This is a genomic window from Streptomyces iranensis (assembly GCF_017874715.1).
In the GTDB taxonomy this organism is placed as follows: domain Bacteria; phylum Actinomycetota; class Actinomycetes; order Streptomycetales; family Streptomycetaceae; genus Streptomyces; species Streptomyces iranensis.
Window position 1 is genome coordinate 1 of the sequence record NZ_JAGGLR010000033.1, and the last position, 57,671, is coordinate 57,671.

Sequence of the window (57,671 nt, forward strand, 5' to 3'; positions counted from 1 at the left end):
GCCGTCTCCACCGTGGACGGGGTGCCGGTGGTCTCCGCCGTAGACGGCGCGTCGGCCGTCTCCACCGTGGACGGGGTGCCGGTGGTCTCCGCCGTAGACGGCGCGTCGGCCGTCTCCACCGTGGACGGGGTGCCGGTGGTCTCCGCCGTGGACGGCGCCTGCCCGGCCTGCGACGGGTCCTGGGTACCCGTCCGTGCCTGGCCGCCGGAAGGGTCCTGGGTGCCGGACGGGGGCGTGCCGAGCGGCGGCAGCAGGCCGTGGTTGACCGGCCGCGTCCGCTCCTGTCCGCTCGGCGGGGGCTTGGGCGCGCCCTTGCCTGCGGCCGGTCCTTCCGGGGGCACGACGACCACCGACGGGACCGGGGCGGGCCGCGTCGGGGGCGGGGGCGGGGCCGGCCGGGTGCTCCGGAAGTCCCAGGGGGCGCGCGGGTTGCCCGATCCGCGCGGGATCGCCGCGAGGAAGTCGCCGCCGCGCTCGTACAGGACGATGGCGTTCCGGCCGTCGGGGGACGCGGTGCCGAAGGTGTCGATCGTGCCGTTCTCGTGCACGAAGGTCACGTGCAGGCCCCTGCCGTTCGCGACCAGTTCGGCGGCGAGCAGGGCCGTTTCGCGGTTCCAGCGGCGGGCGGCCCGCAGATGCGCGCGGATCAGGCCCTTGCGCACGTGTGGGGGCAGCGGCAACGCGGCGGGCAGCCGGCCGCCGCCGCGTTCGAGCTCCCGGCGCAGCCTGTCCGTGAGCGGACGCCGGAACCCGGCCTCGTACAGCTCGTCCACGGTGAACCTGGCCCGCGGGTCGAGCCGGACCCCGGGCGGCAGCGGCTCGGTGTCCAGCACCTCGGCCAGCTCGTCGACGACGTCGAATCCGGAGTCGCCGCCGCGCGGGTCGGCCCCGAGGGCGACCGCGACAGCGGAGTAGAACATGTTTCCCACCCCGATGTCGGTCCCGACCAGGTCGTAGACGAAGCCGTCGGGGTCGGCCAGCGTGCGGGGGCCGCTCGCCGCGTCGAACTTGGGCTGGTCCGCGTAGGTCGCGTCGTCCAGGCCCTCCCAGGTCCACGGGCGGGTGGCGTGGGCGGTCAGCAGGGACTCGTCCACCGGGTCCATGCGCTTCGGCGCGGGCTGCGGCCCCTCGGCCACCGCGTCCGGCCCCACGGCCTGGAAGTGCCCGTCGGCCAGGTACAGCACGACGCGCTCGGCGTCGTCGGGCAGCGGGCGGCGCGGGTCGGGGGCGAAGTCCTGGAACGTGCCGTCCTCGCGGACGACGCGCACGCCCACCCCGTACCGGCGGGCCGCGAGCGCGGGCAGCACGTCGGCGGCGCTGTGGTTCCAGCCGGTGTCGTTCGCGGCGTCCGCGGCGCGCCGCAACTGGGCGGCGGCCAGGCCGCGGCGCTGGGCGGGGCTCAGCGGCTGGTAGCGCCGGTCGGGGGTCGGCCGGTCGCCGGCCGAGTGCGGGATCACGCCGAGGCTGTCGAACTCCCGGCGCTGCGGGGTGTCGGTGCCCAGGTCGAGGGCGGCGGAGTCCAGTTCGGCGACGGCGAAGGTGTCCGACTCGTCCGGGGAGAGGAAGGCCAGCAGCGGGGAGTCCAGCGGCAGCCCGTCCACCACGTCGGCGAACGCGCTCCGCAGCCCGGTGACGTCGAGGGGCGTGCCGTCGGCGCGGGTGCGGGCGGCGGGCAGCGCCTGCTGGAAGGCGCGGTAGAAGGAGTTGTCCGCGGGCACGTCGTGCAGCCGGTGGGTGGTCCCCTCGGGGGATTTCACCGCGGGCGCGCCGTCGTCGAGGGCGGTCACCGGGGTGTAGCGCGGCGGGGCGGCGGGCGGCTCCTCGAACATCTCGTCCCGGGCATCCCGGGGCCGCTCCGTCCCGGCGGTCTCGGTACCGGTCTCCGTCCCGGCGGTCTCGGCGCCGGGCGTCTTCGGGACCGTGGTGTCCGTACCGGGGGTGCCCGTGGTGCCGGTTCCGGGGGTGCCCGTGGTGCCGGTTTCTGGGGTCTCTCCCTCGGGCTCCTCGACGATCGTCTCCAGTCCGCCCGGCGTCCGCTTCGGCTCCGGCGTCAGCTCCGTCACCGTGGGCTCGGGCAGCCCGGCGCGGGTCGGGACGGCGCCCTCCTCGGCGCTCGGCGGGTCCTCGGGCAGCCGGTACCAGCGGGTCAGCCGGTCGGTCTGGGCCCGCAGGTGGTGGAGGGCCTCCGCCGCCGTCTCGGCCTTGCCCTCCTGGTCGCTCACCTCGGTGAGGCGCGCGTCCAGGGCTTTCCGCGCCGCCCGGTGGGTCTGGGCCGCGGCGTGGGCCGCGTCCCGCGCGCTCGCCACGCGCTCGGCCGCCGCGGCCCGGCGGGCGTCAAAGGCCCGCCGTGCCTCCGCCACCATCCGGTCCCGCTCTCCGCGCCGGATGGACTCCACCAGGGCGTCCGCCTCGGACAGGGCCTTACGGGCGTGCGCGAGCCGCGCCTCGTGGGCCTCGCGCCGCGCGGCCGGGGCGGTCTCCGCCAGGGTGTCCAGCGCGGCGTCCTGGTACGCCTGCGTCGCCTGCCCGGCCCATTCGATGGCGGACCGCAGGGTGCCGGCCACCGAGTCCGGGAAGTCGTCAGGGGCCTGCTGGAGCGCGGCGTTCGCGGCGGCCGTCGCCGCGGCGAGGTCGCGCCGCGTCGCGGCCCGCTCGTCACGCTCGGCGTTCTCGGCGGCCCGGCGCTCCCTCCGTGCCAGGACGCGCACCGTCCGGGCGGCCTCGGCGGTCTCCACCAGATCGGGCAGGTCGCGGCGGAGTTCCCAGTACTTCGCGTCCGCGTCGACCCAGGTCTCGGCCGCGTCCTTGACCTTGTCCCAGGCCTTGGCGACGGTCTCGGGGAAGGTGTCGTCGGTGATCAGCCCGAGCCCGCGGGCGACGTCCTCGCGCACCCAGGCCAGCACGTGGGTCTGCGCCTCGACGCTCTGCGGGCCGGGGTCGACGCCGCCGAGCGAACCGAGTACGTGCTTGCGGATCCACTGGCTGGACGACAGGTCCTTGAACTGCCGGTGGACGTCGGCGACGCTCAGCCAGGCCGTGGGGATCGCGAACGCGAAGACCCGGCCCGTGCTGGGCTTGGTGTTCACCTGGCGCGCCTGGTCGTTGGCGATCAGGCGCCCGTCGCTGTCGGAGGTGTCGGCACCGGTGCCGGTGGCCCCCGGGTTCGCCCAGCCGACGGTGTCCGATTTCAGGGCGGGGGTGCCGCCGATGACGGTGTTGTGGTCGCCGCCCTGGGAGGCGGCCGCGTTGTCGCTCTGGGTGATCCGGGTCGAGGACTCCATCCGGGCGCCGTCGGCCACCGCCAGGAGCCGCGCACGCGTGAAGTCCGGCCGGGAGAACACCCGGAGCGCGCCCTCGGAGTGGTCCGAGATGGCGTTCGCCACGAGGCCGCTGGTCTCGTAGCCCGCGTTGCCCGACGCCTGCTCGAAGAACGCGGAGAGCGCCCCGGAGCCGTGTGCGTCCTCCAGCACCTGCGCGGAGCCGGTGCCCTCGGCGGTCAGCGGGGTGACCCGCGCCGTGCGCAGCGCCCGCTCCAGCTCCTCGCCCGTGACCTCGCCCGAGAGGGCGGCCAGCCGGTTGTCGTACGCCTTGCCCAGGGCGAGGGTGCTCGCCGCGAGGATGCTCTCCGCGCCGATGATGTTGCGGACGTGGAAGCCGTTCCGCGGCGGGGCGAACGGGCCGTCGGACCCGTCCGGCAGCGCGATGGACCGCCAGGCTTCGAGGCCGCCGAAGCCCCCGAGCAGCGGGTTGGCGGTCCCGGCGAGCACGTTCACCGCGGGCGGCTCGTCGGCGATCTCCGGCGGGGCCAGCGGGTCGGGGCGGTCCGTCGGGGCGCCCGGGGCGGCGTCCGGCCGCATCAGGCTGAGCGGCACGAGCTCGCGCTGGCTGCCGGCCTCCCCGCTCTCCTCGATCCGCCGGGACGTGCGGTTCCAGCCGCCCTCGCCCCGCTTGCTGCCCATCTCCATGGTGATGCGCAGCCGGTAGCGGGTGGCGAACTCGGCGTGCGGCTCGCTGGTGCTCGAGGTCCACAGCCGGCCGCGGATCCGGGCGTCGGTCGCGGAGAGGTTCTGCCGGTTGGAGCCGGTCTCGGTCAGCGACGGTCCCGCCATGGGCACGACGGCGTCACCGGTGTGGACGCCCTCGTTGACCAGCGTTCCGGCGTCCTTGCCGCGGCCCACCCGGGAGGTGTCGCTGAAGCTCTCGACGGCCCACCGGTTCTCCCACAGCTCGATGCGGGGCCACAGCCGCACGAACTCCTGCTCGCCCACGGGTTCGAGCTGTACCCGGACGCGTACGTTACGTCCGCCGATCTGGATGCGCTTCCAGCCGAAGGCGCTGATCCGGGCCGTCACCGAGGAGCCCATCCCGGCCATCTCGCGGCGCAGCGCCCGGGTGACCCGGGCCGAGGTCAGTTGGCGGATCGCCTCGCGGCTGTCGTCGTCCAGGCCGCTGTCGCGCAGGCGCTGCTCGAACCGCTCCACCACGGCGGTGGTGTCCAGGGAGCCCACCGGGTACGTGGTGAACGGGGCCTTGCGGAACCACCGGGGCTGGAGCCACCGGCGGCGGGTGTACCGGGGGCCGCCGCCGAGCTCGTCGCCGGCGATGAGACCGAGCTGGTGGGCGATCCGCTCGGGCAGGTGCCCCAGCCAGCCGCCCTTGACCACCTGGCGCTCACCGGCCCAGTCGTGCAGCCTGCGCACCACCGCGCCGAGCGGGGAGAGGACGCCCGAGGAGCGGGTCTCGGCGGCCACCTCGTGCTCGGCGTCGCCGGTGGCCAGCACCTGGTGGCCCTGGTCGGACCGGGTGATGTCCGAGGTGACGGTGCGGGTGATGGTGCCGCTGGAGCCCCGGCTGCGCCACCACGGCCGCCAGACCGCGCCGTAGCTGCCGGTCACCCCGGGCCCGCCGGCGTGGGAGTGTCCGTAGACGGCCGTGATGCCGGCCTGCTGGGTGAAGCTCTTGGTCTGCGCCCCCGACGCCTTGGTGGAGCCGCCGACCGTCACCTCGGTCTCCATCGGCTGCGGCCGGGTCAGCGCCCGCACGTTGGTGATCCGCATCCGGTGGACGACGGTGGCCAGCCAGTCGATGTAGGGGCCCTTGCCGAACAGGCCGGTGGTGCGCGACCCGGTGGCGCTCGCGTTCTGGTCGGCGTTGGCCGTCAGGAACTGCGCCTGCTCCGGGCGGACGGCGGCGTCGTGCGCGGGGGCGCCCTCGCGGGTGAGCTGCCATTTGCCGTGGGACGCCTTCTCCAGGACCCGGTCGACGATCCCCCGGGCCTCCTTCGGGGCCACCACGGAGAGGGTCTGGTGGGGCAGCCCGTCCAGCGGCCCCGGGTCCCGGCCGTCCTCGGTGGAGGCGTCGAGCAGTTGCCTGGCGTCGGCGCGGGACATCGGGGACCGGGTGACCGGCTTCGGGTCCAGGAACGGGTTGTCGGCGCCCGGGGCGTGGGGGTCGGTCGCCGGGGAGTGGTCGGCCGGGACGCTGAGCAGCACCTTGCCCCGGACGGCCGGGACCTCGGCGTTGCCGCCGATGATGTCGCCGCGGCCCTTGGGCCCCCGGACGAACAGCTGGGTGCCGAGGATGCCGAAGCTGACCAGGCCGCGCAGGAGACTGCGGGGCCGCCAGTAGCCGCCGGTGCTGACGGTGAGGGCCAGGTCGTAGGAGTACAGGTTGCCCGGCTCGGTGGTGCTCGCCAGCTGGTCGAACGTGGCGGTCGAGCCGTAGCCGGACTCGTCGCGCGTCTGCCATCCGGCCTGGTAACCGGCCTGGCCGGTGAGGGCGTGCGCGGCGAACCCGATGTTGTCGGTGGCTGTGTCCCGCAGCGCCACCACACCTTCGAGGCCCAGTTCGGTCCCGTGGACCGCGTGCTGGACCTCGTCCAGGTTCGTGACACCGGGCGCGCTGTGGCGCAGGATCGTGTCGGTGGGGCCCGCGAAGGCGCGGTTGGTCAGCTCCGCGTCGAGCCAGATGTAGTAGTAGCCGCGGGTGAACCGGCCGGGGTTCACCAGGCCGATCCGCAGGCCCGTCCGGCTCATCGCCTCCAGGTTGCCGGCCATGCTGTGGTGCGACAGCGCGTTGATGACGGTGAGCGTGTTGTGCAGCACCATCTGGTAGTGCGCGTGGTTGCGCCACCGCTTGTCGTCCGGGTCGCCGAGGTCCTCCAAGCGGGCCACCATGGTGGGGTACTTGGCCTCGACGGCGGCCACCACCTGGTGGGTGAAGGATTCCAGCCGGGTGCGGTCGGCGAAGGTGACCTTCGGGCTGTCCTCGGCGGACGCGGTGTCCTGCTCCTCCACGGGGAGGTCGGTGCCCTCGGTGGACTCCGGGAACCTGCGGCTGTACTGGCCGCCCGCGTACAGGAACTGCACGGGCCGGGACATGCCGAGGGTCGGCGGACGGTTCTCGGTGAGGTAGGCGGGGGCGAACGGCTCCGTGCGCCCGAAGGCCGTCTCGTCCTCCATCCCGGCCAGGCGGCGCGCCTCGGAGCGCGTCATCCGGTCCAGGCTCCAGGTGGTGAACGGCGTCGCCCTCGCGTCACCGGTCTTGCGGATCCAGACGGTCTTCTCGACCCGGTACAGGTCGGTGGTGACGCTCCTGGCCCGGCCGACGGAGCGGACCGCGCCCGAACCGCCGGTCATCGCCGAACGGCCCCGGACGTGCCCAACGCGCGCGCTGCCGCCGAGCTGGATGCGGGGCTTGACCTTGTCCATCCAGCCGGAGATGAACCCGAAGCCCGGCACGTTGAACGCCGGCCCGGCGAAGAGGGTGATGTCCCTGGAGAGCGCCTTGGTCTGCTTCCGGGTGTTCTGCACCGTCAGGAAGGCCGAGTCGCGCAGCTCCGCCTTGTCGGTCTCCGAGGCCAGCACGGCCTGCCCGGGGACGATCCGTTCGATGACGAAGCTGCCCAGCGGGGTGTTCTTCCTGTCGTCGGCGAACAGCGGCTTGCCGGGCACCGCGGACTTGGCCAGCCGCCCGGAGAGCTGGTGGAAGTTCTGGGAGGACAGGAAGCGGTCCAGCTCGCGGTAGGCCGATGAGTCGGGTTCGGCGCCGATCCGGTCCACCGCCCAGTCACGGATCCGCGCGACGGGGCCGAAGTCCTCGGTGACGACGAGCCGGTAGTCGGACTGGGGACCCAGGTCGAGGGTCTTCGGGGTCCGGCGGAACGCGGCCTTCCGGGTCGCGGCCTCGGGCAGCCGCGCCTTGAGACCGTGGCGCACGCCGAAGCCGAACTCCACGTCCGGGGCGGCCTCCCGGGCCGGCCGGGCCCGCCAGCGGGTGCCCAGTACCCCCTGCCTGGCCGGGCGCGGCTGCTCAGCGTCGGTGATGCGCACCTCGATGTACGCGTCGTCCAGGAACGGGTGCGAGGTGTCCCACCCGCGGGTCTCCCCCACGTTCAGCACCTGGTCCTGCGCGGAGTAGGTGACCTCGCGGATGACGCCCAGCCGCATGCCGAGCCGGCCCCACAGGGAGACGACCGTCGGCTGCGGTCCCAGCGGCACCGTCGGAGCGAACTGGCGGGTCTGGCCGATCGTCTTGGACCCGCCGATGCTGGCCTGGGCGCGGTAGCTGTTGTCGACCCTGGTCGGCGAGGCGCCGTCGGTGAACTTGGTCCACTCGCCGTAGTTGCGCATCGTGATGTGCAGCTTGCGCAACCGCCCCGATTCGGTGCGGTAGACGAACTCGCGGCCGTCCCCGGCGAAGGTCTGCGGACGCTGCCGCATCGCCCGCTTGATCCGGCGGAAGACGGACTCGTCGATGTCGCCGCCGCGCACCCGGTGGCGCTCGGAGCGCTCCTCGCCCGAGGCGGTCTCCGGGCCGCGGGCGCGCATCTCGATGTCGATGTGCTCCGAGATCCGCTCCCAGTTGCGGATGTACACATCGCTCTGCCCGAAGGCGATCGGCATGGCGGTGTCGTCGGACTCGTCCCCGGGGAGCGGCAGGAAGCCGTCGACGTAGCCGGGCATGCGGCTGTCGTCGGTGAACGCGCTGGGCCGGTGCACCCGCGGCGGCGGCAGCATCTCGGCGGCGACGCGCGCCGGGCGGCGCTCGTCCAGCTCCTCGTCGATCTGCACCCCGGCCGGCCGCGACCCGGGCTTCTGGCCGGGCGGCGGGGTGGTCCCCAGGGACGAGGGTGGCTCGGACGGCGGCGAGGGCGGCGGGGCGGGGGCCAGGAGCGTGCCGCCGGTGCCGGGCAGCGGGGTGTCCGGCGTCGGCGCGTCGAGGACGGTCGTGGCGGTGTGGCGGGGGCGGTCGGGGGTGTCGGCGTCGAGCGGCGGGGGCGGCATCGGCGCGGGCATGCTGACGGAGTCCAGCGCGCGGGGCATGGACAGGCGCAGGGAGTTCGCCGTGGGGATCTCCCCGGTCTCGGGCGAGGGGTGCAGCGAGTAGACCGGGCGCTGCGACCCGGCGACCGTGTGCTCCCCGATGGGGAACTTCGTGGAGTGCACGGCGCGGCCGATGCGCTGGGACAGGTCGGGGGCCAGATCGGGGGCGAAGCGGTCCAGCTCGGAGATGTCCAGGAAGACCGGGACCTCCGAGTCGTGTCGCAGCAGCTCCGGGTCGTGGGCGATCAGTTCGATGAGCTCCCCGGCCGGCACGCGCCGGGTCACCCCGGCCGTCAGGAAGAAGTGGGTCGGGTCGTTCCTGTCCACCGCGCCGCGGATGACGTACGGGAGCGGCTTCGCCGCGCCGTTCCGCTTCTGCCCGGACCACCGCGGGCGCACCATGAAGGCGGGCGTGCGGACCGTCAGCAGGTTCGGGAGGGTGCCCGCCGAGGGGCCCAGCAGGTTCCGTCCGGCGGCCAGGGCGCCGGGCTTGTCCGGCGGAATCCGGGTGGCCTGGGGCAGCGCCGGGTCGGTCTCCAGGTGGTAGGCGGCCACCTGGTCCGGGACGGCCCCGTCGCGGCCGACGGCGTAGGCATGGGCGGTCAGGGTCCACGCCTCCTCCCGCCGCGCGGCGTTCACCTCGGACGGGTCCAGGTGCAGCACCCGCGCGGTGTACGCGTCGATCCCGGCGCCGAGCGCGTCCAGCGCCTCGTACGCCTTGGCCCGCGCCCAGAACATCCGCGACCGCTCGTCCTCGCCGACCTGGTCCGGGCCGGACAGCCACAGGAGGTCGGCGGTCTCCTGGGCCGCGCCGGGGCCGGACAGCCAGGTGGCGGCGTGGTCCAGGGCGGCCGGGAGGGTCACGAAGTCGCTCAGCCTCGTCCTCGGGATGCTGCCGAGCGCCTCGTCGAGCACCGCGCGGTAGTCGCCCCGGCGCGGCTCGCTCTGCCCCGCGGGCAGCTTCGCGATGACGATCCGCCGGAAGAGGTCCAGGGTGAACGGGCCCGCCTGCGCGAACCGGGGGTCCTTCCGCCACATCCCTTCCAGCACGGCGGCCCCGCGCAGCAGCTTCGCGTAGGCCGGGTCCTGGTCGATGAGGACGTCGTCGTCGACCTCGTTGCCGAGGGTCAGCCTCAGCGCGCGCGCCAGGTCCAGCGTGCGCAGCCGCGCCTCGGCGGGCGCCGGCCCCGGGCCGGTGTGCAGCCCGATGGCGCGCGCCCGGTCGTCGAGCTCGGGGGTCTCGGGCTCGGGGAAGAACTCCTCGTAGCTCCCCCAGCGCCCCTGCGGGTCGGTCACCAGGCAGCGGACGTACTCGCCGTTGACGCGGGAGACGGCGGACCGGACGGTGGCGGCGCTGACCTTGTGCCGCATCTCGTTGGCGTAGTGCTGTCCCTGGGGGATGGCCCGGAGCCGGTTGGGCACAAAGGCACCCGGGTTGTTCCGCCCGTAAACCGTGCGGGGCGGCAGCGCGCTGTCCGGCGGGGAGGCCGACCGGCACGTCATCAGGGCCAGCCAGTCGTCCTTCGTCCGCAGCAGACCCTGGAAGCTCTTGCGCTTCTTCAGCCACTTGGCGCCCTCGTCCTCCTTCGCCCGGTAGGAGCCCCCGTCCTTGGTGGCGAAGGATGGGCCGTGGGCGGCGAAGAACGCCTTCAGCCGTCCCCGGGCGGCCGGTTCCAGGGTGAACGCCTTGGAGTAGGTGCCGGCGGCGAAGTTCATGTGCACGTACTTCGTCACCTGGTCGAGCTGGCGGTACGCCTCCTCCCGCAGGGCCATGTCCTCGGGCCGGAAGGAGGTGCGGCCTATCTGGAGGCCCGTCCGCATGCTGGAAAGCGGCGAGGAGAGCACATTGCCGTACCAGTCCGGCCGGGGCTCGCCGTCGTCGTCGGGCAGCATGCCGGGCGGGACGGGGAACCAGGCGCCCACCGGGCGTCCGGGCTCCCGGAAGACCGCGAGGGTCAGGCCTGCCCCGTCCGGCGTGGTCGTCAGCCGCAGGTCACCGCTGTGCGCCCAGACGACGCGGCCCGTCCGCTCCGCCAGCAGCCGCGCCAGGTACTGGTCGCCGTCGCCCGCGTACGGGTCGGCCAGCACGATCGGGTGGTCCAGCGGCAGGCCCTCCCGCTCCAGGTCGCGCGCGACCAGCTCGATGAACTCGTCGACGGTCAGGTCGCGGGTGGTCCCGTCCGGCCGCGGCGCGGTGACCTTGTCGTGGCCGCCGGAGGCCGCCACGACGTACGGCCGCGGACCGCCGCGCCAGGGGGCGTCCGTGAAGTCCACCAACGGGGGGGTCCCGTTCGGGTCCGGGGTCCCGTCCGGGTCCGGCAGGAGGATGCCGATCTCGTCGGGGATCAGCTCGGCGACCTTGAGGGGGTTCCAGTTGATGCCCGGGACGCGGATGCCGCCGACGGTGAAGTAGCGGTCCCGGTCCGGGGCGATCACGCCGGACCGGTAGAACTCATACGCGCCGAGCGCCGCCAGGCTGTCCGCCCAGCCGTCCCGGACCGCCGCGACGACCAGCCCGTACAGCTCGTCGCGGCCGGCGTCGTTCACCGTGGCGTCCGCGGGCAGGTGGAGGACGCGCCGGGCCAGGCGGTCGACGTCGAACGGCCCGACGGCCAGGTCCGGGTCGGCCAGCCGGAGGGTGTTAAGCACCGCCGTCGGATCGGTGAAGTCCAAGGTCACCTGGTGCTGCGCCGTCGCCGGGTCCGCCGCCGGGGTGGCGGACGGCGGAACGTGCCGGCCGCGGTGGCGCGTGACGATGTCGAGGTCATCGACCGTCAGCAGGGGCTCGTTCTGCGGGACGTTCGCCTGGAGGTCCGCGAGCGCCGTGGCCAGCGTCGCCCGCAGACTGCCCAACGCGGCGTCCGCGCGCTGTTCGCTCTGTCGGCGCGCCTGTTCGTCGGCGTCCGGACCGGTCCCCCCGCCGTACCCGGTGATGGTCGCCGCGGGGAGCGGCTTGTCCGCGCGCCAGTCGGTCAGCGCGGCACTGGCCCAGGCGCGGGCCGCGGAGTCCAGCGCGGATGCGGCCCGCGGGGACAGCCCCGCGGAGTCCGCGGCGAACGGCAGCCGCAGGCTCTTCGGCGGCGCGGCGGCGAAGGCCGACGCACCCACCGGCGCGGTGTGGACCGGCAGCGGGGCCGCGCGGGGCACCGGGGCCGGCACCGGACGCGGCGCGTCGGCCGGGGCGTGCGGGGAGACGTAGTCCGTGGCGCGGAAGTCCGCGGCCGTCGGGGCCGGGCCGTTCGGAGACAGCGGAACGAGGGACAGCATCGGGACCGGAGCGCCCTGCGGCCCTTGAGGGAGCTGGGGAGCCTGGAACCCCTGAGTTCCCTGGGGTCCCGGCGGGGTGGGCAGGAACGGGCGCGTGACGGCGGAGGTGGACCAGACCTTCTTCCCGAGCCGCTGGGCGATCCCCTTGGCGAGGCCCGGGACGTAACGGTCGGCCTCCGGGATGTCCAGGAGGATCGCGGTGCCCTGTGGATGGCTGAGCAGGTGGCGGTCGTGGGCGAGCAGTTCGACGAACTCCGCCTCGGACATCTTCTCGTCCACGCCGTCCACGAACACCAGGAGGCTGCCGGGGGTCGCCGGGTCCACCCGCGCGCGCACCACATACGGATCCACGTCGCCCGCCCAGGGCGCGTCCACGACACCGGCGGACGTCCAGATCTTCGACAGGTCCGGGTACGACAGGGGCGGCCCGCCCAGGAAACTGCGTCCGGACGCCAGCCCCGGCGGTATCCCCGGCTTGCCGGGGGTGAACAGGGCGGTGCCGTCGGACAGGGCGCCGAGGAACTCCACGTGGGCCGCGCGCAGCGCGGTCGGACCGACGTCCTTGCGGCCGATCGCGAACAGCTTGGTCATCAGCCAGCGGGTGGCCTCACGCTCGGTCGCGTCGGGCGCCACCTTGAAGACCTGCGTGGTGAGGTCGCCGATGTTCACGCCGGGCGCGGCCAGGGCCTCCTGGGCCTTGACGCGGGCCCAGAACACCCGGGACAGCTCGGCCGCACCGACATACTGCGGGGGCTGCCACAGGAAGTCGGAGGCCAGCTGGACCGGGTCCACCTGGTTCATCCACCCCGCGGCCTCGTCCAGGGCCGGCGACAGCCGGGGGGCGAAGGCCGCCAGGGTGGTGGCGGGGGCCGCCGCCGCCGCTGCCTTGAGGGCGGCGCGGTAGTCGTCGTGACGGGCCTCGGACTGCCCCTGGGGCAGCCGGGCGGTGACGATCCGCGTCAGGAGATTCAGCGTGAACGGGCCCATGTTCCGGAAGCGCGGGTCCTTCTGCCACATCCGCTCCATCGCTGCGGCGCCGTCCAGCAGCTCCGCGTACGCCGGGTCCTGGTCCACCCGGACGCGGTCGTCGATCTCGTTCCCCAGGGTCAGCCGCAGCGCCCGCACCAGACGCAGCGTCAGCCGCCGCTTCGCCTCCGGCACCGGCCCCGGGCCCGTGTGGTATCCGGCCACCCGCGCCCGGCGGTCCAGTTCCTCGTCGGTTGGCTTGGGGAAGAAGGTAGCGATCGAACCCAGCCGGCCCTGGGGGTCGGTGAACACCGCCAGGACGTACTCGTCGACGAGGCGCCCGACCCCGATCGGCCCGAAGGCGGCACTGATCTTGCACTGGGTCAGGTCCGCCACGTGCTCGGCGACGGAGACGTCGTCGAGCGGATCGGGGACGTGGGTGCTGGACAGGGCCGAGAGGGCCGACGGGATGGTGCCCAGCGGGTGGACGAGGCTCGGAACGGCACGGTCCCCGGGAGAGGCGTTCCAGCACGTGTCCATGTGGATCCAGTCGTCCTCGTCCAGATCCTGCACGCTCTTGCGGTGGGCGAGGTACCGCGGGCCCTCCGCGCCGTAGGCGCGGTAGATCGTGCCGTCCTCGAGCGGGAACTCCATGTAGTCGGGACCGCCGTGGCCGTCCCAGGTGTACTTCGCGCCCCGGTGCGGCAGCGGGATCTTCTTGGGCACGGGCTGGCCGGTGATCGTGTCCACGTGGACGTAGCTGGTGATGGTGGCGAAGTGGCGCTGGCCATCCTCGATAGAGCCCCACACCTCGTCCGCGGGCATGACGGACCGGCCGGCCCGCAGCTTGACCTGCGTGTCCATGATGGTCCGGCTGAGCACCTTGCGGTACCAGGCCGGGAGGGCCGCCCTGCGGTCGGGCGCCAGGCCGGGTGGGCTGGGGATCCAGTCGCCCTCGGGGCGGCCGTACTCGTAGAACTCGGCCAGGGCGGCCTGGGTCTGGACGGTGTGGGTGAGCCCGTGGCCGGAGTGGGCCCACACCGTCCTGCCGGTCCGGTCGGCCAGCAGCCGTGGCAGATCGAGGCCCCGGTCACCGGCGAACGGAATGCCCAGCACGATCGGGTGGTCCAGCGGCAGGCCCTCCCGCTCCAGGTCGCGCGCGACCAGCTCGATGAACTCGTCGACGGTCAGGTCGCGGGTGGTCCCGTCCGGCCACGGCGCGGTGACCTTGTCGTGGCCGCCGGCGGCCGCCACGACGTACGGCCGCGGACCGCCGCGCCAGGGGGCGTCCTTGAAGTCCACCAACAGGGGGGTCCCGTTCGGGTCCGGCAGGAGGGTGCCGATCTCGTCGGGGATCAGCTCGGCGACCTTGAGGGGGTTCCAGTTGATGCCCGGGACGCGGGTGCCGCCGACGGTGAAGTAGCGGTCCCGGTTCGGGGCGATCACGCCGGACCGGTAGAACTCATACGCGCCGAGCGCCGCCAGGCTGTCCGCCCAGCCGTCCGCGGTGGCGTCGGCGATCAGCTTGTACAGCCGGTCGCGGGCGTCCCCGTCCACCGGGACGCCCGGGGGGAGGTGGAGGATGCGGCGGGTGAGGACGTCGGTGTCCAGCGGGTCGTTCGCCAGGTCCGGGTCGGCGATGCGCAGCTCGGTCAACCGCGCGACGGGGTCGGCGAGTTCGATCGTCACCTGGCGGCGGAGCGTCGCCGGGTCGGCGCCCGGTGTGGCGTCGGCCGGTGCCGCCTCGGCTCCGCGGCTGCCCCAGGCGACGTGGATGTCGTCGGCCACGAGCCGGTCGGCCTGGGGTGTGTTCTGCTGGAGCCGGTCCAGGGCGCTGTCCAGGTCTTCCTGGAACCGCTCGTAGACGGCGGTGGCCCGCCGCCGTGCCTCGTTGTCCGCGTCCTCCGCCGTGCCCTCGCCGTAACCGGTGAGGACCACGATGGACTTGGCCTGGTTCTTGGCGTGCTGGGCCAGCGTGGTGTGGGCCACCTGGCCGGCCAAGTCCTTGATCGTCTTCTCGGCCTCCGGGGACAGCGCGGTGGCCGCCGCGGCGAACGGCACCCGGGTCAGCGGCGCGGTGGCCGGGGGCGGCGTCACCGGTGCGGTGTGCACCGGCAGCGAGACCGGGGCGGCCAGGGGCGGCACCGGGACGGTCTGGCCCGGCAGCGAGACCGGGGCGGCCAGTCCGGGCATCGGCGCCCCGGGCGCCGAGCGGGCCGCCGCGGCGAGCCCCTCCGGCCGGGGCCGCGGCGCCGGGTTGGCGCCGGGGCCGGGGCCGGGGTCTGCGAGGGACTCGGTGTCGAGGTCGGAGTTGGTGTCGGGAACGGCCGTCGCGGCCTGCGGCCCCGGCCCCGGCTCCGGCTCCGGGTCCGGGTCCGGGTCCGGCTCCGGGTCCGGCTCCGGGTCCGTGACCCCCTTCACCGGCGTGGTGAGTTCGATCGTGGCCCGCTGGAGCGCCTGCGGGTCCGCGGCACCGGACTCCACGCCCGCGCCGCGGCTGCGGGCGGTGAAAGCGAAGTGCGCGGCGGTGAGCCGGTCCGCCTCCGGCACCCCCCGCTGGAGCCGCGCCAGCGCGTCGTCCAGGGACTCGGTGAACCACTCCAGGACGGTCTCGGCCCGCTCCTGGCCCATCTCCCGCGCCTGCTCCCGCGGCCCCTCGCCGAAGCCGGTGACCACGCCGCTCGGCAGCGGACGGCCCGCCGGCCAGTCGGCGAGCGCGGTCTGCGCCACCTCGTTCGCCAGGTCCTCGATGTCCGCGAGGGCGTCCACGGACGCGATGGTCTCACCGGGCTCGAACACAATGGTCGACACCCGCGCGGCGGGGGCCGGGGCCTCCAGGCCGACCGGAGCCGACCGCTCCGGACCGGCTCCGTCGGAGCGCGGGACCGGGGGACGCACCGGGAGGGAAGCGGGCTGTGAGTGAGGCGGGTCGACCGGGTCCGTGGGGTCAGGCTCCCCGACCGCCCAGATCCGCCGGCCGAGGTGCTGGGCCAGCGTCCGCCTCAGGGCGGACAGTTGCTGGACATCGAGACCGGGGATGTCCAGCAGGAGCGGCAGTTTCAGACTCTTGAAGCGCAGATACTGGTCCAGGGTCAGCAGTTCGGCGAACTCCTGGTGCGACAGGCTCCTGGTGTGGGTCCCGAAGACGATGACCACCCGGTCCGGGGCGTTCGGGTCCGCGGCGGCCTGTACCACGTAAGGAACCGGCTTGGCCCTGCCGTTCTGGTCCTTTCCGGCCCAGGGAGCGTCCACCGGCCCCGACGCGCCCTGGACCTTCGACAGGTCCGGGAGCTCGCCGTTCGAGGTGTTCCGGAAGTCCCGCCCCCGGTCCGGGGTGTCCTTGGCGCGCAGGACGGTCTCGTTGAAGAGAGCGCCGAGGTCGTCCAGGCTGAACGCGAACACGACGTCCGGGGCGGATCCGTCGAGCCCGGCGACGTACGCCCTCGTGATGATCTTCCGGGCGTACTCCCGCTGGTGGGGCAGGGGCTGGGTACCGGGAGCCAGGTTCACCACGCGCGCGGCGAGCTGGTCGAGGCGGGACTCGTCGGCCCACGCCTCGTTCATCTTGACCCGCGCCCAGAACATGCGGGAGCGCTCGGGCTCGCCCACCTCGTCGGGACCGGACAGGAGCAGATCGTCCTCGGCCGCTACGACGACATCCGCGGTGGTGAACCAGTCGAGGGCACGGTCCACCGCGGAGGGGAGCGTGACGAATTCGCTCAGCTTCGTCCCGGGGGCGGCGGCCGCCGCCTGCGCCAGCACATCCGTGTAATCGGACTGGCGCGCGTGCGTGCCCGGCGGGAGCTTCGCCGTGACGACGCGGTGGAAGAAGTCCATCGTGAACGGGCCCGCGCCGCGGAACCTCCGGTCGGCCTGCCACATGCGGTCCAGGGCGGCGGCGCCGTCCAGCAGGTCCGCGTACGCCGGGTCCTGGTCCACCCGGACGCGGTCGTCGATCTCGTTCCCCAGCGCCAGCCGCAGCGCCCGCACCAGCCGCAGCGTCCGCACCAGCACGGCCTCCGTCGGCTCGTCCTCACCGGTGTGGAATCCGGCCACCCGGGCCCGGCGCGTCAGCTCCTCGACGTCCGGCTCGGGCAGGAACCGCGCCCTCGAGCCCAGACGCCCCTGGTGGTCGGTGTCCACCACCCGGATGTACTCGCCGTCGCTGTCGACGTACGTGGCATCCGTGCGTACGGTGCAGTTCACCGCCTTCCTGCTCAAGTTCGCGGTGTGCTGCCCGATGGAGATGTCCGCGAGCGGATCGGGGACGTAGGAAGCGGTGAGGGAGTCGTAGGAGGCGCCGTCGCGGTACAACTCGTCCACGCCACGGTGCCCGGGCGAACCGGAAAAGCAGATCACCATGTCGATCTCGTCGTCCGTGTCGAGGTCCTGCACGCTCGGGCGGCGCGCGATGTACCGCGCGGCGTCCTCGCCCCAGACACGGATGCTCCGGCCGTCCTCCATGAAAAACACGACGTAGCCGGGCCCGCCGTGGCCGTCGAAGACGTACCTCCTCGTGCCCGGCTTGTTCCGGCCCGGGAGCGGGAGCTTGGCGGAGACATAATGGCCCGTGGCGGGGTTGTAGTGGGCGTAGTGCGCCATCGAGTCGAGATGGCGCTGCTCCGTCTCTATCCACCACTTCCTGGCGAGCTCCTTGGGCGAGAGCACGGTACGGCCGAAACTCCGCCCGGTCGTCGCGCTGACCAGCGTCCGGTTGAGGACCTTGCGCCACCAGCTCGGGGTGTCCGCGGCCCGGTCGGGGGCCGGGCCGGGAGGAGTCGGGATCCAGTCGCCGTGGATCGTCCTTCCGCGCTCGTAAAACGTGCCGATGCTGTACGTGCCCGGCTTGATCTCCGTGGTCGTGACGAATCCGCTGTGCGACCACACGGTCCGGCCGGTCCGGTGCGCCAGGAGCCGCGGCAGGTCCAGCCCCCGGTCACCGGCGTGGGGGATGGCCAGCACGATCGGCGCGTCATAGGGCGTGTGGGAGACCGCCAGGTCGTACGCGACCAGCTCGACGAACTCGTCGGCGGGCATGTCCCGGGTCGTGCCGTCCGGCCACTTCACCCTCACGCTCTCGTGGTTGCCCTCGGCCACCACGACGTACGGGGACCGCGCACCCCGCCACGGGGCGTCGTCCCAATCGATGCTGGTGAATCCGCCGTTCGGCACCTTGCGCAGGATGTCGACGCCGTAGGTGTCGAGGTTGACGACCTTCTCCGGGCCCCAGTTGATACCGGGGACGCGGTTGCCGCCGCGGGTGAAATAGCGTTCGCGGGTGCCCGACACGACACCCTCCACCATGGCGTGGTAGGCGCCCAGCGCCCCCAGGCTGTACGCCATGCCTCGCATGTACGCCTCCGAGATCAGCCGAGCCAGCCGATCGACCTCGTGGGTGCCCACGGTCGCGTCCGCGGGGAGGTGCAGGATGCGGCGGGCCATGGCGTCCACGTCCAGCGGAGCGTGTCGCAGGACGGGGTCGGCCATGCGCAGGCGGTCCAGCAGCGCCAGCGGCTGGGCCGTTTCGATGACCACCTGGCGGCGCATCGCGGCCACGTCCGCGCCCGGCGCGGGCTGGCCGACGTACGAGCCGTTGTTGCGCAGCTGAATGAAGAAGTCATCGGCGGACAGCCGGCGCTCACCCGCGGGGACATCGGCCTGAAGCCGGTGCAGCTCCGCTTCCAGGGCCTCCGTGAACTCGTCGTACACGGAGTCCAGGCGGTCGTCCGCCTCGGCGCGCGCCTCCTCCGCTGTGCCCTCGCCGTACGCGGTGAGGATCACGCTGTCGATCGGCTTGCCCTGGCCGTAGGCGGCCAGGCTGTCCCGGGCCACCTCGGCGGCCAGCCGCCCCAGTTGCTGCTGGGCGGTCTCGGAGAGCTCGGCGTCCTGGGGGCTGAAGGACAGCGTCGTCAGCGGCCGTGGGGTCGTCCCGGCCGCCGGGGCCGGGGACGGGGGCGAGGAGGTGGCCGGGGACGAGGAGGTGGCCGGGGCCGGGGACGGGGGCGAGGAGGTGGCCGGGGCCGGGGAAGCCACCGGCGCGGTGTGGATCGGCGGGGTGGTCTGATCGCCCACTCCGGGCATCGACTGCCCGGAGGACGACCGGGTCGCCGGACGGCGGGTGCGCGGGCCGGGCGGGGCGGGCGCGGCGGCGGTCCCCGGCTCGCGGTCGCTCTCGGACGCGGTGCCGTGGCCGGAGTCGGAGTCGGTGGTGCCGGACGCGGTCCCCGGCCGCGCGAGGGTGGCCTCGGCGGCCGGGGCCGCCAGGGGCAGGGGGCTGTGCGGAACGTCGCTCACCGGCGTCGCCATGGCGCCGGGGTCGTTGGTCGTGAAGCTCTTGGTCGTCGGCGCCTCGGCGAGGTCCGCCGAGGGCAGCAGCTCCAGGATCGGCGGCCGTCCCGCCTCCCGGGAGGCCCACTTCAGGGGGTAGGCGGTGGAGTAGACCATCCGGCCGAGCCGCTTGGCGATGCGCATCGCCAGGCCGGGCGCCAGCCGGTCCAGTTCGGGGATCGCCAGCAGGACCGGAATGTCCAGATCGGTTTTGAGCAACTGCCGGTCATGGGCGAGCAGTTCGATGAAGTCGTCGACCGGAACGCGCTGCCGCGTCCCGCCGAAGCTCATCAGGACGACGTTCGGGTCCTTGGGGTCCAGCGCGGCGCGCACCCCGTAAGAGCGCTTGCCGTCGGCCCACGGCGGGACGGCGACCCCTTCGGGGGCCCGCACCATGTCCAGGTCCATCAGCGGCACCTTGCGACCGGGCGCGAAGTCGCGGCCGATCAGGACCCCGCCGGGCCGGGCGCGCACCTCGGTGTCGGCGGCGAAGCCGCCTTCCTTCTCCAGGAGGTACGAGGCCAGCATCGTGGTGTCGGACGCGTCGAGGCCCAGGGCGTAGGCGGCGGTGGCCAGGTTCCGCAGCGACTCGCGCCAGTCGTCGTCCACCTCGTCCGGCTGCAGGTGCAGCACGCGGGCGGTGAGCGCGTCCAGCTCAGGGCCGGGCGCGGGCAATGTCTCGTTGGCCTTCACCATCGCCCAGAACACCACCGAGCGCTCGGCCTCGCCCGCCGCGTCGGGCCCGGACAGCTCCAGGATCTCCGCCGCCGCGGCCGCCAGCCTCTGCGCCCCGAGCGCCCAGGCGGCGGCCCGGTCCACCGAGGCGGGCAGCGTGACGAACGCCGCCAAGGGCGTGCCCGGAGTGACGGCGGCCGCCGCGGTGACCACCGCGCGGTAGGCCGCCTCGTCCACCGTCGGCCGGCCCTCCGGCCGCGCGGCGACGACGCGTTCGAACAGGTCCAGGGTGAACGTCGGACCCGTGCCCCGGGACCGCGGATCGGCCCGCCACATGTGGTCCAGCGCGGCGGCGCCGCGCAGCAGCGCGGCGTACGCGGGGTCCTGCTCCACGCGGACGTCGTCGTCCACCTCGTTGCCGAGCGTGAGCTTCAGCGCCCGCACCAGTTGCAGGGTCCGGTCCAGCGCGGCCGGGGACGGCTCGCCCGGCCCGATGTGGAACCCGGCCACCCGCGCCCGCGCCGCCAGCTCCGCGGGGTCGGGCTCCGGGAAGAAGTCCGCCTCGTCGGCGGTCTTCCCCCGCGGGTCGGTGTACATCAGCCGGACCGTCTCGTTGTCGCCCGGTACATTCCCCAGCGCCGCGAGCCGGGTGGAGGCGCTCACCTTGACGTTGAGCTCGTTCGAGTAGAGCTGCCCCAGAGGGGGGTCCGTGAGCGGGTTGGGGACGAACGGATCGGGCCGGGCGTCGCCGTCACCCGCCTCGGACAGCAGGCCGCGGTCCGTGGTGGTCCCGGCCCAGCAGGTCGGCAGGAAGAGCCAGTCGTTCCGGCCCAGACCCGAGAAGCTCTTGCGCCGCTTGAGCCAGCGCGGCCCCTCGGCTCCCCGGGCTTCGTGGTACGTCCCGTCGTTCAGGTAGAAGCTGACGAAACCGGGGCCCCCGTGCAGGGCGAAGGTCTTCACCTTCGCCCCCGGCGCGATCCGCCGCCGGGCCGGGAACTTCGCGGAGTAGGTCTTCGTGACGGGGTTGAAATGGGCGAACTTGGTGATCGCGTGGGCGCGCCGGAGACGGGATTCCGCCCGGGCCAGGCCCTCGGAGTCGAGCGAGGCACGTCCGCTCTGCTCACGGGTGTCGGCGTTGATCACGGGCGTGCTGACCACCTTGTGGTACCAGCTCGGGACGTTCTCGTCGGCGTCGGCGACCATCTCCGGTTCGCCGGGCACCCAGTCGCCCTCTGGCTTCCCCCGGGTGTGGGTCACGTGGACGAGCGGCCGTCCGCCGGGCCCGGCCACCAGGGTCACCTCGCGGCTGTGGCCGAGCACCACCCGCCCGGTGCGGTCGGCCAGCTTCCTGAGCAGCTCCACATCGCGGTCGCCGCCGTGCGGGACCACCAGCACGATCGCGGTGTCCTCGGGGAGCCTCGCCAGCACGGGGTCGAGGGCCATCAGCTCGACGAACTCGTCGATGCCCAGATCCCGGGTCATCCCGTCCGGCCAGGGCACGGTGACCTTGTCATGGGCGCCGTCGGCGGCCACGAGGTACACGTCGTCCTCCGGCCACGGGGTGCTCCGCTCCCGGGTGCGCTCCGTCCCGTCCTCCCGCACCGTCTTCACCTGGAGCCGGGCGAGGTTCAGGTTCTTGTCGGCCATCCCGAGCCAGTCGAGTCCCGCGGCCCGCTGCCCCTTGCCGTCCGGGCGCGGGGCCACGAAACGGTGGCGGGAGCGGAACAGGCCCTGGCGGGCGGCGTGGTAGGCGCCCAGCGTCGCCAGGCTGGTCGCGCGGCCCGCCCGGTGCGCCTCGGTCACCAGGTCGTACAGGGCCTTGCGCGCCGTGCCGTCCACCGCCGTGCCCGGCGGCAGGTGCAGGATGAGGCGGGCCAGGGCGTCCGCATCGTACGGGCCGGTGCGCAGGGCCGGGTCCTTGCGGCGCAGCGAGTCCAGCAGCCCGGCGGGCGAGACGACCTCGATCGTGGCATCCCGCCGCAGCACGTGCCGGCTCGCGCCGCGCCGCTCCGGATGGCGGCTGACGTCCCGGCCATGGACGCGGCTGGTGAAGTCGAGGTGGTCGGGGGTGATCCGGTGCGCCGCAGGCACGTCCTCCTGGAGGTCGGCCAGCGCTTCCTTCAGATATTCCAGGAAGTCGTCGAGCACCGTGTCCACACGGTCGACGCCCATCTTCCCCGCCGCCTCGTCGTCGCCCTCTCCGTACCCGGTGACCACACCGGTGGGAAGCGGCAGGCCCTCGGCGCGGTTCCGCAGGGCGAGCGACGCCACGTCGTACGCCAGTTCCTCGATGTCGTCCTTGTGATCCTCGGACAGATCGATGGACCCCGGATCGAACCGCACGGTGGTCACGGGCGCCGCGGAGGGTGTCTGCCACGACGCCGGGCCGGACACCGGCGCGGTGTGCACCGGCAGCGTGAACTCCCCGAGGCCCGGCATCTGCGGGGCGCCCGAACTGGACAGGGCGGGGGGCGCGCTCAGCGCGAGGGGGGCGTCGCCCCGCGTCCCGGCGGGTGCGGAGTCGGGCGCCGGCGGGGCCACCGGCCCGGTGCTGCGGGGGTCCGTGAGGGCGTTGAGCGCTCCGGCATGCTGCATGGGCGGCGTCGTGTCCCGTACGGGCGGCTGCGTGATCCTCCCGGGAGGGGCAGTCGGGCCCCGGGTGATGACCGATTCGGGGGCATGCCCCCCCGTGGTCAGAGCCGGAGGATGCGTGCGTGCCCAGTCGTCCTCGCGCCTCGACCGCGTCGGGTCCGCCGTCAGCACGATCACGTTCCGTTGTGCCCGTCTGTCCTCCACCACCTTGGCGGGGTGTGTGGGCCTCAGCACGGTCCTGGCCGTCCCCTTCCGGGCCGCCAGGGCCTCCGCCATCCGGTCGCCTCCCGGACCCGCGCTCGGTCCGACCAAAGCGATGGGCGTCTTGAGCGGGCGCATGCGAAGGTCGGGGTCGAGTCCGAGGAGCGCGACGATCTCCTCATACGGCACCCGGCGGGTGCCACCCTTGGGCCAGGGAACCTCGACACGATCCTGGTCACCGTCGACCAGCAAGAAGAACGCATCGGTGTCCGTGGCTGTGCCTATCTTGCCCTTGGCCGTCCTGCTGTTGTGCGCCACCCGGTAAACATCCGTGTCCAGCACGTCACGGAAGGGCCTGACGGTCAGATTGCGGCCCGTCATCTCACCGGTGAGCGACGCGATCTCGGTGGTCCGGGAGAGCAACCCGTTGCGCTGGAGGTCATACGCGGCCAGCACCACATCGTCATACACATCGAGGCCGACCAAAGCGGCCGCCGTCATGGTCCACAGGGCCTTCTCCCGGAGATCGTCCCGCTGCGACTCGGGGACGGCACCCTCCATGTGCAGGAAGCGTTTCGCCGAGGCGTCCGAATCCGGGCGGGCATCCCACGCCTGTCCGGACTTCACCATCGCCCAGAACACCTGCGCCCGCAAAGGCGCCCCCAGACCAGGAAGACGACCGTCCTTCAGCCCCAGGGAGGAGGCGACCTCCGGGGTGAGCAGCCCCATCCTGGCCACGGTGGCGTCAAGGCGGCCGGAAGCGGAGGCCGGGACGAAGTCGTGCAGGGTGGCGCGGCCGGACGCGCCGTCCAGATGCTCCCGTGCCTCCTTCAGTACCTTCCCGACGGCGTCGTGAAGCTCGGCGTCATCCTTGAACGTGGTCGGCCGCGACTTCGGAGTCCCCGGCTCAGTCCCCGGCTCCGCGAGCCGGGCCCGCACCACATAATCCAGCAAATCCAGGCTGAAGGAACTCGCCTCGGCCAGCTCCTGATCCTTGCGCCGCATCGTCTCCAGCGCCCCGATGCCGCGCCAAAGCTTCTGATACTCCCCCGCCGGATCGTCCCTGTCCTTCTCGATCTCGTCACCGAAGACCTCACGCAGAGCACGCACCAACAGCAATGCGTCGTCCAGGTCGTCCTTCGACACATCGGCGGATTCCGGTATGTCGAAGGCGGTCCGCGCGAGACCGTCGAGCACCTCCGGCTTCGGCTTCGGCTCCAGCCAGGCCCACCGCCCTTTCTTCCCCCAGGCAGTGGCAACGATCGACTGCCCGCCCTCGGAGCGCCCGCGGACCTCATGACTGGCGTGCGCCCGGTTGACGACGATCGCCGGATGGTCGACCTTCTCGGCTACCGTCCGTGCCGGGGAAAGGGTCCTCAACGGATCGGCCACAAAAGGCACGTCGGCGCCCTCGTTCAGAGCGAGAGGGGGACCGTCGAAGGCCGCGTTGGCAAAGCACGACCCTATGACGATCGGATCCCTGGGGTCGAGCGCCTGAACACTCGGGCGGCGCCTCAGGAACCCGCCGACCTGCTCGGCATCCGCGGCCTTCACTCCCTCCTCTCCGTCCACCCGCGCGTCCACCACGTAGAACCAGCCCGGAACGTTGTGCGAAAAAAGGTGATAAGCCTTCAGCCTGGCCCACTTCGCATCCTGCCAAGGCGCGATTCTCTTGTAGGTGACAGGGTCGATATGGGTGACCTGCATGCGTTGGACGTCGACAAGCGTCGGCTCTTGGAGGATCTGATCGCGGGCGGTGAACACGCTACGACCGACGGGCCTCTCGGTCTCAGGATCGGTGACAGTGGCACTCTTCATATGCCGGTCCATCAGCTTCGAGCCGTCGGCCAGGATTATGAATCCGTCCCCCTCCCTGGCCCACGCACCATCCGGGCCCAGATCATCGGGCTCGCTGGAGATCCACTTACCCAGCGCCACCATCTGCGCCCGCTGGTCCGCCACCCCCTCTTCCACCTCCCCGTTCACGCCGAAGGACCACCGGGGTATACCGCTGTGTGCCCGCACCTTCCGGTCAAGCACGGCGGATATACGCCGCGGCATCTCCAGCCCACCGTCACCCGCGCGCGGCACCATGAGCGTCAGCCGGGCGTCCTTATGCCGCTTGGCCAGTTCCCTGTCCATGGCGAGCAATTCGGCGAGCTCATCGCCCGGAACCCGGCGCGTCGAACGGTCCGGCCACAGCGCCATGACGTGGTCCTGCCCGCCATCCGCCTCGAGAAGGTAATCGGCCTTGATACCGCGTATGTCCCGCCTCCCCGTGGCAAACGGCGGCGCGTACGTGCGCTTGAAGCTACGACCGACCACCACACCGTCGACGGGAGAGAACATCAAAGTCCGCTCCGACAGCAGATCACCCCCCTTGGGGTGGGCGAGATGGAACGCCCCCAAAGCCGCCAGACTCGTATCCCGCCCCTCCGCCATCGCCTCGCGCACCAGCGCGTACAACTGATCACGCACCGCCCCACCCACCCGAGCAGACGGCCCCAGATGCAGGATCTTCCGAGCCAGCGGCACCGGATCGAAGGACCCCTCCCTGAACTCCGGAACCATCTGACGGAGAGCGTCCAGCCGCTCCACCACTGCCTGCCTCTCGGGCGGCACCTGCCCGGCGACACGACGCGGAAGCCTCGTGCGGAGCACATTCGCCACCAACGCCGCACCCTGCCTGGCAGACCTCCGAGCGGACCGCGTCCCGGCGGGTTCGGAGTCGGGCGCCGGCGGGGCCACCGGCCCGGTGCTGCGGGGGGCCGCCGGGGGGAGGTGGGTAACCGTCCGCACCATCTGCAGGGACGACGACTCCGCCGCCCGCTCGATCGCCGCCATCTCATCCGGACCACCCGTATTGACCGGACCGGGAACGGTGCCGGACGAGCGGTCATAGGCATCGTGCACAAGCCCCTCAACACCCGCCTTGTCGGGCGACATGGTGTCCAGGAACAGATCCCGCGACGGCGAAGAAGGCAACGGCGAGGACGGCTCCCCTTCCGGCGTCAGCACACCCGGCGTCCCCAGCAGCGCCAGACTACTGGAAGGAAATTCCGAAAAAGGCAACGGAACAGGATCCATAGGCCGCATATTCGGATCGAGCTCGATCGAGAGGAACTCAGTCCCCTCATAAAAAGGCCGATCACTCACCTGCCCGGACTGGCCATCCACCCAGTCAAGCCGGCCGTTGAAATTGAGGACAGTATAGGAATGGACGTTCCCATTCGGACGCCAGAAAACCATGACCGCAGACGAGCCATGCCCCCCGGAACGCACCCGGCTCTCGATAGCCTGATAAGCCCGAGCGGAAATCCACGAGATATCAGTTTCCCGGCCAGAATCGTGATACCGCCACCCCGTGCCCAGCCAACTCGCCGTGCGCGGCGTAGCGTCGAGCTCGAGCTCGAGCCTGCCATGCCGCCCCGCCGCCTGCACCGGCGCCGCCACCATCGGCCTGCCATGCCAAGACGCCAGAACACTACGCGAAACATCCATGCAGTTACGCATCCGCGCCGCATTACCGGCCCACCGGCCATTGACCAACTGCAACCACCCCGCAGAAACAGCCGCGGTGTTAACCCTTGACCGACGCGGACGCCCTCCCGAGGCCGTCGAGGCCCGCGGATCAGGGAACCGCACATACCGCCCCCTCCTATCACGCGGGAACGCCTGCTCAAGCTGCTGCTGGTCATACGGATCCGGCCGGTCCAACCCACCCGACTGCACATCGTACGGCCGAATCTCCTCCACCCTGTCCAGCGGAGAAATCACACCCGTAAACGTGGCAGGCACAGCCGGGTAGGCGGCACCGGGCCCAGCCGCCGGAGCACTGGAATAACCGGAATAAGACGAACCGATCGGCGGCACACTCGACCACTGCCACGACGACTGCCCCTCATCCCTCATCGCCCCCTCAGCCAAATACGTCTCACGCGCACCGCCGTCCGCCGCCGACGAGTCCTGGGAAACCGGCGTGGCCGCGCCGTCCCGCACCACAGTGACCAGACGGAACGGGCCCTGATGCCGCAGTACGAGCTCCACGCCACCCAGATCGACAGCCTCACGGCCCACAACCTGAGCCGACTGCCGCACCGCCGGCGAGGAGACATCCACCCGCAAAGGAACGTAATCATGCCTGCCACGATTGCGCTCGTTGATCGCCTCGATCTCGCGCACCAAGGCATCCGACTGACTCGCGCCATCCATCTCGTTATCAGTCAAGACCCAAGCAGTGCTGTGCGGACCCATCACATGGTCAAGAGAAGACGCCAGACCAGTGCGCTCACCACTCCTCGCCCACGGCCCCGGATGCGGAACAATCAAATCAGTATGCGGAACATGATGCCCGAACTCCGTGATCGAACCCGGAACGAGCGACAGGGTTCCTGGATTCGCGACCGACTCCATATGCCGTCCGAGCTGCGGCAATATCACGGACGGCAACATCACGGGGTCATACGCACTCAGATTGCCCCTACGCCCATACGCCTCGGCGAGGAACCGCGCATCCTCCGCCCCGGCACCACCATCCACCGCGGCAACCACCGTGTCGCGGATCTGATCCAGCGCATCCCCGAGAACCGTGTAATCCTCAACAGCGTGCAGCCGCTCCCGCTGCACCGCCGTAAGCTGCGGATACCACGAAGAGACCCGGATATCCGCCCAGTTGACGACGTAGGCTTCGCCCTGATCGTCAAACTGAATCAGCTCAGGCTCTCGCGCCGCCAACACCGCCTGACCAGAGCCAGTCTGTTCCAGCACCTCAGGCGTCGTTTCGGGCGCGCCGCCCATCGCCGACCACCAGGCCGACGCGTGCTCCCGTACCACCGAGTCCGGCACCTGCCCGGGAGAGGCACTGCCGGAAGCCGGACCCGGGGTCCCCTCCGGCAACCGGGACCGGAGGGCCCCGAACAGCGTCGCGTCGGCTTCCACCGTAGGCGACTCCCCAGCCGACTCCGCCGACGCCGAGTGCGGACCCTGCGGCGGCAGATCCGCGGACCCGGTCGCCTCCGAGAGCATCTCCCCGATACTGGCGAAGCTGTTGGTGGGCGCCGGCTCGAAGATGTCCTGCGCTTGTTCCGGCGTCAGCGCGGAAACAGTGCGTGCGGCTGTCGTCGGGGGTGCGAGGAGGATTTCCTCCGGTTCTTGGGGGGATTGGCTGGTGGTGGGTCGTGTCGGGGTGGTGTCGTCGTCGGGGATGTCGACGGCCATTCGCTGCCGTCCGCCCGGCCGCTGGTGGCTCGTCCACGTATCGGCGTCGTACTGCGGGGCCCCCGACGGGCCGGCGGACGGCGGCACCGGCACATCGGACTCCGGCCCCACCCCGCCCTCGGCCCGATCCCACAAAGCACGGAAACCCGTCAGCAGATACGGGTTGTCCCACAGGCCGGCGAAAGCCGCCTTCCGACCCGGACCATACAACCGCCGCAGCAACGGCAGCAGCTCCGGATCAAACTGCTCCACCCACTCCGAGCCGTTGTTACGCGGAGCACCGGTGCCAGGATCGGTGCCCGTATTCGCACCCATGTAGGCATTGCTGAGCTGAGCGAAGTACTCATGCACACTACTGGAGGAGTAATTGGGGAGGCGACCGTCCGGCCACTGCTCCGAAGCGCCCCTGGCCCGCTTCGCCTCGTAAACAGCCTCGATCCGCTCCTGGTCCTGACGGCTCAGCACCGACTCGATCGCGTGAGCCACTTCATGACGGGCAATGGAATAACCGTCGACCGCATTCTCGGCACCGACCACACCAGTGGTCTCACCCAGCAGATTCTCCTCGGAGAACGCCCCCACAAAACGCCGTGACCTGTACATTCCCCGCTCGAAGTCAACACGACGACCCCCGATATACGTGCCGCGCCGATCAACGAACTCGGGGAGAGACGTCAACTCCGTACCCCTGGGCACCACAATGAACTGCCGACCCCCGGTCAGCAGCGCCACCGCCACATCCAAATTCCCCAGCATGCCCCCAACCAGAGCCTCCGCCACTTCCCGAGCCGCCTCCGGCCGCTCCACACCCGAAGGGACGACGACAAGCCATTGGGTCGCCAGGGCCCCGAAGTCCGCCGCGGACAACGTGGCACGCAAACGCTCCACCAACGCCCTGTCCTTGGCCAGCTCCACCCGGTCCTTCGCAGACAACGACGCCAACTCCGCAGCACGCTCATCCACCCCCATGGCCGGGAACCGCGCGGCAAGATCCGCCAAAGCGGCTGGGGCGTTCAACCCCGGCACCGAGGCGCCGGCGGGGTCAAGCAGCGTCTCGGTGCCGGGGTGGGTGTCGGTGTCGGATAGCGGGTCGACCATGGAGTCGACGTCGGTGCCGGAGGCGGCCTCGGTGTCGGAGGCGCTGTCGTAGCCGGAGTCGGACGGGATGCGCGGCGTGTCGGCCGGGAGGCCCTTGGACGTGGTGGCGGTCGCGGTCGGCGGGGGCGGGGACGGGACGACCGTTTCCTGGGCCTGGTCCTGCGGCCCCTCCGAAGAGGTGACAACAGGACGGGGAGCGGGGGAAATCGGGGCCGATGGGACGGGGGGCGTGGTCGTGGCGGTGGCGCGGGCGAGCGGGCGCAGGCCCAGGCCGGTGCGGAGGGTGTCGGCGAGCGCGACGCTCGAATCCGCGTCCGGTCCGTGCGTCAGCAGGTGGTCGGCGACCTGCCGCACCGCGTCCCGGTACGGGGCATCGGCGTGGCGGGAGTCCGCCAGGACGGGGCGTACCTCCAGCGGCAGCACCAGGGCGATGGCGCTGTCCCAGGCCCGGTCGGCCTCGGCCTCGGTCGGCCGCGGGGTGCCGGTGTGTGGTGCGGTGGCGTTCGGCTGCGGTGTCGCGGTCTGTGGTGTCGCGGTCTGTGGTGTCGTCGCCGACGATCCCGTATCACCGCTGAGCGCCGCGGCCTTGAAGTCCGTGTACGCCGAGTCCCACATCCGCTGCGACGCGTTGGCCGCCACGGCATCGATCTCCACCGGCCAGAGGGTGGGCTGGGCCATCAGCAGGCGTACCTGGTCGACCGGGTCCAACGCGCCGACGGCGATACGGTCGCCGGTGGTGGCCGCCTCCGTCTGCGGGCTGGGGACCGTGATACCCGCCTCGCGCAGATCGGCCGTGGAGACGGTGGCGTTCGGGCCATGCAGCCGGGGCAGGTCCTGCGCAAGGCTCTCCGGCAGGTCCTCCGGCATGAGCCGCTGGGCGATCCACTCGCGCTGGGCGGCGTCCCGGTGGACCTGGGGCGGGGAGTAACCGGGGTCGTTCGGCCCGGCGGCGTGCGGTGTGACACCGAGGTCGCGCAACTGGACTGCCGCGTCGAGCAGTTGATTGTGCGCCTGCTGGGCCCGCGCCTGGGCGTCCGCGAGCGCCACCGTGGCGTCAGGGCCGATGCCGACGTTGTTGTCGGCCGCGTTGTCGGCCGCCGCATCGATGGTCCTGCCGAGCTCGTCGACGGTCTGGGCGGCGTTGACGTACGTGGCGAGCGCTCCCCCGTAGTTCTCGCGCGCGTGGGTGATCTCGGCCTGGTGCTGGGCGTTGGGGGCACCGCTGCCGGGGGTGTGCGGGGCATCGATGACGCCCGGCGGCGCATCGTTCTGCTCGGAGCCGAGGTCGCCGGGGGCGTTGTAGCCGTCGGCGAGATCCCCGTTCAGCTGCGAGCCGGGGGATACGGGGGGCTGCGGGCTGTTCAGGGGAAGCTGATCGCTCGAAGAAACCCGGTTGCCGAGCGCACTCGGGTTGTTGAGCAGGTTCGAGGTGTTCGGTCCGTCCTCGCCGGTGAGGGGGTTCGAGGTGTCAGAGGTGTCCGGCAGAAGCGAGTCGTATCGGAACTCCGACGAGGCGTCCAGGTCACTCTGACCCTTGAGGAGATCCGGGTTCTTCAGATAGGTGCTTGCGGCGTCGGGAGTGGTCTGCGCGTTCGAAGCAGGAAGCGTGGAGATGTCGGGGACATCGGAAGAGGTGGACGTGGTGTCCGGGAACTCCGGCTCCGAGTCACGGTCGACGACGCTGGAGGAAGAGTCGTCGTACGACGAGATGGACGAGGTGTCCGAGCCGTCGTAGTCGGCGACTGTGCTCTGGGGCGGCGGCGTGATGCCGTCTCCGCCGGGGACGTACGGGGCGTTGGGGGTGTTCAGGACCGAGGAGTCCACGGTCGTGGTGGCGTTCGGGGAGGGGGGCGTGGGCGTCAGGTTCTGTGAACCTGGGTCCGAGTTCGTCGCGGAAGCGTCCCGGGAGCCGCCCACGATGCGGTTGAACAGGATCTCATTCGTCTTGTTGTTGAACTGGCTAAACATGTTCCCGTCGGGGAACATTTTATTGTTCAGCGATATGGAAGCCTGCAGCACCGCCCCGGAGCTGTACGTGTCAAATATCCCACTCATGCCGGCGCCGAGGAAGGAATCCGTATTGAACTTACCGAAGACGGCGGCCTCGGCCCCCGCCTCACCGATCCCGTGGACCACGAACGTCGTGGGAGCGTCGAACACCACATTGTTGAGGTTATGCCTGGTGAACAGATCACTGAAATCCACACGGAACTTACCGAAAAGGTCCGTGTCGAAATTGTTCTTGAAGATGTTCGACAGCTTGTTCTTGATCTGGTGCACGAAGGCGCCGAGACTGCTGATGAAGAAGTCGGCCAGGCCGCCGACCGCCGCGTTGAGCCCGACGTCCGTCCAGTCGATGCCCTTGGGCTTCTGTCCGGGGGAGTTGATGACCATCTGGGTGAGCTGAACCACGAGGCTCTGGAGGCCCTCCGTCAACCCCCCGGACCCCGCCGACAGAATGTGGGTCATTCGCAGGAGGCGATCCACCGTCATGAGAATCGACAGCCTGGCCCTCATTCGGGCCAGGATCATCTCCGAAGCCGAGGCACCGCCGGTGAAAGCGGCCAGCACGGCGAGAATCGCCAATTCCGCGATAAGTGAAATGACTTCGAGGATGATTTCGAAGTGGGCCTGCTGGATCTTCAGGGACAAGTTCCCCTGGTTCTCCGCGAACCGATCGAGCATCGTCACTACTTGCTGAATGATGTCATTGCCGCTGTGGTTCGCCACCGTGGACATGGCCTGCACAAAGCTGTCCGCCGCGGACCGGGGAAGGGCCTGCTCCGCCCTCTGTATCGCTTCCAGAAGCATGGAGCGAATCTCGAGCAGCCTCGGCCCGAGGTTCAAGTAAAGGCCACGACTATCCCACGTCAGCCGCGCCCTGGCCTGCACCGGCTTCTCGCCGATCAGGGCGAAGAGCATCGTACTGACTTCTTCGGGATACTCGGGGTCGTACATTTAGCGCTTTCCGTCGTCACCCGCGATGTCGGGCCTCTGCGACATCGCATCGTTGATCTCGTCCCCAGTTTGCTGCTTGGTCCGCCTCATATCCATCGAGCTCTGCGCCAAGGCCGACCGCAGCCCTTCCCCGAGGCCATCCAGGGAAGCGAGAATGCTGCGGACGGTTTCGTTCTGTTCCTGGTACCCCGGGTCAACCTGGTAGTAGAACGAGTCGTTTTGTCCGTCCCAGCCTACGACGGCGGCTTCGGTGTCATGGAAGTCGTCGGAGGCCTTCTTCACCGCCCCGGCAATCGCTCCTAGCTCCTTCTGGAGCCGCTCAAGGTCCTCGGGGCTCCCCGTGTACTCACCGTAACCAGCCACTGCCATCCCTCACTCGGTGTCTTCGTCGATCTCGTCGCGCAGCCGGTTCCTGCGCGACCGGCCGGAACCGGCCTGGCCGTCGGCGCTCAGCGCCGAGCCGAAGATCCGGTCCCAGTCGAGGTCGATTCCCCGGCGCATCGACCCTTCGGGGCCGGGCTGGGTGAAGGGCGCGAAGGTGTCCATCACGCGGCGGGCTATCTGAGCTCGTCCCTTCTGAGCGGCCTCAAGGATCGAGGCGGCCAGTTGAGGGCCCGTCATGCTCTGGTGCTTGTTGTCGAGGAAATTCAGCTTCGTGAGCTCTCCCTGCGCGCCGACGGTCACCTCCACTACGCGATCGTTCGAGCGCACCGTCGCGGAAGCCTGGCGGAGATCCGACTCCGCCCGCGCGACGGCGGCCTGGGTGGCCTCCAGTTCGGCCATGGCCTGGGCTATGCGCTCCTGCAACGGTTCGGTCAACGGATGCTCCCACGAAGGTGGATAGAGGTCATGACGTGGCATCGATCAGCGCGAGGGTGCATCGGCTAGCGACCGATCACGGCCGGCGAGCCTCCCTCGTCGGTGCCCCAGACGTCGTCTTCTTCCGGCTCCCAGACCTCGCGCTCACGGTCGCTGCTCTCGGTCTCCGGCTGTCCGGGCGCGCCGCCGCCACCCGGAAGGAACGGGTTGCTGCCGCTTGTGTTGACGGTTTGCTGACGGTCGTCGTACAGACCGCCCTTGCCGCGCGGGGGGTCGCTCCGGCGGTTGCTGACCACATCGCCGCTGTCGATCACATTGCGTACGCGTTCGGAGGGACCGCCTTGGCCGCCTCCGCCCTGGCCACCCATGCCGCCCATGCCGCCCATGCCGCCCATGCCGCCCATCGGCATACCGCCCCCCATACCGCCGCCCATCTGGCCGGGGCTGCCCGGCGGCGGCCCGCTGTTCAGGGGGGTACGGTTGCCCGAGGACTTCGAGGACGTGTCCTCGGATGAGCCGGACCCCCCCGCCGGACTGTCGTCGTACGGCTTGTCGTCGTACAGCTCCTCCTCGTAACTGGAGTCACCGTAGTCGTACGTGGGCGGGTTCAGGCTGCTGGAGCCGCCACCTCCGGAGCCGCCCTGGCTGTAGTCGGGCGGCGTGCTGTTCCCGTCGTTGAGGTGACCCGTGGTCGTCGTACCGTCCGGGCCGGTGATCGAGGTGGCGCCGGTGTCCGGATCCACCTTCGAGATGCTGCCGTCGGGATACTCGGTGACCACCTGCCCCTGCGGATCCAGGTGCGTCGTGCTGCCGTCGGGGTTGGGCAGTGAATCATCCGAGTTGAGCGGCCCGGAATATGAGCTGCCGTCGGGCCTGGTGACGGTCGAGGACTGGGAATCCGGGTCGACTATTGACTCCGTGCCGTCCGGGAATTCCGTCACGACCCGGCCCTGCGAATCTATATGCGACACGCTGCCGTCGGGGTTGGTCAGCGAGTCGTCGCCGTTGACCGGTCCGGAGATGTTCTCCGGCGAAGGCTGTGGCAAGTCGCTATCATTCAGTGAACCATTGAGCCGCTGCTGTTGCTTCTGATACTCGTCCTGCCGCTCCTGCTGTTGCTGCTGATACTCATCCTGCCGCTCCTGCTGTTGCTGCTGGACCTGTTCCTGCCGGTCCATCTGCTCCCGCTGGAGCCGCTCCTGCTGCTCCATCTGGTCCCGCTGGAGCCGCTCCTGCCTCTGCTGGTTCTCCTCCTGCTTCTGCTCCTGCTCCTGCCGGATCTGTTCCTGCTTGGCCTCCGCCTCGGCCTGCTTGGCCTCCGCCTCCTTCTCCTTCTGCTCCTGCTCCTTCTCCTGCTCGACCTCCTTCTGCTCCTGCTCGCGCTGCAGCTCCTCCTGGCGCTTCTGCTGTTCCTGCTGAAGCTGTTCCTGCTTCTTTTCCTGTTCCTTCTGCTCGGCCTCCGCCTCCTTCTCCTTCTGCTCCTGCTCCCTTTCCGCCTCGGCCTTCTCGGCCTCCGCCTCCTTCTCCTTCCGCTCCTGCTCCTTCTCCTGCTCGACCTCCTTCCTGGCCATTTCCTTGTCCCGCTTTTCCTGTTCGGCCTTCTGCACAGCCGCCTGCTGGAGCTGGAACGCCTGCGCCTGCCGTTGCATTTCCTGCTGGTTTTTCTCCGCCGCGGCCTGCTTGACTTCCTGCTCCTTCTCCTTGGCGGCCGCCTCCGCCTCTGCCTCCTTCTCCTTCCGCTCCTGCTCCTTCTCCTTGGCGGCCGCCTCCGCCTCTGCCTCCTTCTCCTTCCGCTCCTGCTCCTTCTCCTTGGCGGCCGCCTCCGCTTCCGCCTCCTTCTCCAGCCGCTCCTGCTCGGCCTTCGCCTCCCTCTCCTTCCGCTCCTGCTCGGCCTCCGCCTCCCTCTTCTCCTTCGCGTACTTCGCGTCAGCGGCGGCCTTGTCCGCCGCCGCCTTGTCCTCCGCGGCCTTCTTGTCCCGCGCGTACTTCGCGTCAGCGGCCGCCTTGTCCGCCGCCGCCTTGTCTTCTGCGGCCTTCTTGTCGGCCGCGTACTTCGCGTCAGCGGCCGCCTTGTCCTTCGCGGCCTTGTCCTCCGCGTCCTTCTTTTCCTTCGCTGCCTTGTCTTCGGCCCACTCCTCGGACAGGCCCTTATCGCCCCTGGTGCTGATCGAGCCCAGATCGAATACCCGCGACCCCCAGGCTTTGCTCAGCTCGTCCAGCGCTTCCTCAGCGGGGTCAATCAGACCTTCCTTGACACCTCTTTCCCACCTTTTGACCGCCTCATCGCCGACCGCCTTCCAGGTGGTCAAGTCCTTCATGTCGCCATATTTCCCGCGTTTTCCGTCCGCGTCGATGGCTTCCGACGTGAAGTCCTCCGTCGTGCTGTAGGACCAATATCCCGAGCTGTGCGGACTGGAACTGTAGTGATACTCAGAATCAATCTGCCTTATATTGTTGTACCAAGAATTATCGGATATCTCAGTCAGCAGATCGACGAGCCAACGCAGCGGGTTGCCCTTTTCCCAAGCCCATTTATCCCACGCGTTGACGAGATTCTGGGCCTGCGTCCGGAGAGCCTCACCCGCTGCTCTGAGCTCTCGGCCCTGCTTGGACGAGCCACCGATGTAGCCCATATCCTGGGCATAGTTCTCGTATCGGCCGCCGACTTCATGAATGAGGTCCCAGAAGACGCCGGCCGCCATACCTTGCCATGCCTCGTTCTCCTCCAAGCCGAGCCGTTTCTGCCATTCGGTCATGGTCGTGTTGCTGTCGTAGAAGAACTTGGCCACCCGGTCGAAAGCCTCCGCAGCCATATCGAAGGATCCCAGGCGGACGCCTTTGTCGAGGGGGATGGCAGACTCGCCACCCCAACTGAACCCAAGGGTTCCGTTCTCCTTGTCGAGCAGGGCCTGCAGCGCCTTCCCAGTGCCGTAGGAGTACTTGGTCAGATCGAACGTGTCCCATGTCAGGTTGTTGCCGCCACTCGCCTTTTGGAACGCGCCATCCTTCAGGTCCTTGGCGTACTTGCTTTTTCCCTCACTACCCACCGAATCGTCGCTGCCAACGAACTCATCGTCGCTCATGGTCTTTACACCGAGCAGCGTGATGCGGGCCTTGTACATTTTGACGCTGCCGTCGTCCGTATAGAACGGGATCACGAAGTCGGTGTTGTTGATGTCATAACCCGCGTTGTCGACTTTCCACTGCCAATCGTCGACGTCGACGGTATCGACGCTGTCCTGCTTAGTGATCTCCACCTTCATCTGCTTGATGTCATCGTTACCGACGATCCCTGATTTTTCTTTTCCTCCCGCGAACAGGGTGGCCCTCTCCGGCGCAGCAAACCCTGTGAAGAGCTGGACCGCTATCCGCCAGTAGTCGGCGTACTCTTTGTCATCGGCCATGGCAGACGAGGCTCCGTCAGAAGGGGGATCTACAAGCAGAGGGAAGATCTACAAGCGAGGAAAAACGTAGCGGCGTCGGGGTCTACTTGCCTTCGTCCTCGCCCTCCTGGTCCGGCGGGGTCGTGAGGTCGACCTCGACGTCCTCGTCCTCGAAGATGTCCATGAGCTTCTGGCCGTCGACCTTGTCCAAGCTGACCCCCTGGGTCTTGAACAGGGTCTCAATGGTTTCCTCGAGGGCCCCGTCGATGTCCTCGAAGAGCGTGATGTGGCTGTCGATGATCCCGTTGAGGGTCTTCACCATCTTCACCACCTCCTGGTTCACCGTCTGCCCGTGCACATATTTCACGTCGGTCGCCAGGTCCCCCATGGTCAATGGCAAGGGCGTTCCTGGCGGAAGCCCCTCGGGGAGGGCGTCCTCCCCCGTCAGGGTCTTCATCGCGGGAATGACGGGGTCAGACTTGGTGTCGTAAGTTATCGCCCTGAGTGCGTCCCGGAAGTCCTGAAGGTCGACTTTCCGGAAGTTCTCGATCCACGCCTTGTCAAGCTGCGTCGCGGGCTGGTCCGCCATGTTCTCCGCCTCTCTTTACCGGATAGTTGGATGACACAGCGGGCGACTGCCCCACGTGTCCCAACGCGTGGACAGCCGCCCGCAAAGCGCCGCGCTCAGCGGCCAATCTTCACGCCCTCCCAGCCCTGCATCTGGTTCTTCTCGGACTGCCTGTAGAGGTTGGAGATCTCGTTGAGGGTTTCACCGTTCCTATTGAGCCAGTTGCCCATGTTCGTGACGGCCTGGTTCCAGGCCTGCTGCTTCTCGTTGTAGGCCTGGCGGTCTTCACCCTCCCAGGACCGCTGCAGCACCCGGAGTTCCTCGTTCAGGCTGTTGATGATCTTCTCGATCTCGCGTGTCTGCAGGCGCATGTCCTCGACCGCGGTCTCGGCATGGGCGTAGCTGACGTAGATGAAACCGTCAGTGAGGTTGTCCGGCATCGATGGCCTCGTCTCGCTAGGGTGGATGTGGGATACGGAAGGCGCTTCGGCTGATGACATCCGAAGCCCCGGGCCGGTGGGAGACCGGCCCGATCGATCACCGTCCGGCGGTGGAGCCCATCAGACCGTCGAAAATGCTCTGCGACTGGTTGTACTGCTGGTTGATCTGCTCATTCGACGAGCCCTGCGTCATGCCCTGCGAGCGGAGGGTTTCGTTGAGCTCGTTGATCATGTCCTGCAGGTTCTTCGAGATGATTTCCGCGTGCTCGTCCCAGGCGTCCAGGAGGTCCTGAAATGCCTTACCGTCACTGCCCTGGAGAGCTTGCATCATGTTGTGCTTCGTGTTCTCGACGTCCTGCCGACGGCTCTGGACACCCGAGAAGGCCATCTCCAGGGCCTGGATGCCGTTCCGTGTCGCGCTTTCTTCTGCCTGCTGCATACCCGCCATGAACTCTGCCTCTTTCGGTGGATTTCGCCGCCAGGCCCAAGGCGCTGACGCGGCTTGCGTGACCGGATGCGGACCGTCGGCATCCAGTTGTCCGGACAACGACGACAGGAAGACCGGAAGACCGGAGAGCGATAAGCAACGCTTACCGACAAGAAGACGTGCCACACATACGTTTCAATAACTTCCCCTGGCCTTCGGGAACTTGACGAAGACTGACGTACGTCAAGCCAGCCTCGTGTCGATATGCCTACGAGCTACACGGCCACGCGACCTCACCGGTTCACTGCCTTTTTGTTGCCTCCGTCACACTGCGGCGCCGTCGCCTTGCCCTCACCCGACACCGCCGCCCCCGGGTTCAGGTCCGGTCCCGTGGGCAGCATGGACAGCAGCGACGACGGGAGCCTCTGCGCCTGACCCTTGGTGTACCCCAGCGCCTCCATCGCCTTGGCCGTCGGCACCCGGTACTTCACTCCGCTGTCCGTCACCAGGTAGAGGGTGCTGCCGACGTTCGACCCGTCGGCGGCCAGCGCGTGCACCAGCGCGCCCTTGCCCGGCGGCACCACGATCCGGTTGACGGTCACACAGGCCGCGGCCAGCCCCTCCAGCGGTGCCTGTGCGGCCGGGCCGAGGCCGTCGCGGCCGGCCAGGGAGACACTCACCCGCGTTCCCTTGTCGCCCGGCCGGACGGAGACACACGGGGTCTGATCGTCGGCGAGGTCCACCGCTTTCGGCGGGTTCGGCGGCACGCCCTTCCACGTGTCGGCGCCCTCGGAGGCCGGCGCCAGGTGGCCGATCACCCCTTCGGCGCCCAGGGGCACGGCACTCGCCGCGCTGCCCGCGTACGCCTGCCGCTTCGTGGCCGCGTCGCCGAGGAGCAGCGCCGCCACCGTCGCGTTGATGGGTGCCAGCCCCTCCTTGCGCAGCACGTAGTACCGGGCGTCGCCGCCGGTCGCGGAGACCTTGAAGACCTGTCCGACCCGGGTCTGGCCACCGCCGAGCCTCGGCCCCGCGGCGCCCCGGCCCGGCACATCGGGTGCGGAGAGATCCGGACCGGTGGGCAGGGAGTTGAGCAGCGCGGCGGAGACCGCGACGGACTCGCGTGAACCGTAGCCGAGGGCTTCGTGGGCGCCTCCCTGGACGTTCAGACGCAGTTTGCTGCCCTGCCACACCAGGTACTGGGCCTTGTCGGGTCCCCTGACCAGCAGTCCCTGAGAGGCGTCGAGTCCGGTGCCGCCGAGGTCCTTGCCGACGGCGAGCGCGGTGCCCGTGGAGCCGGTGACGGTGCCCGAACACACCTGCCACGGGTCGGTGGTGAAGCCGTCCGGCAGGTCGTCGGGGGCTCCGCTGATGCCGACGGGCGCCCCCTGCGGTGTGCCGCTCAGTGATGTGCCGCCGACCGACGCGGTCTTCATGTCCGCGCCGAGGAGCAGCCGCGCAGAGGTGTAGTTGCGCACCGGGCGCAGCCGTCCGTTGAGGTAGAGGTACCGGCCGCCGGTCTCCTTGTTGACAACCAGCGTCCGCCCCGCTTTCCAGGAGTTGTTCGTGCCGGGCTTCAGCAGGCCGAACACGAAGGCTCCCGCGGAGATCAGAATCGCGATGATCACGCTGATGGCGACGCCGCGGTTGGTCCGGCCCTGGGGGCTCTCCGGGGCGTCGGGGTCGGCACGCAGCATGCCCGAGGTGAGCCGCCCCATGACGAACATGTGCGCCTGGACCTGGTCGCGCTTGGACTGCACGTTTACGTTCCTCCGGTTCGGGCCGTCAGCCGTTCAGGCCGCGCAGGGCGCTGTACACCCCGAGCACCCACAGGGCCAGGGGCAGCAGGGCGATCGCGGCCGTGGTGTGCAGGATCTCCGCCGCCCGCCCCCAGTAGGGCACGATCCGTCGTCCGGGCACAGTCCAGGAGGCGATGGCGATGCCCGCGGTGGCGGCGAGCAGACCGGCGACCAGCACCATCCGGCTCCCCGGCGCATAGGACAGGGCGTTGAAGAGGGCGAGCAGCAGAAAGCCTCCGGCCCCGGGGATGAAGAGGGAGAGCCGCTGCCATACGTTCCCCAGGCCGCGCCCGTGCAGCAACAGCAGCAGCGAGAGCACGACGGCCATGATGACCTCGGCGAGTCCGTCGTCGTGGGTGAGCACGGCCAGGCAGACCGCGCAGACCGCGCCCACCGCCCCGTACAGCGAGGACATCCAGCCGTCGGCGAGCACCGAGCGCGCGGCCACCACGCCGGTGGGGTGCGGTTCGATGCCCTCCTGGAGCTGCTGGGCGTTGGTCGGCAGCGGCGGCATGCGCATGCCGGACATCCGGAAGGCGAGCGAGGGGACGAACGCACCGAGGATGACGGCCACCAGGGCGAGGACGCCGGCGACATGGGCCGGTCCCAGGTCGGTGACGGCCATCAGGGCCCCGGCGAAGGTGCCGAAGAGCATGACCACGGCGAGGCCGAGGAAGAGCGCCGCGAACGACGCCACGGCGGCGAGCGCGACGATCGCGCCGCCCGCGCCCGCGGCGCAGGCGGCCAGCAGCCGGGCGCCCAGGACCTCGTGACTGTGCGGACCGCCGAGGTCGCCGCCGGGCAGCAGCCACCCCGCGAGCGCGAGATACGGGCCCACCATGAAGCCGAGGGCGGCGCCGGCGGCGGCGTCGTCCACCGCGCGGCTGGCCGAGCCCGCACCGGCGAGCAGCAGCACTCCGGCCGCGGCCGCGCACAGGGCGCGCAGGTCGGAGGAGCCGCCGGGCAGCGCGAGGACGGCCAGCCCGGCCAGCAGCGCGGTCACCGCGAAGCCGCGCAGCAGCCGGGTGCTGGCCAGCGGGGTCCAGCCGTGCGGCCGGTCCTGCATGGTGGTGGAGATGCCGTCCACCAGGTCGTCGAGGTGGACCTCGGGGAGGGCGTCGATACGCGGCCGGAGGTAGAGCGTCTCGCCGTCGCGCAGGTCGTAGGAGTCGAGGCTGCGCTCCTCGTCCAGCGGTTCGCCGCCGAGGCGCTGCAGCACCCAGCCGCCGTGGTCGATGCCGGTTTCGGCGAGGTTGTCGCCGCCGTAACCGACGACGGCGGGGAGCAGGTCGGCCACAGGAACGTCCGAGGGGACCGCGAGGTCGATGGACTTGGCCGGTGCACGTACGGTCAGGCGGCACAGGCCGGCCACCTGGTTGTCAGTCATCGGGCACGCTTCTTCCGGGGGTCTGCGAGAGGGAGGATCCCGGGTTCCGCCTGAAGGCGGTGGAGTTGGACTGGTGTTGCTCTTGGGGCACGATCGTAGGTGTGCGCCGAATGTCCCTCCGGGAGGGTGCACATTACTGGCTGAGGCGTCGAACTGGTATACCGGGATTGCGCAGCCGCTTCTCCGTGGCCGGTGAGGACGCATCGTGGCGCCCGCGGCCCGAGGACGTATTCCCCACCGACGTCGTCCGGCGTGTTTCCCTCCTTTCCCGCCTGTTTCCCGCCCGTGAGGAGACTGTTCGTTGAGCGTGGTCCTGTTCCGCCGCCCCGCCCGCCGGCGCGGCCCCGAGATGCCCGACGGGGAGCTGAATCTTCAGGAACCTCCCACGCTGCCAGAAGTGGTGCCGGACTCCTCCGCCATCTGGACCTACCTGCCCATGGCGCTGATGTCGGTGTCCATGATGCTGATGTTCATGAGGCCGGGGATGAGCGGCCGGGGCGGCGGCCAGTTCATGTACGTGGCGCTCGGCCTGATGGTGTTCGCCTCCGCCGCCATGATGCTGGGCCAGATGATGCGCAAGTCGAGTGAGCGCAAACAGCGCCTGAAGGGCGAGCGCCGCGACTACCTGCGCTATCTCACCCAGATCCGGCGCAAGGTCCGCGCCGCCGTGTCCGATCAGCAGAAGGCGCTCGCGTGGCGCCACCCCCCGCCGTCGGCCCTGTGGTCGCTGGCGGGCACCACGCGGCTGTGGGAGCGCCGCCCGCAGGACGAGGACTTCGGCGAGATCAGGGTGGCCGTCGGGGAGCAGAAGCTCGGCCTGCGGCTGACGCCCACGGCCACCACCCCGGTCGAGGACCTGGAGCCGCTGGCGGCGCACGCCCTGCGCAGCTTCATCCGCGCGTATTCCACGGTGCCCGACCAGCCCATCGCCATCTATCTGCGGGCCTGGGCGCGCGTGCTGTTCCGGGGTGACGAGGAGCGGATACGTTCCGTCGCCCGCGCGATCGTCGCCCAGCTCGCGACCTTCCACTCGCCCGACGACGTGTGGGTGGCACTGTGCGTGTCGGACGAACGACGCGCGGACTGGGAATGGGTGAAGTGGCTTCCGCACAATCTTCACCCGCAGGAGAACGACGGTGCCGGCCCGGCCCGGATGTTCGTCTCGGCCATCAACGAGCTGGAGGACCTCCTCGGGGCCGAGTTCCTGGAGCGGCCCTCGTTCGACCCGGACGCCGGGACCGGCCGTGACGAGCCGTTCACCGTCATCGTGGTGGATGGGGGCAGCGTCCCCGACCGGCACCGGCTGGACGGGGCCGGTTTCCGCAACGCCGTCGTCCTCGACCTCACCGGCGCGCTGACCTGGCGCCCGGGCCGCGTCACGCTCCGCTTCGACGTGCGCGAGGACGCGTTCGAGCTGGTGCGCACCGACCGCGAGCGCAAGGAGCAGACCACCCGCCTCGGCCGCCCCGACACCTTCGGGCCGACGGGCGCCACCTCCCTGGCCAAGCGCATCGCCCCGTACCGGATGGGCATGGGCGGCGACGCCTCCGAGCCGCTCGCCTCGGACGTCGAGCTGACCACCCTGCTGGGCATCTCCGACCTGTACCACCACGAGCCGGCCGGCCTGTGGCAGCAGGCCACCGGCTCCAGCCGGCTCAAGGTGCCGATCGCGGTCGGCGTGGACGGCACCCCGGTGGAACTGGACATCAAGGAGTCCGCGCAGGGCGGCACCGGGCCGCACGGCATGCTCATCGGGGCCACCGGCTCCGGGAAGAGCGAGCTGCTGCGCACCCTGGTGCTGGCGCTCGCGCTGTCGAACTCCTCGGAAACACTCAACTTCGTCCTGGTGGACTTCAAGGGTGGCGCCACCTTCCTCGGCCTGGACGAGCTGCCGCACACCTCCGCCGTCATCACCAACCTGGCCGGTGAGGCGGCGCTGGTGAGCCGCATGCGGGACGCCCTGCACGGCGAGCTGATGCGCCGCCAGGAACTGCTGCGGGCCGCCGGGAACTACACCTCCGCGCTGGACTACGAGAAGGCGCGGGCCTCGGGGACCCCGCTGCAGCCGATGCCCAGCCTGTTCGTCATCGTCGACGAGTTCAGCGAGCTGCTCGCCGCCCACCGGGACTTCATGGATCTGTTCGTGATGATCGGACGGCTCGGCCGCAGCCTCGGCGTCCATCTGCTGCTCGCCTCGCAGCGGCTGGACGAGGGGCGGATGCACCAGCTGGAGGGCCACCTGTCGTACCGCATCGGTCTGCGCACCTTCTCCGCCATGGAGAGCCGCGGTGTGCTGGGGGTGCCGGACGCCTACCAGCTCCCGCCGCAGCCGGGCAGCGGCTACCTCAAGTCCGGTGTGGAGCCGCTGACCCGCTTCCGTGCCGCCTACGTCTCCGGCCCGTACCAGCAGCGGCGCAGCCGGGCCAACCAGGCTCGGGTGGCCAGCCAGACGGTGCCGTGGACGGCCGGCTACGTGGTGCCGCGCCAGCTTCCCGACGTGCCCGAACCCGAGCCGGAGCCGGAGGAGGAGACCGGCGACACGCTGCTGTCGGTCGCCGTGGAGCGGCTGCTCGGCGCCGGTCCCCCGGCCCACCAGGTGTGGCTGCCGCCCCTGGACCTGCCCTCCACACTCGACCAGGTGCTGCCGCCGCTGACCCCCGACCCCGAGCTCGGGCTCACCACGGTCGGCTCGCCGATGCGGGGACGGCTGACGGTGCCCATCGGCATCGTGGACAAGCCCTTCGAGCAGGTGCGTGACCTGATGACGATCGACCTGTCGGGCGTCGGCGGCCACGTGGCCATCGCGGGCGGGCCGCAAAGCGGCAAGAGCACCATGGTGCGGACGATCCTCACCGCGCTGGCCCTCACCCACACCCCGCGCGAAGTGCAGTTCTACTGCCTGGACTTCGGCGGCGGCGCGCTGGCGGGTATCGCCGATCTGCCGCACACCTCCGGGGTCGCGGCCCGTCTGGACACCGAGCGGGTGGCCCGTACGATCTCCGAGGTCAGCGCCCTGCTGGCGGACCGCGAGCGGTTCTTCCTGACCCAGGGCATCGACTCCATGGCGACGTACCGCCGCCGCCGGGCCGCCGGCGAGTTCGCGGACCAGCCGCACGGCGACGTGTTCCTGGTCATCGACGGCTGGTCCACGGTGCGCCAGGACTTCGACCGCAACGTCCAGACCTTCGCCTCCATCGCCGCCCGCGGCCTCAACTACGGCATCCACCTCATCGTGACCACCGCCCGCTGGGTGGAGCTCACCTCGTCAGTGCGCGACCAGGCCGCCACGCATCTGGAGCTGCGGATGGGTGACTCCATGGACTCCGAGATCGACTCGCGCCGCGCCGCCACCGTGCCGCGCGTCCCCGGCCGGGGGCTCACCCCGGAAGGCAAGCTGCACTACCTCACGGCACTCCCCCGCATCGACGGGAGGGAGTCGGCCGAGGACCTCTCCGAGGGTGTGGCGGGCCTGGTGTCCGCGATCAAGGAGAGCTGGTCCGGCCCGGCGGCCCCGCGGGTGCGGATGCTGCCGACGGAGCTGCCCGCGCGGTCGCTGCCCCCGGCCGACGGCGATTTCCGGGTGCCGATCGGCCTGGAGGAGGAGCGGCTGTCGGTCGTCTGGCACGACTTCAGCGAGAGCCCGCACCTGGTCGTGGTGGGCGACACGGAGAGCGGCAAAACCAACCTGCTGCGGCTGATGGCCAAGGCCATCATGGACCGGTACACCCCCGCCGAGGCGCGGATCATGATCGTGGACTACCGCCGTGACCTGGTGGAGGCGGTGCCGGACGAATACCGCCTGGGGCACGCGGTGTCCATGGACGCGCTGAAGGACCTCGTCGACGGGGCCGCAAAAGCCGTGCAGACCCGATTGCCGGGCGCGGACATCGCCCCCGGCCGGATGAAGCAGGCCGACTGGTGGAACGGGCCGCGGCTGTTCATCCTCGTCGACGACTACGACATGGTGGGCGCCGGGATCGGTAACGCGCCGTTCGACCCGCTCCTCAACCACCTCGCCCTCGGCTGGGAGGTGGGCCTGCACATCATCGTCACCCGCTCCGCCTCCGGTGCCGGGCGCGGCCTCAACGAGCTGCTCATGCGGCGTCTCCTGGAGGTCAACACCCCGGCCCTGCTGATGTCCTGCCCACCCTCGGAGGGCTATCTGCTGGGCAACGTCAAAGGCAAGATCATGAATCCGGGACGCGCGGTCCGGATCGCCCGCCGCAAGACGACGCAGGTGCAGACGGCGCTGGTGGACGGCGAGGAGAGCTGACGGTACCTCGGCCCGCCGCCTCCCGGGAGGCGGCGGGCCGAGGCGTCAGGCGACGGTCCGGTCCTGTCCCGCCGGGCGCCAGCCCCGGGCCCGGCCGCGCGGGATCACCGCGGCCGCCGCGGCCATCAGCACCACCACGCCGAGGCCCGCGCCCGCGATCAGCAGCGCGCGATCGCGCGGCTCCGCGGAAGGCTTCGGGGGGACGTGCGCGGGGACCTGCCGGGGCGCGGCGCCCTGCTTGTCGGTGAGGACGGAGGTCACCGCCGCGTACGGGTCCAGCCTCGGCGGAACCGCCGGATAGCCCGCCGTGATGAGCTGACGGGACACCTGAGCCGGGGTCATCTCCGGGTACCGCGCCCGTACCAGCGCGGCCGCCCCGGCGACGTTCGCGGCCGCCAGCGAGGAGCCGGAGCCGATGAAGTGGCCCCGGCCCCTCGGTCCGACGCTGACCACCGCGTCGCCCGGCGCCGCCAGGTCCGCCCCCGACGTCTCCGGAGCGTTCTCGGGCCGTGTGCCGTCCGGGCCGTAGTCCATGACCGACAGCACCCCGGGTGCGGCGGCGGGCCAGTACCAGGGGGCGGGCTTCGCCGGCTTGCCGGTCGTGGGGTCCTCCGGCAGCGCGTCCGGGGCGAACGGGGCGACGACGAGGGCGCCGCGCCGGGCCGCGTGGGCGGCGGCGGCCGTCAGCAGGGCCTTGCCGGTGGGCAGCGCGCGCCCGACGTAGATGACGTCCGCCCCGCCGTCGGCGGCGGCCCGGATCCCGCTGGCGAGCTGGACCGCCGTGGGGTTGCCGCGCTGGTCCGTGCCGCGCACCGCCAGGATCCGGGCGCCGGGCGCCGCGCCCGCCATGCCCGAGCCCGCGCCGGGCTTGGCCGCGATCAGGCCGGCGGCGAAACTGCCGTGCCCCACGCAGTCCGTGCCCGCGCCGCCGACCGCGGTGACGCGGCCGGACAGGGCGGGGATATTCGTGCCGACCCCGGTATCCACCACGCCGACGGTCACGCCACCGCCGTCCGCCAGCGGCCAAGTCCGGGAGAGCCCCAGGACCTGCCGGGTCCACGGCTTGTCCCGCGCCGTCTCACCGGACGCCTGGGTGCATGCCGCGTCAGGTGCCAGAACGGCGGGGATGGCGGGGAGTTCGACGGAGTCCGCGGCTGCGGGCGGGGACTGAGCGGCCAGGGGCGCCACGGTCAGCAGCGCGGCGGCCACCGCCCGCGCCACCGGACGGCGGGGAGAACGAGCACGTCGCATGACGCGCACGATACGCGGCCGACATCACCGCACGGTAACCTGCCCTCGTCGCGGACTGCCGTGCTCAGCTTGTGCTTTATGCACAGGCTCAGTCCCGGACGTGGCTGTGAACCGCGATCGCACCCGAGCCGTAGGTGCCTGGAGCGCGGGGCCGCGGTTCCCGTAGCCTTCATCGCTTGATCGTCCCTCTCCCCGCGGCCGCACGGGTCCGGGCTTCGGCCACGAGGGCCGGCAGCGCCATCACAACGAGGAGGTCCCAGCGTGTCACGGCAGTTGCTCACGGTCGGTCCGGACCAGCCGGAGGGCTTCCGGACGATCGGCGAGGCCCTGGAACAGGCGCGCACAGGAGCGGTGATACGTCTCCGGCCCGGCCGCTACCGCGAGAACCTCACGGTCCGCACCCGTGTCACCATCGCGGCTGACGGAGAGCGCGGCAGCGCGGAGATCTGCCCGCCGCGCGGCACAGCCGTGGTCCTCGTCGCGGACGCGGTGATGCTCACCGACCTCACCCTGCGCGGCGGCAACGAGGACCTGCCGGTGGTCGACGCGCCCCGGGGCCAGGTCGCCATGGACGGCTGCACCGTCGTGGGCTCCGGCTGGACGGCCGTCCTCGCCCGGGAGAACGGCTCGCTGGCCATGCGGGACTGCCGGGTCTCCAACCCCGAGGGCGCCGGCGTCGTGGACACCGCCCCCACCGGCAGCGTCGTCGCAGACTCCCTCTTCGAACACCTGGGCACCTCCGCCGTCGTCCTCGGCGAACAGGCCCGCACCACGGTACGGGGATGCCAGGTCCGCGATGCCCAGGGCAACGGCATCCTCGCCAACGGCGAGGCGCAGGGCCGGCTGGAGGACTGTGACATCTCCGGCACGGAGAAGCCGGCCATCGCGCTCGAGGGCAAGTGCTCCACCCACGTCCTGCGGGCCCGGGTGCACGACACCTCGGTCGGCGTCTACATCACCAGCAGCTCCCGGCCCACCCTCGAAGAGGTCACGGTCACCGACACCTCCGGCCCCGGCATCGTCCTCTCCTCCGGTGCCGATCCTGAGCTGCTGCGCTGTGTCACCTCCCGCACCAAGGGCAACGGGCTCGCCGTCACTGAGCGCTCCCGGGGCGCCTTCCAGGACTGCGAGTTCGACTCCGCGACCGCCCCCGCGATCCGGGTCATCGGGTCGAGCGCGCCGCTGCTCACCGGCACCACCGTGCGCGACTGCGCCGACAAGGCGGCGTCCGTGCTGCTGGCCGAGGCGTCCTCGGCGGAGTTCGACCGCCTGGAGGTGGCCGACGCCGCCGGTGTCGCCATCTCCGTACGGACCAACGCCAATCCGCTGCTGAGCAGGGCGCGGGTCTGCTCCGCCGGCGGCCACGGGCTGGAGTTCGCCGAGGACGGCCGCGGCCGTCTGGAGAACTGCACGGTCGAGCGCGTGGAGGGCGCCGGCATCCGCATCGCCGACGGCGGCGCTCCCGACATCCGCGACAGCGCGGTGCGCGAGGCGACCCTGGCCGGCATCTCGGTCGGCTCCGAAGGCCGCGGCACCGTCAGCGACTGTGAGATACGCTCCTCCGCCACCTCCGCCGTCCACGTCGAGAGCGGCGGCGCACTGACCGCCCACCGCCTCCACCTGGCCGAGTCCGGCGCGCACGGCGTCCTGATCTCCGAGGGCGGCCGGGCCACCCTCGAAGCCTGCCAGGTCACCGGCTCCACCGGCGACGGCTTCCGCGTGGACAGTGCGGAGAAGGTCACCCTCACCGGCTGCACCGCCCGGGACAACCGCGGCGCGGGGCTGAAGCAGTCCCGCGCGAGCGAGCGCCTCACCGTGGAGGGGCTGGACAGCAGCGGCAACGCCGGCGACGACGAATGGGGCGAGACGGCCGGAGCGGCCGGTACGGCGGCGAAGCCCGCCGGCGGCGAGAGGAAGAAGCCCGAAGGCCCGCTGGAGGAGCTGGAGTCGCTCATCGGCCTGGCCGACGTCAAACACCAGGTGCGCACCCTGATCAATCTCAACCAGCTCGCCCAGCGCCGCGCCAGTCTCGGCATGCCCGCCCCGCCGATGAGCCGCCACCTGGTCTTCTCCGGCCCGCCCGGCACCGGCAAGACCACCGTGGCGCGGCTCTACGGCGGCATCCTCGCCGACCTCGGCGTGCTGCGCTCCGGGCACCTGGTGGAGGTGTCCCGGGCCGACCTCGTCGCCCAGATCATCGGCGGCACGGCCATCAAGACCTCCGAGGCGTTCAACGAGGCCCTGGGCGGCGTGCTCTTCATCGACGAGGCGTACACCCTCACCTCCGACAGCAAGGGCTCCGGCGCCGACTTCGGCCAAGAGGCCATCGACACCCTGCTCAAGCTCATGGAGGACCACCGCGACGACGTGGTCGTCATCGCCGCCGGATACACCGACCAGATGGCCTCCTTCCTCGGCTCCAACCCCGGTCTCGCCTCCCGGTTCACACGCACCATCGAGTTCGCCAACTACTCCGTGGACGAGCTCGTCACCATCACCGAGTCCATGTGCGAGGCCCACCGCTACGAGCTCGACCCGGGCACCCTCGAAGCCCTCGCCCGCCTCTACGAGCGGATGCCGCGCGACTCCACGTTCGGCAACGGCCGTGCGGCGCGCCGCGTCTTCGAGGAGATGGTGGACCGCCAGGCGTTCCGGCTCGGGTCGATGGCCGACCCGGCCGAGGCCGACCTCTCCCAGCTGCTGCCCGAGGACGTCGCCGACGACGCGGCGATCAGCGGCGGGAACGGACCGCGCGACTCCAAGGACCTGCTGACCGAGCTGGACGCCATGGTGGGCCTCAGCGCCGTCAAGCGCGAGGTCACCGACCTGGTCAACCTGCTTCAGGCCACCAAGCAGCGGCAGGCAGCGGGCCTGCCCACCCCGAAGATCAGCCACCACCTGATCTTCTCCGGGCCGCCCGGCACCGGTAAGACCACGGTGGCACGCCTCTACGCGGACCTACTGCACTCCCTCGGCGTCCTGAACACCGGTCAGCTCGTGGAGGTGGCCCGCGCCGACCTGGTGGGCCGCTACGTGGGGCACACCGCGCAGCTCACCAAGGAGGTCTTCGAGCGCGCCTTCGGCGGCGTGCTCTTCATCGACGAGGCGTACACCCTCACCCCCGAGGGCGCCGGATCCGACTTCGGCCAGGAGGCCGTCGACACGCTGCTGAAGCTGATGGAGGACCACCGCGACGAGGTCGTCGTCATCGCCGCCGGATACACCGAGGAGATGCGCCGCTTCCTCGACTCCAATCCCGGCCTGGCCTCCCGCTTCAGCCGCACCGTCGAGTTCGAGCACTACGACTCCGACGAGCTGGTCACCATCATGAGTACGTACGCTGCCAACTCCGGCTACGACTGCCCGGAGGAGACCCTGCAGGCGCTGCGCGGTTACGTGGAGCTCATCCCGCGCGACCGCTCCTTCGGCAACGCCCGCACCGCCCGCCAGCTCCTGGAGGCGATGATGACGCGGCAGGCGCGGCGCATCGGCACCATGGCCGCCCCGGGCCTCGAGGACCTGCGGCTGCTGCTCCCGGACGATCTGCCGACGGGTGCCGCTCAGCCCGCGGGCTGAGCGGCACCCCCGGCGGTCGCTACGACCGCTGCCGCCGTTACGAGGAGGCCGGCGCCGACCGGTCGGCCTGCTCGGCGTCCTCAGAGGTCTCCGCGGCCAGGATGAAGTCGTACAGCTGCTCCTCCGTCGCCGGCCGGGTGGAGGCGTCGACCCTGGCGTTCCACTCGCGCGCCATCCGCAGGTGTTCGGACCAGGCCGCACGATTGCGCGCGATGTCGCGCCGGTAGGCGGGGAGGTCCATCGTGGCCAGATTCCAGGAGTCCGGTCCGCCGCACAGGGTCTTCTCACGGATGCCCACCGAACCCTGGGCGAGACTGGCCGGGAAGGTGGCACACACGATCGGCCGGTGCACGTACGCGCCGCAGCGCGCCTTGCCGGGGGCGATCTCCATGAGGAACACGCACCCCTTGGTCACGGGCCGGTGGAGGAGATGGAGGTCGTACAGCGGGCCGCCGGGCTTGAAACGGAAGTCGCTGTTGTCCTCCTCCTTCCCCTCCTTAAGGTAGACGAACTCCCTGGGGTGGAGGGCCATTCCGGCCGCGAGTCTGCGGACGTCGGCGATGGTCACGTGGACGTTGTACTCCCGGCAGCACCTGCCCTCACAGGAAGCGCAGCCCGCCAGATTCGCGCCGCTGCCGTTCACGCGACCACGTCCTCGGGCCAGGGCGTACCGGCCTCACGCGAAGTCTGGGCCTCCAGCAGATAGCGCTGGAAGTCCTCGACGTCCGGCGGGGTTTCGGCCTTCTCGGCCAGGGCGTTCCAGCGCGCGATGAGCTCGAACCAGTGGTCCCGGTCGGCGGCCCACTGGCGCTCCGCCTCCGCGAGCTGCTCCTCGTCGAGCCGGGGGCCGGTCCCTCCTCGGACCTCCTCCACGGCCTCGCCACCCGTCCGGGTGGCTCCCTTGCCCGGGAGCGCGGGGAACATGCGGCACGAGGCGGGCGCGAGGTCGCCCAGACCGCAACGGCCGGTCCCCTGAAGGGTGCGTATGTGGAAGACGCAGCCGTGGGCGGCGTTGGCCACCCTGAGCGTCACCCGGCGCCGCGCGTTGTCCAGCACCACCCCGGTCGGATCGTCGGCGGCGGCCGGTGCGGTCTGGGTGAAGTGCCACGGCTCGAGAGCGAGGGTGCGGGCGATGCGGACGAGATCCGCGCCGGTGACGTAGCGCGGCCCGCGGCGGCAGAGTGTTTTCGCCCGGGATGACTGCCACGGGCCGTCGGTGCCCGGGAGGAAGTCCGCTGTCAAAACTGTGTCCCTTTCGTTCAGGGCAGTGTGGGAGTTCGTCAACGTGACTGCGAAGGAGCGTAGTCGAACGCTCTCCGCGTTCGGCGGGGGACGCCCCTCACCACCGGGCAGCCGCCGCACGCACCGCACGTCACGGCAGTCACCGCACATCAGCGGCAGAACTCCGCGTCGGGGTAACCGGTCGGGCCCGTTCGCTTCACCAGGTGGGTGAACAGCGCCGGGGCTGTCAGATGTGAGCGCTCGCTGCGGTGTCGAATCCGTCCCGCGACTGTGTCGCGGTCAGGCGTCTTCGCCCATTATCTCGATCAGCTCGATGGCCGGCCCAGGGGCCAGACCGTCCAGGTGCACGAAGCGTGCCTGCCCTGCGACGGATGCCTCGAAGGTGACACGAGGTTCCTCTCCCGTCGCTCGCAGCGATTCGAGGTACTGGTCGATGTTTTCTACCACGTACGCGAGGTGGTGAACGCCTTCGCCGTGGAGGTCGAGGAACTCCGAGTACGGCGAGCGGCCATTGAGCGGCTGGATCAGTTCGATCTCCGAGGCTCCCGTCTTGATGAAGCCGTAGCGGGCAGAAGAGCCGACCTCCTCCCCGTGAAGTTTGGCTGCGGGGAATTCCAGATCCGTGATCAGCTCCATCCCGGCACCCCACCGGTTCGCGTAATCGGCAACAGCGCGGTCGAAGTCTTCCACGATGATGCCGACGTGCAGGAGAGGCGGAAGGCTGATGGGCACGGGTATCTCCCTTGGTCTGATGAACTGAGCTGTGTGCGATCTGCCGTTCGCCCTGGTCGGCGGGGGGCGGTGGCGGGACGGCGGGGCCGGGCTCTGCCGCCTGGCACCTGTGGTTCGGATTCCGCTGGGCTCGCGGGGGCCCACACCCCGCCCACCGGCCTGGCCGGGGCCCCGCGGCGGCGTCGGCCGCCGTTGCGCGGGGAACCCTGCTCGCCCTGTGAGCCAACGTGACGAGGCTGTCCAGCGGTGTGGCGTCCTCAGCGCCGCTCACGGGCCGAGGGCACCGAGAACGTGGCGGGGCCGGGCTTCAGCTTCGCCGCGTTGATCTTGATGAAGTTGTCGAGCCACGGCGCTCGGTCGCCACCGGTGGCGATGTCCTCGGCCGGGTCGTCCAGGGGCAGCTGGAGACGGGCGTCACTGATCCGGATCTTCTGCTTGGAGGGGGTGTCGAGCCAGTCCCCCGTCCGCACCGAGCCGATCTCCACGGCGAGGCGGTGGCCGGCCCGCAGGGTCCAGTCGGTCGACTTCAGGCCGATGTCCAGCCGGTCCCGGTCCAACCGGGAGACTCGCTCGTCGAACGCGACGGCGTCGCCATCCTCGTCCACGTCGTACAGCTTGACCATCACGTTGCCCTCGCCCTCGGCCGTCATGGTGACCCGGGGCGTGCCCGAGACCCGGGTGGCCGTCTCAAGAGGCCCGGACCAGGCGAAGAAGCTCCCAGCGCCACGACCGGCCCCCTCTTCCGCGGTCGCCGGCTGCGAACCCGCTCCGCTGTCCACGTACGAGCCGTTGCCGAGACGAAGGTTCGCGGAGCGGTTCGCCGTGGGCCAGGACTTCTCCGCGCGCCAGTCGCCGCGGTTGTCCTGGACGGCGTAGTTCGGGTACTGGGTCTTCGGGTCGATGCCCTTGAGGTGTTCGTCGAAGAAGGACAGCGTCTCCTTGAACCAGTTCGCGCGGCCCATCGCCAGCTTCCCGTCCTGCGTGCGTTCATTGCCGCGTACGTGGTCCCAGGGGCCGACCCATGCCCGCTCGGGGCCGCGGTGATTGCCGAGGAATTCCTCCATCCCCACGGGCAGGGTGTTGGTCTCGGCGGTGCCCTGGGTGAAGAGAAGTGGAGTGTCGGTGCCCTTGGCGTTCCTGGCTGGGCTGTGGTCCTTCCAGTACGGGTCGTCCGGGTCACCGATGGAGGGGCCGAAGGAGTTGAGCGCCAGGCACTCGGGATGCCTCTTCTCGTACGCGGCGTTGGTCCGGTACCGCTTGTCCTCGTCCGGCAACTGAGCCAGCTGCGCGATGCGGTTGTAGCTGGTGGGCGTCTGGACACTGTGGGGACGCGGCACGCCGTTGGAGTGGAGCTGCTGATACAGATCCCAGATGGGCTCCTGGGCGACGACCGCCTTGAGCGCGTCGTGTTTCACGTTGTTGCCGAGGAGACCGGTGTAGGCGTCGAAGGACTTTCCGTACATTCCCACCGCCCCTGTGGACCAGGGCTGTTTCGCGCTCCAGTCGATCGCGGCCTTGACGTCGGCCTGATCCCCGGGCCCGCCGAGATCGAGACATCCGGTGGAGCCGCCGAAGCCGCGCGTGTCCACCATGACGAAGGCGTACCCCTTGTCGAACAGGTCGGCTCCCTCAATGAGGTCCTGGAAGCGCTCCGAGGGGCCGGCGTGCGCCTCCTCGACCTCCAGCTCCCCCGAGTGGCCGAAGTACGCGCCGGCCGACATGATGACAGGCACCTTCTTGCCCGCGGGGAGCTTCTCCGGAAGCAGGACATCGGCGTGCAGCTCGGTCTTGGAGCCGTCCGAGGAGGGGAAATAGTGCTGGGTCCAGCGCGCCCCTTCCGGCACCCGCTCGTTCTCCTCGTGCGTGACCGAATCGGTAGCATTGGCGACGACCGCCTTCTGCTTTCCGCCGCCGTTGGATGCCTGGTCCGGCGCGGCGACGGCCACCCCTATGAGGCCGCCGGTCAGAGCGCAGACTCCGAGCAGGGCTGCGGCGGCAGCGGCGGCTGATCGTTTCCTCATGCGGTGCTCCGGAACTCGGGTGCGGGCGGACTCGGAAGGGGATCGCTCGCCGGGCAGGCCAACCCTGAGCAGAACGGACGACCCCTCTGTCACTTAGCGACACTGTCACTAAGTGACATAGACTGCAAGTGGAGCCGGGGTGATTTTCGAAGCCCGCCCCCGATTCCGCTTCCCCGGCACGGCGACTCGGCTCTGCCGGCCCTGCCGGACCAGGGCGATGGGGACGGCTGCGCGCACGGCCACCGGAGGCGCCGTGGGCGCCGCACGCGGCACCCACGCTCACAGACTCGGCGACTGCTCCACACATCCGCATACGCCGCTCAACCGCCGATCTCCCAAGGCAGGACGACGCCGTAGGAGTACAGGTAGCCGGTGAGCGCCGCAGCACAGACCGTGACACCCGCCGCGAACAGCGCGATGTTACGGCGCCTCACACGGGGGTCCATGGCGCGCCGGGTGGCCTCGGTGACCCGGCGCCTGGTCCAGCCCAGCACTCGCTGCGCCCACGTGAACTCTGTGCCCCAGAGCGCCATTCCGGCGAAGATCACCAGCCAGCCGGGGCCAGGCAGCGGAAGCATGATCACTCCCGCGACGACTACGGCCAGTCCGGCGACGAAGACCCCGGCCCTCCAACCCACATACAGCGGCCGGTGGCGCCTGGCCCACCTCGGCGCCCTGGAGCCGGTCGGCTTGCCGTCCGAATGCCGGCCGCCGACCGGTGCCGCCCCGCGCTCAGCGGGTGTCGCTACCGCGGGCCCTGAAGGCCGGACACTGTCTGCATACATGATGTCCCTCACATCGGATCGAAGGTGCGCGACCACGGCACCAAGTGCGCGATCTTTTCGGGAAAAGTGGGTGCGCGACCGGACCGCGGGCAACGGCGAACGCCTGTCACTTGATGACAGTGTCGCTAAGTGACAGAAAAGGCAAGGCCCACACTTACGCGCCGCCATCACGGTCCCGCACACCGCCGGGGAAACGTGCCAGAACAGCCCAAATCCCCGCCGCGACGTACGCCGTCTCCGGCTCGACGGGCGGACGTTGAACCATTTCCCTCTTCCGGCCGTGGTGTGCAGCAGTGCCGTGATCCACCGGGTCGTGACGAGGCACAACGGGAGGTGTGTTCATGGTGAGTGGTGCGCGCGGGTTGGTAGCAATGGGTGTGATCCGGCTCTTGGCGGCGGCCGGCGGTCGGTGGTTCCGGCCAGGCCGGCGGTTGGGACCGGAATACGGCCCGGCCGTCGTCGGCGGCACTCAGTCGACGTGGAATGTGCAGAGCCTGGTCACGGGCGGGATCATGTTCGTGTCGGTCGGAGCCACGTGCCCCGGAGTGGTCGTGCGGTCCCGCTCCGCATCGGGCGTGCGTTGGTCCAGTCGACGGAGTTTCCCCCGGATTTCCTCGTCGTCCGGATGGTCGAGCTCCTCGAAGACCATGAGCGCCTGTCGCCATCGAGTGCGGGCCGCCTCCGGGTCGCCCGCGGCCAGGAGGACGTCGCCGAGGTGGCCGAGGGTCTCGCCCTCGTGCCAGCGGTTGCCGCTGTCCCGGTGCGCCCCGAGCGCCTGACGGTAGTGCTCGATCGCCTTGTCGTGGTGGTGGAGCCGGTGCTGGACTGCGCCGAGGACGTCGAAGGTGATGCCTTCGCCCCACCGGTCGCCGCTGGCGCGCAGGACGGTCAGCGCCTGCTCCAGGTGGTCGATGGCCGCGTCGAACCGGCGCATCGCCGTCAGCGCGAGAGCCGTGACGTTGAGGCTCCAGGCCTCGCCCGTGCGGTCGTGGGCGTCGCGGGCGGCGTCGAGCGCCGCCCGGGCGGTGTCGAGCCAGTCGTGCAGATGGCCGCGGAGGTACAAGAACCCCCACAGGACGGCGGCCAGTCGCCAGGCGATGTCCGGTCGGCGGGACGCGGCGGCGGCCTGGTGCACCGCCGCGACGAGGTTGGGACGTTCGGTCTCGCACCACTCCAGGGCTTGGTCGTGCGCGACGAACGCCAGGGGGCGGCAGCCGGGGGGCGGCGGTTCGAGAGGGACCCGGCGGCGATGTGGGGTGAGGTGGCCCGAGGCGGCGTCCGCGGTGTGCAGGTACCAGCACAGAAGCCGTTCCACGGCCTGATCCCGCTCCTGCGGTGTCTCTTCCGTGACGACGCGTTCGCCGGCGTAGGTGCCCAACAGGTCGTGCAGCGTGTAGCGGCCCGGTGTGTGCTGGGTGAGCAGATGGGCGCGGGTGAGTTCCCCGAGCAGGCCGCGGGTCTCACGAAGGGAGAGCCCGGCCAGTGCGGCCGTGGCGGGTACGGAGATATCGGGACCGGTGCGCTGGCCGAGCAGGCGGAACAGTCGGGCGGCCGGGGCGGACAGGGCCTCGTACGACGAGGAGAAGGCGGCTCGCATGTCCGTGGCGGGCTCGCCCCCGGCGAACGCGTCGAGGCTGCCCTGGCTGTCGCGCAGTTCCTCGGCCACTGCGCGGAGCGGGAAACCGGGGTGGGTGGCGGCACGGGCGGCGACGATGGCGAGGGCGAGCGGCAGCCGGGCGCAGCGCGTGATGATTTCTTCCGTCGCCTCAGGTTCCGCCGCCAGTGGTGCGGAGCCGACACGTCGTACCAGGAAGCCGTGTGCCTCGGCGGGCGTCAGCGAGTTCAGAGTCAGCGGATGTGCCCCGGCGCCCGCGATCAGGCCGGTGAGCTGGTTGCGGCTGGTGACGATGACCAGGCAGCCGGGGGAGCCCGGGAGCAGGGGGCGGACCTGCTCGGTGTCGCGGGCGTCGTCGAGGAGGATCAGCACCCGCCGGTCGGCGAGCAGGCTGCGGTACAGCGCCGCCTGGGCGTCGAGAGAGGCGGGTATGCGCTGCGAGGGCACACCGAGCGCGTCGAGGAAGACGCGAATGGCCTCCTCCGGTGGCATGACCGAGTCGGCTGGGTCGAAGCCGCGCAGGTTGATGTACAACTGCCCGTCGGGGTAACGGTGGGCGAACCGGTGCGCCACGTGCACGGCCAGTGTGGTCTTGCCGACACCCGCCATGCCGCCGATCACGCTGATCTGCACTGCGGCCGGATGCGTCCCGTCATCGGACAACAGGTTCTGGACCTGTTTCAGTTCGGCGTGCCGACCGGTGAAGGTGGGCAGGTCGGCGGGTAGCTGTGCGGGGGACGCCCCGTGCGGGGCGACCGGTGGTGCCCACGGCTCGGCCTCCTTCTCCGGGAGAGAGAGTTCCAGTGACGCGTCGGCCGTCAGGATGCGGTAGTGCAGTTCCTGGAGCGACGGGCCGGGGTCGATGCCCAGTTCGACCGCCAGGGTGCGCCGCGTCCTGCGGTACGCCGCCAGCGCCTCGGCCTGCCGTCCGGACCGGTACAGCGCCAGCATGAGAAGCTGGCACAGCCGCTCTCGCAGCGGGTGCTCGCCGGTCAGCGCGGTCAGCTCGGCGATCACTTCGTTGTGGCGACCTAGCTGGACGTCGATGTCCAGGCGGGTCTCCAGCGCGGTCAGCCGCTCCTCGGTCAGCCGGGAGCGCTCGGCCTCGGCGAGCGGGCCGGGGAGTCCGGCCAGCGGTGTCCCCTCCCACCTGTCGAGTGCGGCGCGCAGCAGCTCGGCCGCGGCCGACACCTCGCCCGCGGCTCGCAGCTTCTTCGCTTCGGCGACCCGCCGCTCGAACACGCCCAGGTCCAGGGAGTGTTCCGGGACACGGACCAGATATCCGTCCGCGGCCGAGACGAGCACCTGCGGGGACTCACCGGCGTCACGGTCGGGTTCCAGCACCTTGCGCAGCCGCGAAGCGTAGGTGCGCAGCACGGACACGGCCGCCGGGGGCGGTTCGTCGCCCCATACGGCATCGACGAGTTCGGCGACCGTGACGGGACGCCCGCGTCGTAGGAGCAGCGCTGTCAGCACCACTCGTTGCTGCGGCGAGCCCAGGTCCAGTTCACGTTTACCGTGCCATGCCCTGACCGGCCCCAGCACCGCGAAGCGCAGGGAATTCCCGCGGGCCGCGTTCATGAATCCGCCGGGGCCATGTTCGGCACGGTCAGCGTGCCGCTGCTCGCGCATCCCCCCTCCACCGCCCTTCTTCGTCGTCATGGCGCTCCACCCCCTCCCACTTCTGTCATTAAGCGATATCGTGTCACTAAGTGACGCACTGCGCAAGCG

Annotated in this window: 18 protein-coding genes; 2 read left to right on the forward strand and 16 right to left on the reverse strand. The window is 70.8% G+C overall.

Going from position 1 to position 57,671, the window contains the following annotated elements:
- The 9 genes from J2Z30_RS43565 to eccD all read right to left on the reverse strand — a co-directional run.
- Positions 1-31,478: lonely Cys domain-containing protein (locus J2Z30_RS43565; protein WP_209469095.1), on the reverse strand; the 31,478-nt coding region annotated here is incomplete at its 3' end.
- A gap of 147 nt (positions 31,479-31,625) precedes the next feature.
- A complete protein-coding gene (locus tag J2Z30_RS43570) occupies positions 31,626-31,994 on the reverse strand; it encodes a hypothetical protein (protein WP_044570505.1) in 369 nt (122 codons plus the stop codon).
- Positions 31,995-31,997: 3 nt separating this feature from the next.
- Positions 31,998-32,444 carry a YbaB/EbfC family nucleoid-associated protein gene (locus tag J2Z30_RS43575; RefSeq protein WP_209469096.1) on the reverse strand — a complete coding sequence of 149 codons (447 nt, stop codon included), beginning with the start codon at positions 32,442-32,444 and terminating at the stop codon, positions 31,998-32,000.
- A gap of 65 nt (positions 32,445-32,509) precedes the next feature.
- Positions 32,510-35,848, reverse strand: coding sequence for an AAWKG family protein (locus J2Z30_RS43580; protein WP_044570511.1), 3,339 nt, complete (start codon positions 35,846-35,848; stop codon positions 32,510-32,512).
- Between the two features lie 82 nt (positions 35,849-35,930).
- Entirely contained in the window at positions 35,931-36,416 is a 486-nt protein-coding gene (locus J2Z30_RS43585; RefSeq protein WP_044570514.1) for a type VII secretion system-associated protein, read from the reverse strand.
- 95 nt (positions 36,417-36,511) lie between these two features.
- Positions 36,512-36,835 (reverse strand): WXG100 family type VII secretion target, encoded by a 324-nt coding sequence (locus J2Z30_RS43590; protein WP_044570517.1) that lies wholly within the window; start codon positions 36,833-36,835, stop codon positions 36,512-36,514.
- Between the two features lie 97 nt (positions 36,836-36,932).
- Positions 36,933-37,283, reverse strand: coding sequence for a hypothetical protein (locus J2Z30_RS43595; protein WP_044570519.1), 351 nt, complete (start codon positions 37,281-37,283; stop codon positions 36,933-36,935).
- 272 nt (positions 37,284-37,555) lie between these two features.
- Positions 37,556-39,019, reverse strand: coding sequence for a type VII secretion protein EccB (eccB, locus tag J2Z30_RS43600; RefSeq protein ID WP_044570522.1), 1,464 nt, complete (start codon positions 39,017-39,019; stop codon positions 37,556-37,558).
- 25 nt (positions 39,020-39,044) lie between these two features.
- Positions 39,045-40,445 (reverse strand): type VII secretion integral membrane protein EccD, encoded by a 1,401-nt coding sequence (gene eccD / locus J2Z30_RS43605; protein WP_044570524.1) that lies wholly within the window; start codon positions 40,443-40,445, stop codon positions 39,045-39,047.
- Between the two features lie 307 nt (positions 40,446-40,752).
- On the opposite strand from eccD, the gene eccCa reads away from it, so the two are divergent.
- Positions 40,753-44,718: a type VII secretion protein EccCa gene (gene eccCa / locus J2Z30_RS43610; RefSeq protein WP_078956672.1), complete on the forward strand. Its 3,966-nt coding sequence runs from the start codon at positions 40,753-40,755 to the stop codon at positions 44,716-44,718.
- 45 nt (positions 44,719-44,763) lie between these two features.
- Here eccCa and J2Z30_RS43615 read toward each other — a convergent pair whose 3' ends face one another.
- Positions 44,764-45,969: a S8 family serine peptidase gene (locus tag J2Z30_RS43615; RefSeq protein WP_078957315.1), complete on the reverse strand. Its 1,206-nt coding sequence runs from the start codon at positions 45,967-45,969 to the stop codon at positions 44,764-44,766.
- A gap of 261 nt (positions 45,970-46,230) precedes the next feature.
- Here J2Z30_RS43615 and J2Z30_RS43620 point away from each other — a divergent pair, with 261 nt between their 5' ends.
- The gene (locus J2Z30_RS43620) at positions 46,231-49,545 is read left to right on the forward strand and encodes a right-handed parallel beta-helix repeat-containing protein (protein WP_044570529.1); all 3,315 of its coding nucleotides are present in this window, start codon (positions 46,231-46,233) and stop codon (positions 49,543-49,545) included.
- A 37-nt stretch (positions 49,546-49,582) separates the two neighbouring features.
- Here J2Z30_RS43620 and J2Z30_RS43625 read toward each other — a convergent pair whose 3' ends face one another.
- From J2Z30_RS43625 to J2Z30_RS43650, 6 genes are all read right to left on the reverse strand, one after another.
- The gene (locus J2Z30_RS43625) at positions 49,583-50,188 is read right to left on the reverse strand and encodes a YkgJ family cysteine cluster protein (RefSeq protein WP_044570532.1); all 606 of its coding nucleotides are present in this window, start codon (positions 50,186-50,188) and stop codon (positions 49,583-49,585) included.
- Positions 50,185-50,787: a hypothetical protein gene (locus J2Z30_RS43630; protein ID WP_044570533.1), complete on the reverse strand. Its 603-nt coding sequence runs from the start codon at positions 50,785-50,787 to the stop codon at positions 50,185-50,187. The genes J2Z30_RS43625 and J2Z30_RS43630 overlap by 4 nt, the downstream gene beginning before the upstream one ends.
- A gap of 279 nt (positions 50,788-51,066) precedes the next feature.
- Entirely contained in the window at positions 51,067-51,519 is a 453-nt protein-coding gene (locus J2Z30_RS43635; protein ID WP_052701385.1) for a VOC family protein, read from the reverse strand.
- Positions 51,520-51,776: 257 nt separating this feature from the next.
- Positions 51,777-53,540 carry a CocE/NonD family hydrolase gene (locus J2Z30_RS43640; protein ID WP_044570535.1) on the reverse strand — a complete coding sequence of 588 codons (1,764 nt, stop codon included), beginning with the start codon at positions 53,538-53,540 and terminating at the stop codon, positions 51,777-51,779.
- A 320-nt stretch (positions 53,541-53,860) separates the two neighbouring features.
- Positions 53,861-54,493 (reverse strand): TIGR02611 family protein, encoded by a 633-nt coding sequence (locus J2Z30_RS51985; RefSeq protein WP_372453404.1) that lies wholly within the window; start codon positions 54,491-54,493, stop codon positions 53,861-53,863.
- 301 nt (positions 54,494-54,794) lie between these two features.
- Entirely contained in the window at positions 54,795-57,602 is a 2,808-nt protein-coding gene (locus tag J2Z30_RS43650) for an AfsR/SARP family transcriptional regulator (protein ID WP_308280260.1), read from the reverse strand.
- Between the last annotated feature and the right edge of the window lie 69 nt (positions 57,603-57,671).

Coding starts and splice junctions, on each gene's coding strand:
- J2Z30_RS43585 (WP_044570514.1), bottom strand. CDS start 36,416: ATGGCGGACCAGCCCGCGACGCAGCTTGACAAGGCGTGGATCGAGAAC.
- J2Z30_RS43650 (WP_308280260.1), bottom strand. CDS start 57,602: ATGACGACGAAGAAGGGCGGTGGAGGGGGGATGCGCGAGCAGCGGCAC.
- J2Z30_RS43595 (WP_044570519.1), bottom strand. CDS start 37,283: ATGGCGGGTATGCAGCAGGCAGAAGAAAGCGCGACACGGAACGGCATC.
- J2Z30_RS43580 (WP_044570511.1), bottom strand. CDS start 35,848: ATGGCCGATGACAAAGAGTACGCCGACTACTGGCGGATAGCGGTCCAG.
- J2Z30_RS51985 (WP_372453404.1), bottom strand. CDS start 54,493: ATGGCGGCGCGTAAGTGTGGGCCTTGCCTTTTCTGTCACTTAGCGACA.
- J2Z30_RS43615 (WP_078957315.1), bottom strand. CDS start 45,969: ATGCGACGTGCTCGTTCTCCCCGCCGTCCGGTGGCGCGGGCGGTGGCC.
- J2Z30_RS43640 (WP_044570535.1), bottom strand. CDS start 53,540: ATGAGGAAACGATCAGCCGCCGCTGCCGCCGCAGCCCTGCTCGGAGTC.
- J2Z30_RS43590 (WP_044570517.1), bottom strand. CDS start 36,835: ATGCCGGACAACCTCACTGACGGTTTCATCTACGTCAGCTACGCCCAT.
- eccD (WP_044570524.1), bottom strand. CDS start 40,445: ATGACTGACAACCAGGTGGCCGGCCTGTGCCGCCTGACCGTACGTGCA.
- J2Z30_RS43570 (WP_044570505.1), bottom strand. CDS start 31,994: ATGGCAGTGGCTGGTTACGGTGAGTACACGGGGAGCCCCGAGGACCTT.